56 protein-coding genes and 1 pseudogene (1 of these 57 running past the window's edge) are annotated in these 55,718 nt (G+C 71.8%); 18 read left to right on the top strand and 39 right to left on the bottom strand.

Annotated elements, in window-relative coordinates; genetic code table 11:
• Positions 1–561, bottom strand: the 5' portion of a protein-coding gene (locus tag DLJ59_RS08990; protein WP_124772042.1) for an HAD family hydrolase. It extends 210 nt beyond the left edge of the window; the window shows 561 of its 771 coding nt (coding positions 1–561); it begins with the start codon at positions 559–561; its stop codon lies beyond the left edge, outside the window.
• Positions 562–669: 108 nt separating this feature from the next.
• Entirely contained in the window at positions 670–1,626 is a 957-nt protein-coding gene (locus tag DLJ59_RS08985; RefSeq protein WP_124772041.1) for an EamA family transporter, read from the bottom strand.
• Between the two features lie 86 nt (positions 1,627–1,712).
• On the opposite strand from DLJ59_RS08985, the gene DLJ59_RS08980 reads away from it, so the two are divergent.
• Positions 1,713–2,258: a CGNR zinc finger domain-containing protein gene (locus DLJ59_RS08980; RefSeq protein WP_124772040.1), complete on the top strand. Its 546-nt coding sequence runs from the start codon at positions 1,713–1,715 to the stop codon at positions 2,256–2,258.
• On the opposite strand, the gene DLJ59_RS08975 is transcribed toward DLJ59_RS08980, so the two are convergent.
• From DLJ59_RS08975 to DLJ59_RS08965, 3 genes are all read right to left on the bottom strand, one after another.
• Positions 2,225–2,824 (bottom strand): GNAT family N-acetyltransferase, encoded by a 600-nt coding sequence (locus tag DLJ59_RS08975; RefSeq protein ID WP_124772039.1) that lies wholly within the window; start codon positions 2,822–2,824, stop codon positions 2,225–2,227. The genes DLJ59_RS08980 and DLJ59_RS08975 overlap by 34 nt on opposite strands.
• Positions 2,825–2,943: 119 nt before the next feature.
• The gene (locus DLJ59_RS08970; protein WP_124772038.1) at positions 2,944–3,126 is read right to left on the bottom strand and encodes a DUF397 domain-containing protein; all 183 of its coding nucleotides are present in this window, start codon (positions 3,124–3,126) and stop codon (positions 2,944–2,946) included.
• Complete coding sequence (locus DLJ59_RS08965) at positions 3,117–3,929, bottom strand: helix-turn-helix domain-containing protein (RefSeq protein WP_124772037.1); 813 nt, start codon at positions 3,927–3,929, stop codon at positions 3,117–3,119. The genes DLJ59_RS08970 and DLJ59_RS08965 overlap by 10 nt, the downstream gene beginning before the upstream one ends.
• A gap of 563 nt (positions 3,930–4,492) precedes the next feature.
• On the opposite strand from DLJ59_RS08965, the gene DLJ59_RS08960 reads away from it, so the two are divergent.
• Positions 4,493–4,783 carry a hypothetical protein gene (locus DLJ59_RS08960; RefSeq protein ID WP_124772036.1) on the top strand — a complete coding sequence of 97 codons (291 nt, stop codon included), beginning with the start codon at positions 4,493–4,495 and terminating at the stop codon, positions 4,781–4,783.
• 51 nt (positions 4,784–4,834) lie between these two features.
• Here DLJ59_RS08960 and DLJ59_RS08955 read toward each other — a convergent pair whose 3' ends face one another.
• The 5 genes from DLJ59_RS08955 to DLJ59_RS08935 all read right to left on the bottom strand — a co-directional run bounded on the left by DLJ59_RS08955 (position 4,835) and on the right by DLJ59_RS08935 (position 13,341).
• Positions 4,835–6,244, bottom strand: a complete 1,410-nt coding sequence (locus tag DLJ59_RS08955; RefSeq protein ID WP_208648605.1) for a class II fumarate hydratase — start codon at positions 6,242–6,244, stop codon at positions 4,835–4,837.
• A 35-nt stretch (positions 6,245–6,279) separates the two neighbouring features.
• A complete protein-coding gene (locus tag DLJ59_RS08950) occupies positions 6,280–9,258 on the bottom strand; it encodes an AfsR/SARP family transcriptional regulator (RefSeq protein ID WP_124772034.1) in 2,979 nt (992 codons plus the stop codon).
• Between the two features lie 262 nt (positions 9,259–9,520).
• The gene (locus DLJ59_RS08945) at positions 9,521–11,188 is read right to left on the bottom strand and encodes a fumarate hydratase (protein ID WP_124772033.1); all 1,668 of its coding nucleotides are present in this window, start codon (positions 11,186–11,188) and stop codon (positions 9,521–9,523) included.
• A 127-nt stretch (positions 11,189–11,315) separates the two neighbouring features.
• Positions 11,316–12,767 (bottom strand): outer membrane protein assembly factor BamB family protein, encoded by a 1,452-nt coding sequence (locus DLJ59_RS08940; protein WP_425271404.1) that lies wholly within the window; start codon positions 12,765–12,767, stop codon positions 11,316–11,318.
• 70 nt (positions 12,768–12,837) lie between these two features.
• Positions 12,838–13,341, bottom strand: a complete 504-nt coding sequence (locus tag DLJ59_RS08935; protein WP_124772032.1) for an Lrp/AsnC family transcriptional regulator — start codon at positions 13,339–13,341, stop codon at positions 12,838–12,840.
• A 139-nt stretch (positions 13,342–13,480) separates the two neighbouring features.
• Between DLJ59_RS08935 and hppD the strand changes: the two genes are divergently transcribed.
• From hppD to hisC, 4 genes are read left to right on the top strand one after another with little or no spacing between them, the layout of a single operon-like run.
• Entirely contained in the window at positions 13,481–14,686 is a 1,206-nt protein-coding gene (hppD, locus tag DLJ59_RS08930) for a 4-hydroxyphenylpyruvate dioxygenase (RefSeq protein WP_124772031.1), read from the top strand.
• Positions 14,687–14,697: 11 nt separating this feature from the next.
• Complete coding sequence (locus DLJ59_RS08925) at positions 14,698–14,856, top strand: hypothetical protein (RefSeq protein WP_208648604.1); 159 nt, start codon at positions 14,698–14,700, stop codon at positions 14,854–14,856.
• Positions 14,857–14,878: 22 nt separating this feature from the next.
• A complete protein-coding gene (locus tag DLJ59_RS08920; RefSeq protein WP_124772030.1) occupies positions 14,879–15,892 on the top strand; it encodes an RDD family protein in 1,014 nt (337 codons plus the stop codon).
• Positions 15,889–16,992: a histidinol-phosphate transaminase gene (hisC, locus tag DLJ59_RS08915; RefSeq protein ID WP_124772029.1), complete on the top strand. Its 1,104-nt coding sequence runs from the start codon at positions 15,889–15,891 to the stop codon at positions 16,990–16,992. The genes DLJ59_RS08920 and hisC overlap by 4 nt, the downstream gene beginning before the upstream one ends.
• A gap of 102 nt (positions 16,993–17,094) precedes the next feature.
• Here hisC and DLJ59_RS08910 read toward each other — a convergent pair whose 3' ends face one another.
• On the bottom strand, positions 17,095–17,550 hold the full coding sequence (locus tag DLJ59_RS08910) for a hypothetical protein (protein WP_124772028.1): 456 nt from the start codon (positions 17,548–17,550) through the stop codon (positions 17,095–17,097).
• Between the two features lie 196 nt (positions 17,551–17,746).
• Here DLJ59_RS08910 and DLJ59_RS08905 point away from each other — a divergent pair, with 196 nt between their 5' ends.
• Both DLJ59_RS08905 and DLJ59_RS08900 read left to right on the top strand, forming a co-directional pair.
• Complete coding sequence (locus DLJ59_RS08905; protein WP_244235913.1) at positions 17,747–18,301, top strand: hypothetical protein; 555 nt, start codon at positions 17,747–17,749, stop codon at positions 18,299–18,301.
• Positions 18,302–18,395: 94 nt separating this feature from the next.
• Positions 18,396–19,382 carry a hypothetical protein gene (locus tag DLJ59_RS08900; RefSeq protein WP_208648603.1) on the top strand — a complete coding sequence of 329 codons (987 nt, stop codon included), beginning with the start codon at positions 18,396–18,398 and terminating at the stop codon, positions 19,380–19,382.
• On the opposite strand, the gene DLJ59_RS08895 is transcribed toward DLJ59_RS08900, so the two are convergent.
• From DLJ59_RS08895 to DLJ59_RS08870, 6 genes are all read right to left on the bottom strand, one after another.
• On the bottom strand, positions 19,342–19,698 hold the full coding sequence (locus tag DLJ59_RS08895) for an LPXTG cell wall anchor domain-containing protein (RefSeq protein ID WP_208648602.1): 357 nt from the start codon (positions 19,696–19,698) through the stop codon (positions 19,342–19,344). The two genes, DLJ59_RS08900 and DLJ59_RS08895, sit on opposite strands and share 41 nt — an antisense overlap.
• A 101-nt stretch (positions 19,699–19,799) precedes the next feature.
• The gene (locus DLJ59_RS08890) at positions 19,800–21,053 is read right to left on the bottom strand and encodes an outer membrane protein assembly factor BamB family protein (RefSeq protein ID WP_124772026.1); all 1,254 of its coding nucleotides are present in this window, start codon (positions 21,051–21,053) and stop codon (positions 19,800–19,802) included.
• Positions 21,054–21,154: 101 nt separating this feature from the next.
• Positions 21,155–21,637, bottom strand: coding sequence for an SRPBCC family protein (locus DLJ59_RS08885; RefSeq protein WP_124772025.1), 483 nt, complete (start codon positions 21,635–21,637; stop codon positions 21,155–21,157).
• A gap of 144 nt (positions 21,638–21,781) precedes the next feature.
• A complete protein-coding gene (locus DLJ59_RS08880) occupies positions 21,782–21,991 on the bottom strand; it encodes a DUF397 domain-containing protein (RefSeq protein ID WP_030327888.1) in 210 nt (69 codons plus the stop codon).
• Positions 21,992–22,166: 175 nt separating this feature from the next.
• Positions 22,167–23,363: a fumarylacetoacetase gene (fahA, locus tag DLJ59_RS08875; RefSeq protein WP_124772024.1), complete on the bottom strand. Its 1,197-nt coding sequence runs from the start codon at positions 23,361–23,363 to the stop codon at positions 22,167–22,169.
• Entirely contained in the window at positions 23,360–24,229 is an 870-nt protein-coding gene (locus DLJ59_RS08870; protein ID WP_124772023.1) for a hypothetical protein, read from the bottom strand. The genes fahA and DLJ59_RS08870 overlap by 4 nt, the downstream gene beginning before the upstream one ends.
• Before the next feature lie 94 nt (positions 24,230–24,323).
• Here DLJ59_RS08870 and DLJ59_RS08865 point away from each other — a divergent pair, with 94 nt between their 5' ends.
• Positions 24,324–25,490: a homogentisate 1,2-dioxygenase gene (locus DLJ59_RS08865; RefSeq protein WP_124772022.1), complete on the top strand. Its 1,167-nt coding sequence runs from the start codon at positions 24,324–24,326 to the stop codon at positions 25,488–25,490.
• On the opposite strand, the gene DLJ59_RS08860 is transcribed toward DLJ59_RS08865, so the two are convergent.
• The 4 genes from DLJ59_RS08860 to DLJ59_RS08845 are packed head-to-tail and all read right to left on the bottom strand — an operon-like array spanning position 25,487 to position 28,262.
• On the bottom strand, positions 25,487–26,515 hold the full coding sequence (locus DLJ59_RS08860) for a tetratricopeptide repeat protein (RefSeq protein ID WP_124772021.1): 1,029 nt from the start codon (positions 26,513–26,515) through the stop codon (positions 25,487–25,489). The genes DLJ59_RS08865 and DLJ59_RS08860 overlap by 4 nt on opposite strands.
• A 10-nt stretch (positions 26,516–26,525) precedes the next feature.
• A complete protein-coding gene (gene ispF, locus DLJ59_RS08855) occupies positions 26,526–27,008 on the bottom strand; it encodes a 2-C-methyl-D-erythritol 2,4-cyclodiphosphate synthase (protein ID WP_124772020.1) in 483 nt (160 codons plus the stop codon).
• A 16-nt stretch (positions 27,009–27,024) separates the two neighbouring features.
• Complete coding sequence (gene ispD / locus DLJ59_RS08850; RefSeq protein ID WP_124772019.1) at positions 27,025–27,720, bottom strand: 2-C-methyl-D-erythritol 4-phosphate cytidylyltransferase; 696 nt, start codon at positions 27,718–27,720, stop codon at positions 27,025–27,027.
• Positions 27,721–27,776: 56 nt separating this feature from the next.
• Positions 27,777–28,262, bottom strand: a complete 486-nt coding sequence (locus tag DLJ59_RS08845) for a CarD family transcriptional regulator (protein WP_007073334.1) — start codon at positions 28,260–28,262, stop codon at positions 27,777–27,779.
• A 328-nt stretch (positions 28,263–28,590) separates the two neighbouring features.
• On the opposite strand from DLJ59_RS08845, the gene DLJ59_RS08840 reads away from it, so the two are divergent.
• The gene (locus DLJ59_RS08840; RefSeq protein ID WP_124772018.1) at positions 28,591–29,283 is read left to right on the top strand and encodes a hypothetical protein; all 693 of its coding nucleotides are present in this window, start codon (positions 28,591–28,593) and stop codon (positions 29,281–29,283) included.
• Between the two features lie 9 nt (positions 29,284–29,292).
• Here DLJ59_RS08840 and DLJ59_RS08835 read toward each other — a convergent pair whose 3' ends face one another.
• The 4 genes from DLJ59_RS08835 to DLJ59_RS08820 form a co-directional block, all read right to left on the bottom strand.
• On the bottom strand, positions 29,293–29,946 hold the full coding sequence (locus tag DLJ59_RS08835) for a hypothetical protein (RefSeq protein WP_124772017.1): 654 nt from the start codon (positions 29,944–29,946) through the stop codon (positions 29,293–29,295).
• Between the two features lie 24 nt (positions 29,947–29,970).
• Positions 29,971–31,020, bottom strand: a complete 1,050-nt coding sequence (locus DLJ59_RS08830; RefSeq protein ID WP_124772016.1) for a type III polyketide synthase — start codon at positions 31,018–31,020, stop codon at positions 29,971–29,973.
• Between the two features lie 94 nt (positions 31,021–31,114).
• Positions 31,115–32,281, bottom strand: a complete 1,167-nt coding sequence (locus tag DLJ59_RS08825; protein WP_124772015.1) for an acyl-CoA dehydrogenase family protein — start codon at positions 32,279–32,281, stop codon at positions 31,115–31,117.
• A 41-nt stretch (positions 32,282–32,322) separates the two neighbouring features.
• Entirely contained in the window at positions 32,323–33,096 is a 774-nt protein-coding gene (locus DLJ59_RS08820) for a class I SAM-dependent methyltransferase (protein ID WP_124772014.1), read from the bottom strand.
• A gap of 46 nt (positions 33,097–33,142) precedes the next feature.
• Here DLJ59_RS08820 and DLJ59_RS08815 point away from each other — a divergent pair, with 46 nt between their 5' ends.
• The 4 genes from DLJ59_RS08815 to disA all read left to right on the top strand — a co-directional run bounded on the left by DLJ59_RS08815 (position 33,143) and on the right by disA (position 37,737).
• Positions 33,143–33,982, top strand: a complete 840-nt coding sequence (locus tag DLJ59_RS08815) for a UbiA family prenyltransferase (RefSeq protein WP_124772013.1) — start codon at positions 33,143–33,145, stop codon at positions 33,980–33,982.
• A 140-nt stretch (positions 33,983–34,122) separates the two neighbouring features.
• Complete coding sequence (locus DLJ59_RS08810) at positions 34,123–34,878, top strand: hypothetical protein (RefSeq protein ID WP_124772012.1); 756 nt, start codon at positions 34,123–34,125, stop codon at positions 34,876–34,878.
• Between the two features lie 85 nt (positions 34,879–34,963).
• On the top strand, positions 34,964–36,421 hold the full coding sequence (gene radA / locus DLJ59_RS08805) for a DNA repair protein RadA (protein WP_124772011.1): 1,458 nt from the start codon (positions 34,964–34,966) through the stop codon (positions 36,419–36,421).
• A gap of 131 nt (positions 36,422–36,552) precedes the next feature.
• Positions 36,553–37,737 carry a DNA integrity scanning diadenylate cyclase DisA gene (gene disA / locus DLJ59_RS08800; protein ID WP_124772010.1) on the top strand — a complete coding sequence of 395 codons (1,185 nt, stop codon included), beginning with the start codon at positions 36,553–36,555 and terminating at the stop codon, positions 37,735–37,737.
• Between the two features lie 6 nt (positions 37,738–37,743).
• Here disA and DLJ59_RS08795 read toward each other — a convergent pair whose 3' ends face one another.
• The 3 genes from DLJ59_RS08795 to DLJ59_RS08785 form a co-directional block, all read right to left on the bottom strand.
• Positions 37,744–38,460 (bottom strand): hypothetical protein, encoded by a 717-nt coding sequence (locus DLJ59_RS08795; protein ID WP_124772009.1) that lies wholly within the window; start codon positions 38,458–38,460, stop codon positions 37,744–37,746.
• A gap of 106 nt (positions 38,461–38,566) precedes the next feature.
• Positions 38,567–39,151, bottom strand: coding sequence for a peptide deformylase (locus DLJ59_RS08790; protein WP_124772008.1), 585 nt, complete (start codon positions 39,149–39,151; stop codon positions 38,567–38,569).
• A complete protein-coding gene (locus DLJ59_RS08785; protein ID WP_124772007.1) occupies positions 39,148–39,660 on the bottom strand; it encodes a glycine cleavage system transcriptional repressor in 513 nt (170 codons plus the stop codon). The genes DLJ59_RS08790 and DLJ59_RS08785 overlap by 4 nt, the downstream gene beginning before the upstream one ends.
• Positions 39,661–39,756: 96 nt before the next feature.
• On the opposite strand from DLJ59_RS08785, the gene DLJ59_RS08780 reads away from it, so the two are divergent.
• Positions 39,757–40,668 (top strand): HhH-GPD family protein, encoded by a 912-nt coding sequence (locus tag DLJ59_RS08780; RefSeq protein ID WP_124772006.1) that lies wholly within the window; start codon positions 39,757–39,759, stop codon positions 40,666–40,668.
• A gap of 205 nt (positions 40,669–40,873) precedes the next feature.
• On the opposite strand, the gene DLJ59_RS08775 is transcribed toward DLJ59_RS08780, so the two are convergent.
• From DLJ59_RS08775 to lysS, 3 genes are all read right to left on the bottom strand, one after another.
• Positions 40,874–43,417 carry an ATP-dependent Clp protease ATP-binding subunit gene (locus DLJ59_RS08775; protein ID WP_030327930.1) on the bottom strand — a complete coding sequence of 848 codons (2,544 nt, stop codon included), beginning with the start codon at positions 43,415–43,417 and terminating at the stop codon, positions 40,874–40,876.
• Positions 43,418–43,998: 581 nt separating this feature from the next.
• Complete coding sequence (locus DLJ59_RS08770; protein WP_081883668.1) at positions 43,999–44,343, bottom strand: histone-like nucleoid-structuring protein Lsr2; 345 nt, start codon at positions 44,341–44,343, stop codon at positions 43,999–44,001.
• Positions 44,344–44,455: 112 nt separating this feature from the next.
• Positions 44,456–45,964, bottom strand: a complete 1,509-nt coding sequence (gene lysS, locus DLJ59_RS08765; RefSeq protein WP_124772005.1) for a lysine--tRNA ligase — start codon at positions 45,962–45,964, stop codon at positions 44,456–44,458.
• 87 nt (positions 45,965–46,051) lie between these two features.
• Between lysS and DLJ59_RS08760 the strand changes: the two genes are divergently transcribed.
• A complete protein-coding gene (locus DLJ59_RS08760; protein ID WP_124772004.1) occupies positions 46,052–46,792 on the top strand; it encodes a class I SAM-dependent methyltransferase in 741 nt (246 codons plus the stop codon).
• A 20-nt stretch (positions 46,793–46,812) separates the two neighbouring features.
• Here DLJ59_RS08760 and DLJ59_RS08755 read toward each other — a convergent pair whose 3' ends face one another.
• The 8 genes from DLJ59_RS08755 to DLJ59_RS08720 all read right to left on the bottom strand — a co-directional run bounded on the left by DLJ59_RS08755 (position 46,813) and on the right by DLJ59_RS08720 (position 54,347).
• Positions 46,813–47,571 (bottom strand): type III pantothenate kinase, encoded by a 759-nt coding sequence (locus tag DLJ59_RS08755; RefSeq protein WP_124772003.1) that lies wholly within the window; start codon positions 47,569–47,571, stop codon positions 46,813–46,815.
• Between the two features lie 17 nt (positions 47,572–47,588).
• Positions 47,589–48,485, bottom strand: coding sequence for a carboxylating nicotinate-nucleotide diphosphorylase (gene nadC, locus DLJ59_RS08750; RefSeq protein ID WP_124772054.1), 897 nt, complete (start codon positions 48,483–48,485; stop codon positions 47,589–47,591).
• 83 nt (positions 48,486–48,568) lie between these two features.
• Complete coding sequence (locus DLJ59_RS08745; protein ID WP_124772002.1) at positions 48,569–50,266, bottom strand: L-aspartate oxidase; 1,698 nt, start codon at positions 50,264–50,266, stop codon at positions 48,569–48,571.
• Between the two features lie 108 nt (positions 50,267–50,374).
• Positions 50,375–51,271 carry a septum formation family protein gene (locus tag DLJ59_RS08740; protein ID WP_124772001.1) on the bottom strand — a complete coding sequence of 299 codons (897 nt, stop codon included), beginning with the start codon at positions 51,269–51,271 and terminating at the stop codon, positions 50,375–50,377.
• A gap of 96 nt (positions 51,272–51,367) precedes the next feature.
• The gene (gene panD / locus DLJ59_RS08735; RefSeq protein WP_124772000.1) at positions 51,368–51,796 is read right to left on the bottom strand and encodes an aspartate 1-decarboxylase; all 429 of its coding nucleotides are present in this window, start codon (positions 51,794–51,796) and stop codon (positions 51,368–51,370) included.
• Between the two features lie 44 nt (positions 51,797–51,840).
• Positions 51,841–52,689, bottom strand: a complete 849-nt coding sequence (panC, locus tag DLJ59_RS08730) for a pantoate--beta-alanine ligase (protein WP_124771999.1) — start codon at positions 52,687–52,689, stop codon at positions 51,841–51,843.
• Positions 52,686–53,660 carry a Rossmann-like and DUF2520 domain-containing protein gene (locus DLJ59_RS08725; RefSeq protein ID WP_124771998.1) on the bottom strand — a complete coding sequence of 325 codons (975 nt, stop codon included), beginning with the start codon at positions 53,658–53,660 and terminating at the stop codon, positions 52,686–52,688. Before DLJ59_RS08725 ends, panC begins: the two co-directional genes overlap by 4 nt.
• A 111-nt stretch (positions 53,661–53,771) precedes the next feature.
• Positions 53,772–54,347 carry a TetR family transcriptional regulator gene (locus DLJ59_RS08720; RefSeq protein WP_124771997.1) on the bottom strand — a complete coding sequence of 192 codons (576 nt, stop codon included), beginning with the start codon at positions 54,345–54,347 and terminating at the stop codon, positions 53,772–53,774.
• Between the two features lie 119 nt (positions 54,348–54,466).
• Here DLJ59_RS08720 and DLJ59_RS08715 point away from each other — a divergent pair, with 119 nt between their 5' ends.
• Positions 54,467–55,381, top strand: a complete 915-nt coding sequence (locus DLJ59_RS08715) for an SDR family oxidoreductase (RefSeq protein ID WP_124771996.1) — start codon at positions 54,467–54,469, stop codon at positions 55,379–55,381.
• A 94-nt stretch (positions 55,382–55,475) separates the two neighbouring features.
• Positions 55,476–55,718: pseudogene (locus tag DLJ59_RS08710) on the top strand (SAM-dependent methyltransferase); the annotation flags it as partial.

The raw sequence follows: 55,718 nt of genomic DNA, 5'->3' as shown, positions 1-55,718 counted from the left end.
GGCCCGCCGAGGTGCCACCACGTCGTGCTCCCAGGAGTCACCGACGTACACGATCTGCCCGGCTGGCACGCCGGCCGCTGCGATCACGGCTGCGTAGAACTCCGGGGCCGGCTTCTTGGGCAGACCGTTCTCGTGCGCGTACAGCTCGAAAGCGAACTCGCCGGTGAGCCCGCACCGTTCGGCGCGGCTGTTGCCGTTGGTGGCGAAACCCAGGGCGTACCGGCGACGCAGCATGGCCAGCGCCGGTGGCACGTCCGGGAACGGTCGGGTGAGGGCGAACCGGCGGGCGAAGAAGAGATCCGCGATCTCGTCCAGGTGGTCGGCCAACGCGGCGCGGGTCAGCGACCGGGCCAGCGCGGCGCGCCGGATCTCCATCGCCGGGGCGGCCGTCAGATCGCCGAAGACCGCGTCCCAATCGGACTCCAGCTCGGCGAGCGTCACACCGGCTGCCGCCGGGGTGCGCCGCCGCATCTCGTCGAGGACGGCTACCAACCCGCCAGTCACGGCGGGTCGCAGGTCCAGCAGCGTCTCGTCAGCGTCGAACACCACAGTCGTCAGCACCACACCACTTTCTCACCGACCGCCAGCCGCCCCGCACCACGTGCCGACGAACCCACCGCCAGCCCTCCCGCACAGCGCGCGGACGAACCGCAGGACCGCCTGGCAACCTCACCGACCGTCAAGCGCCAGCTCGGGCTCGGGCATGACTGGCGCCGGCGTCGCTCGCAGCTCGTCGAGGCGTACCAGGGCGACGCCGGCGACGATCAGCGCACCGCCGAACAGCTGCCAGCCGGTGGGCAGCTCGTTCAGGAAGAGCCAGGCGATCAGCACCGCGAAGAGGACCTCGGTCAGCCCGACGAACGACGACAGTCGGGGTCCGAGGATCCGGGTGCCGGCGATGCCGGCGAGGTACGCGATGACGGCGGCCACCAGCGAGAGCCCGGCGATGGGCACCAACCAGCTGGTGGGCTGCCCGGCGAAGGTGACCTCGCCGAAGGTCGCCTGCAGCGGCAGCAGGCCGGTCAGCCCGATGAGGAGCAGCACGGCGGCGCCGACGGCCATCCCACCGCTGGCCATGGCGACCGAGGGCAGCCGGGGGTCGACCCGGCCGGCGAGCACGAAGTAGCCGGCCAGGCCGAACGCCGCGCCCAGTCCCCAGAGCACGCCCACCGGGTGGAAATCGGCGGTGCCGGCGAGGTCGAGCACGAACGCCAGCCCGACCAGCGCGGACACCGACCCGGCGACGGTGAGCCGGCGGGGTGGCTGCCCGTGCCGCAGCCACATCCAGACGACCACGAGGATGATGCCCAGGTATTCCAGCAGCAGCGCGACACCGACGGGCAGGTAGCGCACGGCGTTGAAGAAGCACACCTGGGCCAATGCCACCCCGAGGAGCCCGAACAGCCCGATGGCTGTGGCGTTGCTCCGTAACACGTGCCATCTGCCCCGCAGTGACAGGAGGGCGGGGATCGCCAGCACCAGGGCGGCCACGCCGACGCGGGCGATCACCGCGGACTCGGCTGACCAGCCGGCGTCGATGAGCGATCGCGCGAAGGTGCCGGAGGTGGCGAAGGTGACTGCGGAGAGCAGCGCCAACCCGACGCCGGCAGCAGGTCGTGAGTGCATGTCGCGCTCCTCGCAATCGGCATCGTGTCATGAGCAAACTATCCTTGTGCTAATGACGCTAGGCGGAAGCCATGACAGGAGTCAAGTTGCTATTCGCTCATGACACCGAGTGTTCGCTGATCGCTGCCGCGGCGCTGGTCAACACCGCAGGTCGAGACGGTGAGCTGCTGCCCGACATCGCGGCGCTGGACGCGTTCTTCGTGCGCCACTCCTACAGCGGCCGGCACGAGCACACCGACGCGGAACTGCAGGCCGTCCGGGAGCTACGGCCCCAACTGCGCCGCATCTGGCACGCCGAGCCGGCCGAGATCGTCGCGGTGGTCAACGGCCTACTGCTGGAACACAAAGCGTTACCCCAGCTCATCGAGCACGACGACGAGCCGTACCACCTGCACGCCGTGCCCCGCGACGCGCCGCTGGCCACCCGCATCGCGGTGGAGGCCGCCATGGCGATGGCCGACCTGGTTCGTACCGGTGAGCTGAGCCGGCTGCGGATCTGCGAATACCCGGACTGCGACAACGTGGTCGTCGACCTGTCCCGCAACCGGTCCCGACGGTTCTGCGAGGCCGGCTGCGGCAACCGCGCGGCGGTGACCGCCTACCGCGCCCGACGGGCCGCCAGCCGCTCCTGACCGACGGTCGCCCATTCCTCGGCCCGCACCTCGTACTCCACCTCGCCCTGCTCGGTACCCGGAATCGGGTCGTCCCACTGGAGGTGGAAGGTCCGCACGTAGTGCAGCTTGGCCTTCACCATCACCCGCCGGGACCGTTCGTTGACCGCCATCGTCTCGGCCCAGACCCGACGCACCCCGACGCTGTCGAAGGCGTACCGGACCAGCGCCCGCGCCCCCTCGGTGGCCAGCCCCCGCCCCCACGTCGCGCGGCGCAGCCGGTAACCCAACTCGGCCTCGGTGCCGTCCTCCGACGGGTCCAACGCGAACCAACCGAGGAACTCGCCGGACTCCCGATCATGTGCCGCCCACCGACCCAGCCCGGGATGCCTGTCGTACTGGGCCAGCAGCCTCGGCAACTGCTCGTCGCGCACGGTGGCCACCGGAGTCGCGACACCACCGGTGAGGAAGCGCATCACCTCGGGGTCGCTGTCCAACTCGACCAGCACATCCACGTCAGCCATGGTCAGCCGCCGCAACCGCAGCCGCTCGGTCCCCGCCGGCACCGCCGCCCCATCGTCACCCATGGCCGGATCATCCGCCGCCCCGGTGACACCGTCGAGCCGTTTACCCAGGCCACCCCAACAACCGCGCCGGCGACGTAGCGCGGGGAACCCCGACCGCCGTCGCGGGCGAGGCGGTCGCGTCAGCGCGGCGGCGCGGCCACGAAGAGCCGCCAGGAGTACGCGTCGACAACGAGCACGGGTCCGTCCGAGTCCTTACTGTCTCGCACCCCGACCACGTCCCCCAGATTCGTAGCCACCTCGACGCAGTTGGCGTCCTGGTTGCTACGGCTGCTCTTGCGCCACTCAGCGCCGATCAGCTCCATGACTCGGCCACCTCGTTCATCAGCTCGATGGAAGCCTGCGGGGGCAGGGCTTCGCCCAAGGTAGCCTCCCAGACCCGTTGCAACCGCAAGAGATCCTGCGGCTGGTCCAGCTCCTGGCCGCGAACCTGACAGTCCAGATACGCCAGCTCGGCGCCGTCCGGCAGGGCGGCGAGCGCGAACTGCCCGCCCAGCCCTGGATACTCCTCGGCGGATCTCGGAACCACGTGCAGCCGGACCCGAGGGTGCTCAGTGGCGATGCGTGCCAGGTGCAGCGTCTGGTCGTGCATCACCTTTCGCCCGCCCACCCGTCGACGCAGCACCGCCTCGTCCAGCACCGCTACGATCCGCGGGGCACGCTCGCTGTGCAGCACATCCTGGCGATTCATCCGGTCGGTCAGTCGCCGGTCGACCTCGTCGGGAGCGAGCAGACCGCCAGCCTCGAAGACCGCCCGGGCGTAGTCCTCCGTCTGGAAGAGCCCGGGCACGTAGCGAGGCTCGTACCACCGGAGTGTGCGCGCCTGCGCGAAGATCGCCTGCCAGCCTCGTAGCCAGGGCTGCGCCCGGTCCAGGCTGACCAGTTCGGTGGACATGCGGCCGAAGAGGCCGCCGGTGTCCAGGGCGCGGTCGACGAGTTCCAGGTACTTGGCGGTGGGCGGCTGCTGACCCAGCTCGACGGCGCTGACCATCGACGCCGAGTAGTTGACCGCCTTGGCCAGCTCGTCCTGACTCCAGCCGCGCCGTGCCCGCGCCCGGCGCAGCTCCGCGACCAGGAACGCCGCCGCCGTCATCTGTCCATCGGCCATGCCCAGCCACTCTCCAACCCGCCGACGATCAACTCCAGCCGACCACCAGAGCCGGCGCGGCCTGCGAACAGGGCAGCTACGACAGGTGGGCTGAACCCTTCCGACCGTAGTCGTCCGATCACCAGACTGTGAAGTGCGGCACCGCTCCCCGTCCCCCGGGGCCCGGCGGCGTCGTACGGGGCCGCCCGATCTCCCGTGCCGGGCGGCCCCACCCCCAGACCAAACCGACCGACCGCACAAGATCGTGCTCGATCGTGGACGCAGTGGGTCCTGACGTGCGAAACCACTACACCTAGGGCAACGCCTTTGCGTCAGTGCGGCGGCTGGCCAACCAAGTCCTTGATCACCAACCGCCCCCTCACCGTGGTGATGGGCACAGGCCATCCCCCTTTGCTCTGCACCCCAATAGGCACCAGTCGCGGACCGTAGCCGTCGCACCCGCGGGTGCAGAGCAAAGGGCAACCGGCCGTCCCTCACCCCCCCCGGCCGCCTCAGGCACCCGCCAGGGCGCGAGGGCGCGCAGTGATGCCACAAGCGAGTCAGCTCGAAAGGACCGCAACACCATGCCCCGGACCGCCCTGCCCGACCGCGCGACCACACCGAGCCGACCGCACCTGCCGCTGCGTCCGCTCTGGCTCTGTCGGGTCTGCGCCGCTCCCTGGCCGTGCTCGGTCGCCCGACTGGCTCTCCGCCAGGAGTACGCGCACGATCGGATCGGTTTGAGCGTCTACCTGTGCGCGGTCCTGCACGAGGCAGCCGCCGACCTGTACCGGCTCAACCCGCACGATGGCCCCGACCCGGCGGCGCTCTTCACCCGCTTCCTCGGCTGGGCGAGACCACGGCACCTGCCCTGACCAGGGCCGGCAGGCACGGCAGGCACGGCAGCACGGGCAGGGCGGGCCGGCTCAGGGGTGGGTCATTCGGAGCAGATCCAACGTCTCGTCGAGCTGGGTGTCGGTGAGCTTGCCGGAGTCGACGTGACCCCGGGCGATCACCACCTCACGGATCGACGTCTGCTTGGCCAGCGCCTCCTTGGCGATCGACGCAGCCTCGTCGTACCCCAGGTAGCGGTTGAGTGGGGTGACGATCGACGGTGAGCCCTCGGCGTACGCCAGGCAGACCTCGGCGTCCGCGACCAGGCCGACCACCAGCCGGTCGGCGAAGAGCCGGCTCACCGCGGAGAGCAACCGGATCGATTCCAGCAGGTTGCGGCCCATCACGGGAAGCATCACGTTCAGCTCGAAGTCGCCCTGCGAGCCGGCGAACCCAACTGTCGCGTCGTTGCCGATCACCTGGGCGCAGACCTGCCGCATCGCCTCGGCGACCACCGGATTGACCTTGCCCGGCATGATCGACGAGCCGGGCTGGAGGTCGGGGATGCGCAGCTCCCGCAGACCGGCGCGCGGGCCGGAGCCCATCCAGCGGATGTCGTTCGCGATCTTGTAGAGGCCGATGGCGATGGTGCGCAGTTGCCCCGACGTCTCCACCAGCGCGTCGCGCGCGCCCTGCGCCTCGAAATGGTTGCGCGCCTCGGACAGCGGCAACCCGGTCGACTCACGCAGCTTGTCGATCACGGCGGCGGCGAAACCGAGCGGCGTGTTGATCCCGGTGCCCACGGCGGTGCCACCCAGGGGCAGCTCGGCCAGTCGGGGCACCGCGCCCTCCAGGCGTTCGATGCCGTAGCGGACCTGGGCGGCGTACCCGCCGAACTCCTGACCAAGAGTGACCGGCGTGGCGTCCATCAGGTGCGTACGCCCCGCCTTGACCACCGTCTCGAACTCCGCCGCCTTGGCCTCCAGCGCGGCAGCAAGGTGCCCCAGCGACGGCAGCAGGTCCTCCACGATGAACTGGGTGGCCGCCAGGTGGATCGACGAGGGGAAGACGTCGTTGCTGGACTGGGAGGCGTTGACGTGGTCGTTCGGGTGCACCGGTGAGCCCAGCTCACGGCTCGCCAGTGTGGCGATCACCTCGTTGGTGTTCATGTTCGACGACGTGCCGGAGCCGGTCTGGAACACGTCCACCGGGAACTGGTCGTCGTAACCGCCGTCGGCCACGTGCGCGGCGGCGGCCGCGATGGCGGCCGCCACGTTCGCGTCGATCACGCCCAATTCGCCGTTGACCTCGGCCGCCGCGCCCTTGATCTGAGCGAGAGCCTTGATCTGGGCCGGCTCGATGCCCCGGCCGGAGATCGGGAAGTTTTGCACCGCACGCTGGGTCTGTGCCCGCCACAGCGCGTCGGCGGGCACCTCCACCTCGCCCATCGAGTCGCGTTCGATGCGGTAACCGGTCGCTTCTGGAGTCGTCACGCGTACCATCCTGCCGCGCCCGTGGCCGACTCGCAGATGATCCGTCAGCCCAACTCGGCGAGCAACCGTTCCACCTCGTGCTGGTCCGGCGACTCGATCTGCCGGAACAGGGCCAGCGCCCGGGTCAGGTGCGCCCGCGCCGCCGCCGGATCGGTCGCCAGCAAACAGCGGGCGATGCCCTCCAGCGCCCGACCCTGCTCGTGTGGGGAACCCAGCCCGGTGGCGTCGACGAGCACCCGACGATGCAGGTCGAGCGCGCTGCTCGCGTCCCCCTGATCCAGGATGGCTCGGGCCAGCAGGTTGCGCGAGCCGCACTGGCCGACGCGATCCCCCGCCTCGGTCATCGCGACCAGCGCCGCACGGTGCAGGTCAGCGGCCTCTTCCGGACGGCCGGCCTCCCGTTCCATCATCCCGATCTCGTTGAGCACCTCACCCTCACCGAATCGGGCGCCCATCTGGCGCTTGATGCGCAGCGCCACCCGCAACAACCGTGCGGCCGGCACCACGTCGCCCATCCGATGTCGGACCATCCCGAGGTGCCCGAGGGCGTTGCCGATCCGCCGCGTGTCGCCGACCTCGCGGGCGATCCCCAGGTGCCGCCGAGCGTTGCGCAGCGCCTCGTCGTGTCGCCCCCAGAGGAGCAGGGTGATCGTCAGGTTGTTGAGTTCGTTCGCCAGCGCCGTCGTGTCGCCCATCCGCGTCGCCAACGCCCGAGCGGCGTCGTAGGACTCGCGAGCCTGGCGGAACTGAAAGTTGGCCGCGTAGGCGGTGCCCAGGTTGCCCAGGGTGTTGCGGTATTCGTAGCGCAGATCCAGGCGGCGGAAGATGTCGCGTGACCTCTCCATCACCCGGATCGCCGTGGGGAAATCACCCAGCCGGTAATGGGCCGAGGCGAGATAGTTGAGCATCATCCCCGCCGCCCTGTCGTCACCCAACTGCTCGGCGGCGCGCAGGCCGATGCTGTGTGTCTCAACCAGTTCATCCAGGCGACCGCCCTCGAACTGGGCGTGCCAGCAGGCTCTCGCCAACTGCCAGCAGTAGCGGAGAAACCCCTCGGTCTCCGCCAACCGGACCAGGGCTGTCCATGCGGCCAGGTTCTCGTCGAGCCAGGCTCGACCCTGCTCGGCGACGAGCATGACCAGGTCAGGGCGGAGCGGCTCCCCCACCACGATCAGCGAGCGGAGCGCGGAGAGTTCCCTCTCGCGGGCAATCGTGGTGGCGACCTGCAGGTGGTGATCGAGCAGACGTTCGATAGCGCCGCGACGCTCGACCGTCCGCTCCGGCTCGGCCACCAGCGTCCGCGCGTACTCCCGGACCAGGTCGTGCAACTGGTACCGGCCCGGCTCCGCCTCCTCCACCAGGTGCGCGTCGACCAACTCGTCCAGCAGGTCCTGGGCCTCGGGTAGGGACAGCTCGGCCAGTACGGCGGTGACCGCGTTGTCGAACCGTACTCCCGGGTGCACGCCCAGCAGCCGGAACGCGCGCTGCGCCGCCGGCGACACCTGGGCGTACGACAGGGCGAAGGCCCGACCGACGGACCGTTCGCCCGCCTCGAACTCGGCCAGTGGATCCGGCCGGGTGCTCAGCCGCTCGGCCAGGTCGGCGATGCGCCAACGGGGTCGGTGCGCCAGTCGGGCACCGGCCAGCCGGATGGCGAGTGGCAGGTGACCACAGCGCCGGACCACCTCGGTGGCGGCCTCCGGCTCGGCAGCCACCCGGTTCATACCGACCACCCGCCCCAGCAACTCGACCCCCTCGTCGGTGTCGAGCACGGGCAGCGACGACGGCCGTCCCTCGTCCACCCCGACCAGCCGGCGGCGGCTGGTGATCAGAATCAGGCAGTGCGAGCCGTTGGGCAGCAGCGGCGTCACCTGGTCGGCGGTCGCCGCGTTGTCGAGCACCAGCAGGGCCCGCCGACCGGCAAGCTCGCTACGCCAGAGCGCCAACCGGTCGTCCTGGCTCGTCGGCACCCTCTCGGCGGGCACACCGAGCTGCCGCAGCAGCGTGGCGACCGCCGCGGCCGGCGTCAATGGGGTGCCCTCGCTGTGCCCGTGCAGGTCGATGTAGAGCTGGGCGTCCGGGTAGTCGTCTGCGAGAGCGGTGGCGAGATGCACCGCGAGGGTGGTCTTGCCGCTGCCCGCCATGCCGTCGATGAGCTGGATCCGGGCACCGGCCTCCACCTCCTTGACCAGCCGGGCCAGCGTCTGCTGCCGGCCGGTGAAGTCGCCGATCGCCCGGGGCAGCGCACGAACCGGGCCGACGGGTAGGGCCGGTCGGCCGGCCAGGGCGAGGTCGCCGGCGAGCACCCGCTGGTGCAGTTCCTGCAGAGCGGCCCCCGGCTCGATGCCCAACTCCTCGGCGTACGTCCGCCGGCCCTCGCGGTACACGGCGAGTGCGTCGGCCTGCCGCCCGACCGAGGAAAGCGCCAACATCAGCTGGCCTCGCAGGCGCTCCCGCAACGGATGCCGGTCGACGCTCTCCGCCAGTTCCTCGATCAGCTCGGCTGCCCGACCAAGGCGCAGCTCGACGTCGACGCACTCCTCCAACGCGGTGAGGCGTTGCTCGTCGAGTGCCTGGGCGCGGCGACGGACGCTCCTACTTGCGATGCCGCCGAGTGTCGGTCCGCGCCACAGCGCCAGCGCGGCGCGGAATTCCGTGCCCGCCTCGGCCAGTCGGCCGGCGACGACCAGGGCACGGGCCGCCTCCACGCCCCGGCTGAAGACCTCGACGTCGAGGTCGTTCGGTGCGGTACGCAGGCCGTACCCCGCCGGATCGGTGACGATGAGCTCCGGTGCCAGCCCGAGTTCGGTGAACCGGCGACGCAACCGCGACACGCAGGTCTGCAACTGCCCGCGGGCGGTGGCCGGCGGGCGGTCCTCCCACACCGCGTCGACCAGTTCATCGACCGGCACGAGCCGGCCGGCCCGCAACAGCAGCATGGCGAGCACGGTCCGGTCGCGTCCCGCGGTGACTGTGGACTCGCCACCGCCCACCCGCAGAGGCCCCAGGATCCCGAACCGCATCTGCTCTCCCGCGTCAGTGGTGCAACTTCCAGCAGAGTAGTCCGGTGGTGACAGATCGCCTTGGTCAGGCGAGAGTGATCTGAGAGCGGATCGGCAGCGGTGCGCAGCAGACTCGTTCCGGGTTGTCGGTGACGGCATCCGACGGGGGCGGCGCGCCCGTCCCACCCCAGCGGGGCGGGCGTGCCGGGTTTTCAGCAACACAGGGGCGACAGCACGGGCGCCGGACGGAACTCGCCCGGCGCCCGTTCGCTCATCGGTCGGGTCAGCGGCGACCGACGGTGAGCACCGGCTTGGTGACCTCGGCGAAGAAGTCGTTGCCCTTGTCGTCGACCACGATGAAGGCGGGGAAGTCCTCGACCTCGATCTTCCAGACCGCCTCCATGCCCAGCTCCGCGTACTCGAGCACCTCGACGTGCTTGATGCAGTCCTGGGCGAGGCGGGCCGCGGGGCCGCCGATCGAGCCGAGGTAGAAGCCGCCGTGCTGCTGGCAGGAGCGGGTCACCTGACGGGAACGGTTGCCCTTGGCCAGCATCACCTGCGAGCCACCGGCGGCCTGGAACTTCTCCACGTACGCGTCCATCCGGCCGGCGGTGGTCGGGCCGAACGAGCCGGACGCGTACCCCTCTGGGGTTTTCGCCGGGCCGGCGTAGTACACCGCGTGGTCGCGCAGGTACTGCGGCATCGGCTCACCGGCGTCCAACCGCTCGGCGATCTTGGCGTGGGCGATGTCCCGGGCGACCACGAGCGGCCCGGAGAGCGAGAGGCGGGTCTTCACCGGGTACTTCGACAGCTCCGCGCGGATCTCGTCCATCGGCCGGTTCAGGTCGACCCGGACGACCAGCTCGGCGTCGAGCGAATCGTCGGTGACGTCGGGCAGGAACCGCGCCGGGTCGGTTTCGAGGCGCTCCAGCCACACCCCCGACGGGGTGATCTTGGCGACGGCCTGCCGGTCCGCCGAGCAGGAGACGGCGATCGCCACCGGGCAGGACGCGCCGTGCCGAGGCAGCCGGACCACCCGCACGTCGTGGCAGAAGTACCGCCCACCGAACTGCGCGCCGATGCCGAAGTTGCGGGTCAGCTCCAGCACCTCCGCCTCCAGCTCCAGGTCACGGAAGCCGTGCGCGCTCATCGAGCCCGAGGTCGGCAGCGCGTCGAGGTACTTGGCGCTGGCGTACTTCGCGGTCTTCAGCGCGTACTCGGCGGACGTGCCGCCGATGACGATGGCCAGGTGGTACGGCGGGCAGGCGGCGGTGCCGATCAGCCGCAGCTTCTCCTCCAGGAACTGCATCATCCGCGTGGGGTTGAGCAGCGCCTTCGTCTCCTGGTAGAGGTACGACTTGTTGGCCGAGCCACCGCCCTTGGCCATGAACAGGAACTTGTACGCGTCGGGGTGCCCGTCCGGGTCCTCGGCGTACAGGTCCACCTGGGCGGGGAGGTTGCTGCCGGTGTTCCGCTCGTCCCACATGGTCAGCGGGGCGAGTTGGGAGTAGCGCAGGTTGAGCTTGGTGTACGCCTGGTAGACGCCCCGGGAAATGGCCTCGGCGTCGGCGCCGTCGGTCAGCACGTGCCGGCCGCGTTTGCCCATCACGATGGCGGTGCCGGTGTCCTGGCACATGGGCAGGACACCGCCGGCGGCGATGTTGGCGTTGCGCAGCAGATCCAGCGCGACGAACCTGTCGTTCGGCGAGGCGGCCGGGTCGTCGATGATCGCCCGGAGCTGCGCCAGGTGCGCGGGGCGCAGGAAGTGCGCGATGTCGTGCATCGCCTCGGCGGTCAGCGCGGTGAGCGCGGCCGGTTCCACGGTGAGGAAACGGCGGCCTCCCGGGCCGTGTACGACGTCCACGCCCTCGTCGGTGACCAGGCGATAGTCCGTCTGATCGGGGCCGGTTGGCAGCAGGGGGGCGTACGAGAATGCGGCGGCACTGCTCATGAGCGGCAAGCCTAGGGCAGACCGGTCGATCACTCCCACCCGCCGGGCGGGTCCTGGGACGCCGCTCTCATCCACCAGGTGTGCCGGGCCCGGCACACCGCCCCGGATCGTCGTGCGAGTCGCCGGCTCAGCCGTCCTTGCCGCCGCCCGGTTCGGCGCAGAGTTCCCCCTTCGGCCCGCAGTCGCCGTTGTTCGGCCGGCCGGGGTCGGGGCCGGGGCCGCCGGGCCCGGGATTCCCACCGTCGCCGGGTGGTCGGGTGGGCGAGGTTCCGGACGCGCCGAAGCGGACGTACCCGATCTCCCGCCCCTCGCCAATGATCATGCCCTGTGACCCGACGGCGAGCGCGTTCGCCGAGGTGCGCAGGGCGGCCAACTCCCGGCCGGTGCGCGGGTCCAGTGCCGCCAGCCGCGACGGCTTCTCATCGACCACCACCACCGCGTACGGGGTGAGCGCGGCCCCGGCCTTGCCGCTGGCCGGTCGCCTCCAGAGCACCTTCTCGGTGCCCAGCTCACGGGCGACCACGGAGCGCTTGTCGGCGGCCCGGAACACCGCCGAACGGTCGTCCACCGCGATCAACTTGGTGCCCGAATCACCGACCCAGAGCAGCCGTCCGTCGTACCCGTCGATGACTGCCTCCCGGCCGTCCGGAGCGACGCCGATCAGCACGTTCCGCGCACCCTGCGGGTCCTCGCGTTGCACGCAGCCGGCGGAGTCGGCGGTGCGCAGGTTGACGCCGGCCTGGTGCCAGGCCTCCTGCCCGGTCGCCGAGTCCCGGGCGGAGATGGCGAAGTAACAGCTGCCGTCCTGGGATCGGGCGGCGATCCGCAGCAGTCGACCGCCCACCACGGAGAGCCGCTCGTCCCGGGTCGGTTCGACGTTCTGCAACACCCGGCCGGTGGCGGTGTCGACCACGTGGACCCGACCGTCGACCGGGAAGCCGAGCAGCGGTGGCGCGGCCTCGGCCCCGGCCACCCCGTCGTCGATCCGGTTGGCGGTGAGCCGGCGGGTGCCGCGCAGACCCGGGTTGTCGGCGAGCAGACCGCTGTGCACCCCGGGCAGGAAGGCCGTCCAGAGCGGCGCGGTGCCACGCGGGTCCCAGGCGCTCAGGGTGCAGTCGGTGGCGTCGGTGCAGCGGGCGTCGAGGAGCAGATTGCGGTACGTCCAGACGGCCACCGCGTCGTCGTCACGTCGCCGGGTCACCCCGGTCGTCGGGTCGAGCAGCTCGTACCCGTTGACCAGGAGCTTGCCCACGGCCACCACCGGGTCGCGGTCACCGCCGGCGACCGCCGCCCAGTCCGCCTTGCGCTCCCAGAGTTGGGCGCCGGTGGCCAGGCTGCGCGCCTCGACCCGGGTGCGCTGCTCGACCACGACGGTGTCGCCGGCGATGGTCACGCTGCGCGGCGTGCCGCCGACCCGTTGCTGCCAGACCACGTCGGGCTCGGAGATGGGTTCGCTGCGGTCCACCCAGTCCCACAGACCGGGGAACGGATTCCACACGCCGGTCGCGGCGAGCGCGACGACCACGGCAAGGCCGAGCAGCAGCCCACCGCGTACGCTCCCCTTCGCCACACCGCACACCGTAGCCACGATCACGGATCTTCCGTACGCCCGCGTCGCCGTGTCGCCGCGCTTTCTGGGCTCGGAGGTGTTACAGCACCTTTCCCTCGGCCCGAACAGCGCTGCGCACCAACGGAAGCGTGCGGTAGGGAATCTGCTCGGCCAACGCGATGATCGTGGAGGCCCGGGTGATGCCCGCGGACGAGACGATCTGGTCGATGACCCGTTGCAGGTCCGTGTTGGAGCGGGCCACGATCCGGCAGAGCAGGTCGCTGGAGCCGGTGATGGTGTGCGCCTCCAGCACCTCGGGGATGGCGGCGAGGTGAGCGGTGACCGGGTCGTGGCCGTGCCGCTGACTGATCTCCAGGGTGACGAAGCTGGTCACTCCGAACCCGATCGCGGCCGGCGCGATCTCGGGGCCGAAGCCCTCGATGACCCGCCGCTCGATGAGCTTGTCCAGCCGGGCCTGCACGGTGCCCCGGGCCACCCCGAGCCGCCGGGAGCACTCCAGCACCCCGATCCGCGGCTCCTCGGTGAGCAGTTCGATCAAGCGCACGTCGAGCGGATCGAGCTGTACATTCTGCTCACCATTCATGAGTGCAGACCATACCGAATGTGCAACCTGACCAGCATTTCTTGCAACAGTTGCCCAGCCGACACCGGGCCAGCGATCCTCGCCACAAGAACCGACCACGGCGGCCCACAAGGCCGGCCGGTACGCGAGGGAGCCCACCATGACCCAGGCGATCGACCGACCCCAGTCGACCGAGGACGTCGACACCGACCGGCTCGTCGGCGCTGTCGACCACGACATCAGCCACGACCCGTTCCCGGTCCGGGGCCTCGACCACGTGCACTTCCTGGTCGGCAACGCCAAGCAGGCCGCCCACTACTACTCCACCGCCTTCGGCATGACCTGCGTGGCGTACCGCGGCCCCGAGCAGGGCTACCGGGACCACGCCCAGTACGTGCTGACCAGCGGCTCGGCCCGGTTCGTGCTGACCGGTGCGGTGCGCCCGGACGCCGACGGCGCCGAGCACGTGGCCCGGCACAGCGACGGCATCAGCGACATCGCGCTGGAGGTGCCGAACGTGGACACCGCGTACGCGCACGCCATCGCCCAGGGCGCCACCAGCGTCGTCGAGCCGCACGAGGTGAGCGACGAGCACGGCACCGTCCGGATGGCCGCCATCGCCGCGTACGGCGACACCCGACACACGTTGGTCGACCGGTCCCGCTACACCGGCCCGTTCCTGCCCGGCTTCGTGGCCCGGGGCCCGATCGTGGACCGGCAGCCGATGATCGACGCCGGTATCCAGCCGAAGCGCTTCTTCCAGGCCGTCGACCACGTGGTCGGCAACGTGGAGCTGGGCCGGATGGACGAGTGGGTCGAGTTCTACAAGCGGGTGATGGGCTTCTCAAACATGGCGGAGTTCATCGGCGACGACATCGCCACCGACTACTCGGCGCTGATGAGCAAGGTCGTGGCGAACGGCACCCGCAAGGTGAAGTTCCCGCTCAACGAGCCGGCGATCGCGCGCAAGAAGTCCCAGATCGACGAGTACCTGGAGTTCTACCAGGGCCCGGGCGCGCAGCACATCGCCGTCGCCACCAACGACATCCTCGCCAGCGTCGACGCGATGCGCGCTGCCGGTGTGGAGTTCCTGGACACCCCGGACTCGTACTACGAGGACCCGGAACTGCGCGCCCGCATCGGCAACGTGCGGGTGCCGATCGAGGAGCTGAAGGCCCGCAAGATCCTGGTCGACCGGGACGAGGACGGCTACCTGCTCCAGATCTTCACCAAGCCGGTGCAGGACCGACCCACTGTCTTCTTCGAGCTGATCGAACGGCACGGCTCGCTGGGCTTCGGCAAGGGCAACTTCAAGGCGCTGTTCCAGGCGATCGAGCGGGAGCAGGAAGCCCGCGGCAACCTGTAACACTTGCGAGCGTGACGCAACCTCTGTCGTACCCGACGCCGCCGGCCGGTGGGCCCCAACCCACCACCGGCGGCGTCGCGCCGCAGCCCGGACCACACCCCCAGGGGTACGCCCCGCGACACCTCCGTGCCGAGTTCGCCGGGACGGTCGTCGTTAAGGTGTCCTCGTGAGTGAGCGAAGCGGAACGGCCGCGTGAGCGTTCAACCTGGTTGGTACGTCGACCCCGCCGATACCGAGACCCGGCGTTACTGGGACGGCGAGGGTTGGCTCGGCGCGCCAATTCCCGTCGACGCGACCCCGCCGGACGGCCCGCCGCCGCCCGAGCCGTCGCCCGCACCGGTCACACCGGCCGCGCCCGCGGCGTCGGCGACCCCCGACGCGGTGACCGCCCCGCCGGGTTGGCCGCCGCACCCGGGCCCACCCCAGGGGTACGGCCCGCAGCCGGGCCCACCACCGGGGTACGGCACAGCCCCGGGGTACGGCCAGCAGCCGGGACACGGCCCGGGTTGGGGCCCACAGGCCGGCCCGCCCGGCTGGGGACCACAGGCCGGCCAACCCGCCTGGGCACCACCGCCCGGTCACCCTGGCTGGCCCGGCCGACCGCCCGAGCCGCGACCGCACGGCCTCAGACTGGCTGGTTACGGTCGTAGGCTCGTCGCCCGGCTGATCGACTTCGGCCTTGTCTTCGCGCTGAACGTGGTCGTCAACGGCTGGTTCGTCTGGCGCTGGGCGCAGGAGTGGGCGCCGTACTGGCAGGAGGTCTTCCGGCGCGCGGCGCGGGGCGACAACTCCGCCGACGGCCTGCCGATGCCCAGCGAACAGGCCAGCTCCCTGTTGGTGGCGATCCTGCTGATCGCCACCGCACTCTGGCTGGCCTACGAGGTGCCCGCCATGGCCGCCGGTGGGCAGACCATCGGCAAGCGGGTGATGCGGATCCGGGCGGTGCCGATGGCCGCCGACCAGCCGCTGGGCGTACGCCGGGCGCTGAGCCGGTGGAGCACCCTGGGCCTGCCGACTCTGCTCTGGTACTGCGCCGGGCTCGGCCTGGTGCTGCAACTGGTCGATGCTCTCTCCCCGCTCTTCGACCACCCCCTGCGCCAGGCGCTGCACGACAAGCGCGCGCAGACGGTGGTCGTCGAAGTCCCCGACCGCCCCGATTCCGCCCCCGCGAACGACCGCGACCAGCCCCCGGGAGACACCCTATGACCGACTCCGGACGTCACCAGCCGGCGCTGCGGCTGACCCGCGCCGACCTGGACGCGCTGCCCAGCTACGTGCCGGGGCGCAGTCCTGCCGACCTGGCCCGTGAATTGGGCCTGCCGGAGGCCATCAAGCTGGCCAGCAACGAGGTGCCGTACGGGCCGCTGCCCGGCGTGGTGGAGGCGGTCACCGAGGCGATCGCCACGTCGCACCGCTACCCGGACATGGGCGTGGTCGCGCTGCGTGACGCGCTGGCCCAGCGGTACGGCGTGGACGCCGACCGGGTCGCCACCGGCTGCGGCTCGGTGGCGCTCGCCGAGCACCTGGTGCGGGCCACCTGCCTGCCGGGCGACGAGGTGCTCTACTCGTGGCGGTCCTTCGAGGCGTACCCGATCATCGTGGCGACCAGCGGCGCGACCAGCGTGCGGGTGCCCAACGACGCCGGGCACGGGCACGACCTGGCGGCGATGGCCGCGGCGGTGACCGACCGAACCAGGGTGATCTTCGTCTGCAACCCGAACAACCCCACGGGTACGGCGCTGCGCCGGGCCGAGTTGGACCGGTTCCTCGACGCGGTGCCGGACGACGTGCTGGTGGTGATCGACGAGGCGTACCGGGAGTTCGTCACCGACCCGGAGGTGCCGGACGGGCTCGACTACCTGGACCGACCCAACGTGGCGGTGTTGCGCACCCTGTCGAAGGCGTGGGGGCTCGCCGGGTTGCGAATGGGCTGGCTGGTTGCCCAGCCGGTGGTGGCCGCCGCCATCCGCAAGGTGGCGACCCCGTTCTCCAGCAGCACCGCGGCCCAGGCCGGTGCTCTCGCCGCGCTGACCCAGGTGGCGGAGATGGAGCGCCGTTGCGCCCTGGTCGTCGCCGAGCGGGACCGGGTCACCGAGGCGCTGCGCAAGTTCGTGCCCGAGGTGCCGACGAGCCAGGCCAACTTCGTCTGGCTGCCGTTGGGCGAGCGGGCCGTGGCGTTCGGCAAGGCGTGCGAGGCGCGCGGGGTGATCGTGCGGCCGTTCGCCGGGGATGGCGTTCGGGTCACCATCGGTACCCCGGCCGAGAACGACGCGTTCCTGACTTCGGCCGAGGCCGCCCTGGCCTGAGCGACAACTCGCCGTCGCGGCCGTAGCGCACCGGCGCACAGGCAGGGAGCGAACGACAGGGCGGGCGGGGCGGAACGTAGCTACTCCGTCCGCCAGGCCCGGCTAGGGCGCTCCGTCGACTACCGCCAGTCGCCACTGCGCCGCACCCTCGACCCCGACGGCAAGATCGGTCGAGACGCCTTTGTCGACGAAGACCTGCGACAGGTTGGGCACCCCGTCGCAGGGGTATCGCAGCGGAGCGGCGCTCGTCACGTTCAGTGCGATCCGGCCTCCTCCGGTGCAGATGAAATAGACGGTGAAGCTGGCCCCGCTGGGAACCACATCAGCGATCGTGGCTTCCTTCTGCTCTGTCAGCGGGCCGGCCAGCAGCACCCGGCCGGCCGGAAACCATCCCGTCGGCGCCTCGGGAGTAGGGGAAGGCCGGCTCAGCCCGGCGGGTGACGGGGGTTCGGGCGGTGGCCCCGATCGTCTCGCCGGGTCACCGGTGCAGCCGCTGGCCATCAGCAGCGGGACGACCAGGCCGATGGCCAGGCACAAGGCGGAACGACCAGCACGCATCTCGCGTCTCCAATCCGGGCCGGACGAGCCTGACGAAACTCACCCCGGTCGTCAAGCTGCCCGGGGGGCCATCAACATCAATCGTGAACTACGGGCGGTTTGTCCAACTTCGCGTGGTTTCTGCCCTATCTTCCGAAGTGGCCGGTTGTGTCGAGGACTCACGCCGGCTCACTTCGAGAAAACGGGGTAACGAACAGTGCGTACTGCCAAGATCTGTCTGGCCGGGGCGGCTGCCGCGGCGATGGTGGGCTTCCTCGCCACACCGGCCGCCGCCGCGCCCACCGACACCACGACCGCCACCTTCGAGGTGCTCGTCGGCACCCTCGACGTCGACGCACCGGCCACCGCCGACCTCGGCACTGGCGCCACCGGTGGCACCATCACCGGGCAGCTCGGCACCGTGACGGTCGACGACTCCCGGGGCGCCGCCGACGCCTCCTGGGTCGCCTCGGTGACCGCGTCGGTCTTCCAGACCGGCGGTGGCTCGCCGGCCGAGACGGTCCTGCCGTCTGAGATCGACTACTGGTCGGGCCCGGCAACGGCGACCACCGGCGACGGCACCTTCACACCGGGGCAGCTCACCGCCGGCGATGCCGCACCGCTGGACAGCGTCACCCCGCTCACCGTGTTCACCCACGCCGGTGGCACCGGCGGCAACACCGTCAGCTGGAATCCCACCCTGGTGGTGAACGTCCCGCTGGACAGCATCGCGGGCGTCTACACGGGCACGGTGACACATTCCGTGGCGTAGCCGCCGGGGGTGGTCGACCATCGCGGTCGCGCTCGCCCTGTTCTGCCTCGCCGGTCCGGGTCTGTCGACCCGGGCCGGCGCGGCCGAACCGGACGTGGGATCGGACGACGGCACCATCGGGATCCGGTTGCTGGAGGCCCCGACCGAGCGCCGCAGCGACCCCCGGGCGCTGCGCTACATCGTCGACCACCTACCGCCGGGCACCACCATCAAGCGGCAACTGCTGATCGTCAACCGCACCGACCAGACCCGTCGGGTCGACGTGTACCCGGCGGCCGCGACCCTGGAGGGGGCGGCGTTCCGCTTCGGCGAGGGTCGCGCCGAGAACGAGCTGACCTCCTGGATCACCCTCGACGAGCGCTCCGTCCAGTTGGAGCCGTGGGCCGAGGCCCGGGTCCGCGCAACCATCACGGTGCCGCCGACCGCCTCCCGGGGTGAGCGGTACGGGGTGGTCTGGGCGTCCACGGCCTCGACACCCCGGGCCGGCGGTGAGATCACTCAGGTCCACCGGGTCGGAGTCCGGATGTACCTCGACATCGGGCCCGGCGGCGAACCCGCCTCCGACTTCTCGATCGGCGAGGTGCGCCCGGCCCGCAGCCCCGAGGGCGAACCGTCGTTGACCGTCCAGGTCAACAACACCGGAGGCCGGGCCATCGACCTGACCGGCGCGGTCACCCTGACCGATGGCCCGGCGGGCAGCCGGGCGGGCCCGTTTCCGGTCGGGCAGGGCGTCACGCTCGCACCGGGCGCGTCCGGGCAGGTCGTCGCCCGACTCCCGGCCGCGCTGCCGAACGGCCCCTGGAAGGCGGAGGTGAACCTGGAGAGCGGCCTGGTGAAGCGGAGCGTCACCGCGCAGATCACGTTCCCCGACCCTGGCCAGGTCGGGAAACGGGGCAGTGTCGTCTCCCGGATCCTCTCCGGGTGGACAGTGGCGGCGGCCGTCGCGGGCCTGCTGCTGGTCGTCGGCCTCGCCCTGCTGGCCCGCCGGTCCCGTCGGTCTGGTCGGCCACCCACCGGTCGGCCGCTGCCGAGCCGGCCGGTCAGCTCGACCGCCGCCGGCGGACGGCGAACCACCCGATGACGACCAGGGCTGCGCCCAGCACGGCGAGCAGCAGCGCCGGCCCGCCCGAACCGGTGACCGGCAGCTCACCACCGTGACTGGGGGTGGGTTGGGGTGGTGCCGTCGGCGTGGACGTGGGTGGCGGCTGGGTCGGGGTCGGCGACGCCGGCAGGATCTCGAAGGTGACGCCGCCGCCCGCCGACGGCTCGGGCCGGACGGCGCTGAACCCGCGCACCGAGGCGGGGTCGGCGGCCAGCACCGGCGACACCGCCAGCGTCAGACTCGCGGTGGCGGCGAGCGCGCCGCCCACGAGGTAGTTGGCTGCTGTCCTGGCCATGCGCCGACCCCTTCCACCGGAAACCTGAACCGTGAAAAACATACCCTTTTAGGACAAAGGGCCAGAGACGGTTCGGTGTTCCGAGGTCGAAGACACCACCATCAGGTGGCGGCCAGAATCACCGCCTCGCCGGTGTAGTAGTAGCGCCGGTCGTCGCCGGCGGGGTCGACCGGCTCACGGAGCCGCTCGACCGCGACGAACCCGTCCTCGGCCGTCACGGCCCCGGGTGCCCAGCCCGTCCCGTCCGAGCCGACGTTGAGCGCGAAGCGGGACAACTGCCTACCGGTCACCGGATCCAGCGTCACCAGATCGTTCGCCTCGGTCAGCAGGTGCACCCGGCCCGGCTGCCCGGCCAACACCCGGGCCGCGCCCAGGCCCGCGGACCGCCACAGCTCGGTGCCCATACGCGCCGATCGACCCACCACCACCCCGTCGAGCACGGCGACGGACTGCTCACCGACCAGCGCGGCACCGGCCGAATCCAGCGCGGGGGCGGCGACCGGCGGACCGGCGCCCAACAGCCAACCCCGACCACCATCGTCACCCGGCGCGGCGGTCCGCAACCCCAGACAGTCCGACCGGCCGGTACGGCAACCGAGCGGCGTCAGCACCAACCCGTCCGGGCCGTTCGGCGGTCGCCAACGCTCCCGTACCGCACCCGTCGCCGCGTCCCGGAACTCGACAGTCGCCGCCCCGGCGCAGGTGTCCAGACCGATCAGCTGCCCCGCAGCGGTGCCGACATCACTCCAGCACCTGCCGGGCAGCTCGACCCGCCACAGCTCCTGACCACCGCTCAGCTCGACCCCACGCGCCTGGGCACCCCCGGTCACCACCAGCACGATCCGCCCGTCGGGGAGGTCGGTGAGCTGGAGCCCGGGCGCATCCCAGACGGTCGTCGCCCCGGTACGCCGCACCAGCGCCGCACTCTCGGCGGGCTCCGGGCCGTCGGTTCGCCAGAGCACCCCGCCGGTCCGGGCGTCGAGTGCGACAAGTCGCCCGTCGGACCAGCGGCTGACCACAGTGCTGCCGCTGGCCACCACCCCGGTCAGCTCCGCCGGCCACCGCCGGTACGACCAGTAGGGGGTGGTCCGGTAGCGTCCGTCGACCGGCCGGTCGGCGTAGACCTGACGGTGCGCGGCGTACACCCGCAGTCGCCCGTCGACGATCAACGGGGCTGCGGGCAACCGACCGATCACCCCGGCCGCCGGTCGGGCCGGCGCCGGGTAGTCGGCGCGCGCCACCGTGCTCACCTCTGCGGGTGCGAGGACCCGGTGCACGATGACCACGACCGCCGCCGTCGCGAGCAGCGCCACGACGGCGGTCACGAGCAGCCGCCGGCCTCTCGGGAACCTCATGCCGCACCTCCGCCCGGCACCCTACCCAGCGGAGAGCGCCGGACCCCGCTCAGGTCGTGGCGACCGCGCGCGGACGACGGCGAGGGGTGACCGGCTGACGCTCAGGCGGCTTCGACAGCGCCGGTGGCACCGGCCGCCACGGCCAGGTCGGCGAGATCACGCCAGAGTGCCGCCTCGACCGCTCGCGCGGCCAGCCCGCCGAGCAGCAGCGCCACCACCCGACCGTACGGGGCGGTGGGCACCGCCTCCTGGCTCACGGTGATCGCCGTGCAACCCCGACGGCGGCGGCGGACCGGCCGCAGGCTCCAGGTGATGCGGTAGTCAGCGCCGGCACCGGAGGAACAGAGCACCAGTCGCTGCGGCGCGAGCGCCTCCACCACCAGAAACTCCTCGGTGAGCGTGCCGCCGCCCGGCTGGACGCGCTCCTCACGCCAGGAGGTGCCCGGCCCGAACGGGCCCGGGGTGAGCACCTCGATCGGCCCGGCGGCGGTCAGCCGGGCCGCGCGGCCGGGCAGGTCGATCAGCAGACGCCAGACATCGACAGCGCTGGCCTCGATGATCCCGGTAATCGCCACCGTCGACATGCCACCCTCCCGTGTCCCCGACGGTACGCGGAGTGAGGGCCGGACGGGGCCCCCGGGACGGAATTTCCACCACCCGGAGGCCATCCTGTCCGATTGGGCGGTCGCTTCGGCACCGGTCCTCGTCGACCGGTGCCGAAGCGCCGGTCAGCGCTCGAAGCGACCGGCCCGAATCGCGCCGATGAACGCTGTCCACCCCGGCGGGCTGACGGCGAGTGTGGGACCGGCCTGATCCTTGGAGTCGCGGACCCCGACCAGACCATGGACATCGACCAGGTTGTCCGCCACTTCCACGCAGAGCCCCTGATCGTTTGAGCGGCTGCTGGTACGCCAGACCGCGCCCGCAAGATCGTGCATCGTCGTTACCTCCGTGTGCGTCGGGAAGCCCCACCGCTGCCGGCCGGTCAGAGGCCGGCTCGGATCACGCGGTGTGGCAACGGAATCCGGACGATCAACGGGTCAACCAGGGCCGGTGATCGCACAGCCGGTGCGATCACCGGTCCCGTGCACGAGACGGATGCCGGGTGCCCGCTCAGCGGGCCGGACGAACCGTGCCGGATACCTCACCGAGGGCGATGGTGGTGCCGTCCGGGCCGGGGGCGGTGGCCGTGATGGTCACCGTGTCGCCGTCGTTGAGGAAGGTGCGGCTCTCGTCGCCCACCTTGACCGGCTCGGCCCCTCCCCAGGTCAGTTCCAGGAAGGACCCGACCTGTCCCCGCTGCGGCCCGGAGACGGTGCCGGAGGCGTACAGGTCACCGGTACGCAGCGAGGCGCCGTTGACGGTGAGGTGCGCCAACTGCTGGGCGGGGGTCCAGTACATGGTGGCGAACGGGGGCTCGCTGACCTGCTCGCCGTTCCACTCGACCGCCAGGCGGAGGTCCAGGCCCAGGTGCGGCACGGCCCGCAGGTAGTCGAGGACCGGCGGGTCCTGCTCGGGGGCCGCCACGTTGGCGTCGCCGAGCGCGTCCAGTGGCGTCACCCAGGCCGAGACCGAGGTGGCGAAGGACTTGCCGAGGAACGGGCCGAGCGGCTGGTACTCCCAGGCCTGGATGTCCCGGGCCGACCAGTCGTTGACCAGCACCACCCCGAAGACGTGCTCGGCGAAGTCGTCAACGGAAACCCGGTCACCCAATGCGCTGGGTACGCCCACCACGAAGCCGACCTCGGCCTCGATGTCGAGGCGTACCGATGGGCCGGTGACCGGACCCTCGGCGGAGGCCCGCTGCCCGGTCGGCCGGGTCACCGGTGTGCCGGAGACGACCACCGTGCCGGCCCGGCCGTGGTAGCCGATCGGTAGGTGCTTCCAGTTGGGCAGCAGCGGCGGCTGGCCGGGGCGGAAGATCCGCCCGACGTTCGCCGCGTGATGTTCCGAGGAGTAGAAATCGACGTAGTCGGCAACCTCGATGGGGAGCAGCAGCTCCACGTCGTCGAGGGGCACCAGCAGCGGCTCCACCGCGGCCCGGTGCGCCGGGTCGGTCAGCAGCTCGGTGATCCGCTGGCGTACCGCCGTCCACTGCGGACGCCCCAGCGCCATGAAGTCGTTGAGCACGGGCCGGCACAGCGCGCCGGCGGCCAGCACCAGTTCGGCGGCCTCCGCCGCGGCGAGGTCGAAGACCCACGACCCGATCCGTACGCCGATCCGCGACGGACCCCCGTCTCGCCGGAACACCCCGTACGGCAGGTTCGTCACCCCGTACGGCGAACCATCCGCCCCGGTCACCCAGGTCATGCGTCGTAGCCCCCGTTCACCAGCCCAAGCCGGATCAGATCGGTCAGTGGTTCCAGAATGCTGCACGAGCCGAAGCCCACCCACAGGGGGCGCGGCGCGTCCAACCGTGCCGTCGCGCGCTCCACCAGGGGACGCGGGTCGACCACGGTCAGCAGCTCGGCGACCGAGCGCACCCCGTCACCGTCGGCGGCGGCCAGGGTCGCGGCCAGCACGTTGGCGTAGCCGTGGTGGGTGAACCCGGTCTCCGGGTCCAGGTGTCGGGTCGCCTGGTGCAGCCCGGCGGTGAGTTTGAACGGCAGGCCCCGGTCCCGGCAGGCGCAGATCACCGCGGCCAGTTCGGTCGGGGTGGGGAAGAGTTCGGCGGCCAGGCCGCCGGTGCGGAACTTGGCCGCGATCGGCACCCCGTCGGCCCGCGCGGCGACGAGCGCGTCCAGCGCGCCCATCAGCCCGAAGGTCAGCGGCAGTTCGGCGTAGACGGCCGCCACGCCCGGTAGCGCGTCGGTCAGCCGCAGCAACTCGGCGATGCCGGGCAGCGGGTCCTCGCCACGCTTGGCGACCGCCACCTCGACCTGACGCGCGGTGACGCCGTCCGGGGCGAGAGACGACACCGCGAACGGCAGGTTCCCGATCCCGGTGTCACCGATCACGCCGATCACCAGGTCTTCGCCCGGGTCGACCAGACCAGTCAGCTCGGCGGCCGTCACGGCCGAGGCGGGGATCAGCAGCGGCCCGACCAGGTCGGCGTACCAGGCGGCGCGGTGCTGGCGGTGGGCGGCCAGGGCGTCGGGCAGCGCGGCGCTGCCCGGCGGGAAGACGGCGGCGTCGTCCACCAGGCCATGGAGGAGTGCGGGCACCTGCGTTGACACGGAACAAGAATGTACGGGACGCTACGAGGAACGGACAACAGCGTCCGATTATCGGACGCCTTCGGCCGGTGAACGGGACATATCGGGAGGCGAGATGCCGTACTACCGCAGCGTCGGCGAGGTGCCACGCAAGCGCCACACCCAGTTCCGGCAGCCCGACGGCAGCCTCTACGCCGAGGAGCTGATGGGCCAGGAGGGCTTCTCCTCCGACTCGTCGCTGCTCTACCACCGGCACGCGCCCACCGCGATCCTGGCCGCTGACCAGTTCACCCCGCCCGCGTTCACCCGGGCCCCGAACCTGCCGCTCAAGCCCCGCCATCTGCGCACCCACAAACTGGACACCGGCGGCTCCGACCCCATCCTCGGCCGGCAGTACCTGCTCGCCAACGACGACGTACGGATCGGTTACGTCCTCGCCGACCAGCCCTCACCGCTGTTCCGCGACGCCACCGGCGACCACTGCCTCTACGTCGAGTCGGGCACCCTGCGGGTCGAGTCCCCGTTCGGGGTGCTGGACGCGGTCGCCGGCGACTACATCGTCATCCCCACCTCGACCATCCACCGGCTGGTGCCCACCGGCGACCAGCCCGTCCGGCTGCTCGCCGTCGAGGCGTCCGGGCACATCGGCCCACCCAAGCGCTACCTCTCCGTACGCGGCCAGTTCCTGGAACACTCGCCGTACTGCGAGCGCGACGTCCGCGGCCCCGACGCCCCGCTGCTCGTCGACGGCGAGGAGGCCGAGGTGCTGGTCCGGCACCGCCGTGGTTGGACCCGATACGTCTATGCCCAGCACCCGTTCGACGTCGTCGGCTGGGACGGGCACCTCTACCCGTGGGCATTCTCCATCCACGACTTCGAGCCGATCACCGGCCGCATCCACCAGCCCCCACCCGTGCACCAGACCTTCCAGGGGCCCAACTTCGTCATCTGCTCATTCGTGCCCCGCAAGGTCGACTACCACCCGCAGTCGATCCCGGTGCCGTACAACCACCACAACGTCGACTCCGACGAGATGCTCTTCTACACCGGGGGCAACTACGAGGCGCGGCGCGGCTCCGGCATCGAGCAGGGCTCGATCTCGCTGCACCCGTCCGGTTTCACCCACGGCCCCCAGCCGGGTGCCGCCGAGCGGTCCATCGGCGCTGACTACTTCGACGAACTGGCCGTCATGGTCGACACCTTCCGCCCGCTGGACCTCTGCGACGCCGCCAGCGCCTGCGAAGACGAGGCGTACGCCTGGACGTGGGCGCGTCGCGGTTAGCGGATCGCGGTACGCGTGAAGACCGCGAACTCGGCCACCGCGGTGACGGCGATGGCCAGCACCAGGGGCCACGGGGAGCCGACCATGGCGTACACCAGCAGCAGTAGCGGCGCGGCGGCCACGGCGTAGATCGCCAGGGCCATCGCGCGGTCCGCGTGCAGCAGGGCGGGCAGGACGGTCCGGGTCAGCCCCGGCAGCCGGGCCGCGAGCTGCCAGACGATGATCCCGCCGGTGAGCGCGGCGAGCACGGCGAGGATGCGGGAGAACCCGTCGCTCGCCGACGCCGCGAACGCGACCAGCACCGCCGCCACCAGCGACCAGCCCGCGCCGTAAAGCACCAGACGGTGCAGCCCGTACGCGAGGGTCCGTGGCGAGTCGATCCGGCTCGGGCTGACCGTCACCGCCTCGGCCACGTGTTCCAGCGCCTCCGACCAGCGGCGCTGCTCCAGCCGCATGACCCCCACGTCGTGACCTGCCTCGGCGATCCGCGGGTCGAGTCGCAGCGCCTCCCGGTAGGCCCGCTCGGCCAGGTCGAACAGGTCCAGGCGGGCGGCGACCAGGCTGAGCACCAGGTGCGCCTGCGGCTCCTGCGGGGCCAACTCGACACCGCGCCAGGCCGCGTTCAGCGCCGGCTGACCGTTGCGGGCGCCGGCCAGGATCGCCGCCGCGCTCCGCTGGGCGTACGCGTCGGCCGGGCCGAGGGCGAGAATCCGGTCGGCGGTGGCCGCCGACTCGGGGTAGCGCTCCAGGTCGGTCAGCGCCATGCCCCTGGCCACCAGCGGTGGCAGGGCCTCCGGTGCGACGGCCACCGCCGTGTCGGCGGCGGTGAGCGCCTCGGCCGGGCGGTCGGCGGCCAGGTGCACCCGGGCCAGCATGGTGAGCGCTTGCACGTCATCGGGCTGAAGGGCCAACCCGTAGGCCAGCTCCCCGGTCGCCTCGTCGTAGCGACCGAGCTCGGCCAGGAGTTGGGCCCGCTGGACGTAACCGTCGGCGGCGGACTGGTCGGGGGCGGGGTCGCTGGACATCGCGGCGAGCTTAGGCGGCCGGAGCGTCGTACACCAGGGCCACCGCGACCCCGGCCAACCCTTCCTCGCGGCCGGCGAAGCCGAGCCCGTCGGTGGTCGCCGCCGAGACGGTGACCGGGGCGCCGACCGCGGCGGAGAGGACCTCCTGCGCCTCCGCGCGACGTCGGCCGATCTTGGGACGGTTGCCGATCACCTGCACAGACACGTTGCCGATCTCCAGGCCGACGGCCCGCACCCGGCGGGCCGTCTCGGTCAGCAGCGCCACCCCGGACGCGCCGGCCCACTCCGGCTGGTCCACCCCGAAGGCGGAACCGAGATCACCGAGACCGGCGGCGGAGAGCAGTGCGTTGCAGGCGGCGTGCGCGACCACGTCGGCATCCGAGTGCCCGGCGAGGCCGTCCTGGTCGGGCCAGAGCAGCCCGGCCACCCAACACGGCCGGCCCGGCTCGAACGCGTGCACGTCGGTTCCGATGGCCACCCGGGGAACGATCATGACCAGAGGGTACGCGTCAATCGGCTGAGGCAAGCAGATGCTCTGCCAGAGCCAGGTCGAACGGTCGGGTGATTTTCACTGCGTACTCCGAGCCGGGCACGCAGCTCACCGCGACGCCCTGCTTCTCCACCAGCCCGGCGTCGTCGGTGAGGGAGTCACCGGCGGCGGCGTGTGCGGCGCTGAGCACGGACCGGCGGAAACCCTGCGGGGTCTGCACCGCGCGCAGAGCGGACCGGTCGACGGTGCCGAGCACCACCTCGCCGGCGTCGACCTCCTTGATCGTGTCGACGACCGGCAGGACCGGGATCACCGCGTCACGCCCGCCCCGGACGGCCGCAGCGACGGATTCGACCAACTCGGGCGGGGTGAGCGCCCGGGCGGCATCGTGCACCAGAACGATCGTCGGGCCGGCGGGCACCGCGGCCAGCGCGGCGGCGACCGACGCCTGCCGTTCCGCACCGCCGGGCACCACGATCACCGGTGCGACCGGGGCCAACAGCTCGCGGACCGCCTGCACCTCGGCGGTCGGCGCGGCCACCACGATGGTGTGCACCGAGGGCGCGGCGGCCAGTCGCCGCACGGCGTGCACCAGCAGCGGCTCACCGGCGAGCAGGCGCAGCGCCTTGGGCCGGCCGGGGCCGAGCCGTACGCCGGCACCCGCCGCAGGCACAAGGACCGCGACGTCACCGCGCGGATTGAGCTGCGCGGTCACGTCGCGGTCCTCGGTGGTTTCTTCACTACGAAGTGGGTACGACGATGCTGTGCGGACTAGGCCTCGGTGAGGACCTTGTCGAGCAGCGTCTCCGCCTCATCCTTGGTGCTCTTCTCGGCCAGCGCGACCTCGCCGACGAGAATGTCGCGGGCCTTGGCGAGCATCCGCTTCTCGCCCGCAGAGAGGCCCCGCTCCCGCTCCCGGCGCCACAGGTCACGCACGACCTCGGCGACCTTCAGCGGGTTGCCGGAAGCCAGCTTTTCCAGATTGGCCTTGTAACGCCGCGACCAGTTGGTCGGCTCCTCGGTGTGCGGAGCCCGCAGAACGTCGAAGACCTTACCGAGGCCCTCTTCGCCGACCACCTCGCGAACGCCCACGATCTCGGCGTTCTCGGCCGGCACCCGGACCGTCAGGTCACCCTGCGCGACCCTCAGGACGAGGTATTGCTTAGGCTCGCCCTTGATGACCCGAGTCTCGATTGCCTCGATGAGTGCGGCCCCGTGGTGGGGGTAAACAACGGTCTCGCCGACACTGAAAACCATAGGTTCGAAACCCCTTTCGCTGTGTCTAGGGTAACACGCTCAGGCACCGATGTCTCACCGATGTCCTGACCGTTGGCGCAGCTCAGGGGCCCTGTGAGAGGTCTTGCTTCAGCTTGACAGGCGGTCAAACCGATGGTTCGAACACGCTCCGTAACGCGCAAATGACTGCCCGGTACGGGTGAACAGAACGTCGAGATCAAGGGCTATGCGCTCCTCCCATGGTAGCCCGGCCAGCCGGACCGCGCCCAGATGTAGCGGGAGGAGCCCCTGGTGCGCGACCCTGGAGACCGAGCCGCACTCCGCTCTCGAGACGCTTCCAGGGGGTCCGATGGGCAAGCCGGACGCAGAGGGTCACGGGCCGGCCGACGGCCTGCCCGGCCTGCCACCCGAATGGGGGCGGGTGGTGGTCCCCGACGACGCCTCCGCGCTGGCCGCCGAGGCGGCCCGGGTCCGCCGTGAGCTACGTCGGGCCGACGCCCTCCCCGGCGGTCACCGAGGGCTGGGGCTGCCACTGCTGGTCCTGCTGGTGGCGGTCCTCACCACGCTGGCCGGTCTGCTGGCGGTCACCTGGCCCCGGGCCAACCGCGGCACCGACCGACCGACCCCGACCCCCTCCTCGCCACCGGCGATCCTGACCGGTCAGGCACTGCCCGCCCTGGACCTGGTCGACGCGCAGGACGCGCCCGTGCCACTGCGCGGCTTACTACCCGCCATGATCATCTTGTTGGACGGCTGCCCCTGCCCGGACCGGGTCACCGAGGCCCTGGCAGCCGCGCCCGCCGACGTCTCCGTTGTCACCGTCACCGGAGGGCGGACCGGCCCGGCCGGGCCGACCACTCAGCGGCAGGCGCACGCCCTGGCCGACCCGGCAGGCGGGCTGCGCTCGTTCCTGGGCCAACCGGCCCGCCCCGGCGCCGCGACCGCCCTGCTGGTCGACCGCGCCGGGCTGGTGACCCGGGTCCTGCCCGACCTGGGCACTGTCGAGTCCTACCGGAGCGACCTGAGCGCCCTGGCCGCCTGAGCGCCGCGCCTAGCCTGGCAGCGCGACGAGCTGCGCCTGGATGTCGATGGGCCGGTCGACGGCAGACATCGACACCCGGAACGGCCCGCTGCCGGGCAGCACCTCGGCGGTGGCGATCGTGCCGTCGCAGTCGATGCGCGGCTCGCCGACGATCTCGGCCCCGGCGCTCGTCACGACCATCGTGCCGGGCCGGGTGCACCGGTACTGGAGCAGGTAGCGGACATCGCGGGCACCATCGTTGCCGGCCTGCCGGCTCACTTCACGACCAGGAGCCAGCGCCCGATCCTCCCGCCAGATCGTCTCGTGGAACAGTGGCAGCTCACCCTCGGGGAAGAGCACCCCGGGATCGCCCTCGATGTCGATGATCAAGCCCGTCGCCGGGTCAATCACCGACCGCGCGCCGCTCCGCCACCTGGTGACCTCGCCAGAGTTGGCGTCCAGCCGCACCGTCACCCGCTCATCGGGCTCCGCCCCCGCCATGACCCGCTCCAACGCGGTGCTGACGCTCTGCTCGGCGCTCGGCGCCACCGTGGGAGCGGCAGCCGCCCCGGCCATCGACGTGGGCGCGGCAGCGTGCCACCACCAACCACCGACGCTCAGGGCGGCCACCGCAGCGCCGAAGAGAACCACCGAACGCAGCCGGTCGTCCGAGATCGCATCCACCTCCTGAGCGTACCGGCCGGAGGTTCAGTCCTGTCGATCGAGCAGGGCGGCGTAAAGGGTGAGGCCGGGGCCGAAGGCCAGCATGACGATGCGCCGGGCCGCCGGCGTCGCCCGGCCCAACCGATCCAGGATCAGCAGTACGGTCGGCGACGAGCAGTTGCCGTGCTCGTCCAGCGTCGCCCGGGAGGCGGCCAACCCCAGTGGGGGCAGCGCCAGCTCCCGCTCCACCACGTTGAGGATCCGGGGCCCACCCGGATGCACCGCCCAACCGTCCACCTCGGAGCTGTCGACGCCGTGCCTAGCCAACAGGTCGTCGACCAGCCCACGGACGTGCCTCGACAGCACCTGCGGCACCTTTGGCGACAGCCCCATCCGGAACCCCGCGTCGGTGACGTCCCAGGTCATGTGGTCGGCGGTCGAGGTGTCGGTGACGGCGGTGACCTCGCGCACCGCGTACCCCGGGCCGCCCGGCACGACCACGGCGGCGACCGCGGCGTCCGAGAAGAGCGCGTGGGAGACGATCTGCTGGGTGTCCACCCGGGCACTTGACGGCTGGATGTGCAGGCTGGTCAGCTCCGCGCAGAGCAGGAGCGCCGGACGCCCGCGGGCGGCGACGAAGTCACTCGCCGCGCCGAGCCCCGGCAACGCCGCGTAGCAGCCCATGTGGCCGATGAACATCCGCTGGGTGTCCGCGGCCATGCCCAGATCCCGGGCGAGCAGAATGTCCAGCCCCGGGGTGGCGTACCCGGTGCAGGAACAGACGATGAACAGCCCGACGTCGCCGGCGCTCAGCCCGGCCGCGGTCAACGCGCGGCCCACCGCCTCCTTGCCCAGCGGCAGCGCCTCCACCTGGTAGCGGCGCATCCGGCGCTCGGTCGGCCAGTCCGAGACGTCCTCCAGCAGCGGGTTGACCGCTGCCTGCCGCCGGGTCACCCCCGAGTTGGCGAAGATTCGCTGCGCCAACGACCGGGTGGTGCCGGAGAAGTGCCGGGAGAAGAAGCCCTCCCACAACTCGTCCTGCGAAGCGGACGGCGGCTGTGCTGTCCCGAGCCCCGCGATCACTGGTACGGACACGATCCCCACCTCTCGTCAGATGCTGTCCTCCCCCTGGCCGTCCCACCAGCCACCCTGGCTGGTCGTTCCTCCGTGTGAGTCCGGTGCGGCGGGCTCACCAACGTGGTGCCGATCCGTCACGATCCGGGTCGCCACCCAGCGCGGCGATGCCGAGCCAGTCGGCGCAGACATCCGACGTGGCCGGGTGCAGTGAGCCGCAGCGGGCGTCGCGGTAGAGCCGCTCCAACGGATGACCGCGACGGGTCGCCGAGGTGCCCGCCGCCTCCAACACCGACGCCGCCACCTCGGCGGCCGTGGTGCCGGCGAGCAGCTTCGCCCGCCACACCCAACGGTTGGTCTCCTCGTCACCGGGCGCCTCGTCCACCCGACGGGCCGCCTCCGCGACCACCAGCTGCGCGGCGGCCGTCGCCGCGTCCGCCCGACCCAGCCGGGCCCGCACCGCCGGCAGACCGGCCAGGTTGCGGGCGTTGAGGTGCTCGGCCGCCGCGTCGATGGCCGCACGGGCCACCCCCACGTAGACGGCCGCGTAGCTGGCCACCAGCCAGTGCGGCATCAGTTGGGCGACCACCAGCGCCAGCCCTTCCACCCCACCGAGCAGCCGGTCGGCGGGCACGCTGACGTCCAGGTGCAGGTCGTGGGAGGAGGTGGCGCGCATACCGAGCGAGTCCCAGGTCGGCTCCACGGTCAGCCCGTCACCGGCCGGCACCAGGAACTGCGACACCACCGACTGGTCGGCCGCGCTGCGCGCCGCCACCAGGTAGCCGTCCGCGTGCCCGGCACCGGAGCAGAAGGTCTTGCTGCCCTTGAGCTGCCAGCCCCCGTCGATGGGCGCGTACGAGGTGGTCAGCTGGGACAGCCGCGCGCCCGCGCCGCGCTCGCTCATCGCCACCGCGTACCAGGAGCCCTGCGCCGCCGCGCCGAGCAGCCGGTCGCGGGCGACCAGCGCCTCGTCCGGTACGCCCAGCGCCTCGGCCAACTCCTCGGTGACCGCGCCCAGCGCGCCGGTCACCGAGGCGTGCATGTTGAACACCAGGGCCGTGGCACCGTTGCCCCGGGCAAGCTCAGTGGCCACCGCGGCGTACTCGGCGAAGGTGGCGCCCAGACCACCGAGCGCCCGGGGCACCATCAGCCCGAACAGGCCGGCCTCGCGCAGGTCGGCGAAGTCGTCCACAGGGAAGGAACCATCCCGGTCGTGCTCGGCCGCCCGCGCGGCGAACCGTGGCGCCAACCGGCGTGCTGCCTCAAGCGCGTGCACCGTCATCTCGTCCCCTCCTTGGCGTTCCATACCCCGCCACGGCCTGACTATCCTTTGCGGACCCCCCGGCCCTGGTAGAGCACGGCGGTGGACCGGGTCGGCACGATGCGCGGCGCACCGCCGACGGGCGCCGCACCGGGCGCTCCGGTCGCGCGGGCGCGACGCAGCAGCCAGGCGAGCAGGCCGCCGACCTGCGGACGGATGCCCCGCAGCCGCAGGTCGACACCGTGTCGGGCGCACTCCGCCACCAGCGCCCGCGCGTCCACGAACAACCGAGGATCGTGGATGCCGCGCGGCACCGTCGGCAGCCGCTCGGCGATCCGGACCGCGACGAGCCGGGCCAGCGCCGTGTCGTTCAGGGTGTCCAGCACCAGCACGCCGCCGGGGCGCAGCAGCCGACACGCCTCGGCCACCGCCCGCGGCCAGGCCGGCACGTGCTCCAGCAACTCGCCTGCGGAGACCACGTCGGCGCAACCGTCGGGCAGCGGGACCGCGGTGGCGTCACCCTGGATCACCTGCACCCCGTGCTCGGCGGCCTGGACGAGTGCCGAGCGGGTCAGATCCACCCCGACGTGGCGGTATCCCTTGCCGGTCAGGTGCGGCGCGAGCAGGCCGGCACCGCAACCCAGGTCGACGAGCAACGCGTCCGGGCGGGTGGCCGGCGGCACCAGCGCCGCCCGGGCCTCCGCCAGCCAGTGCAGCATCGCGAACGCACCATCCGGCCGCCACCACTCACCGGCCAGATCGTCGTACTGACGCGGATCGTTTCGCGGCAGCACCCCAGGACCGGTGGGCCCCCCGGCCGCAGCCACGTCTCGCATGGAACCGAGCGTGGCACGACTGCTCGGTAACGACCAGACTTCCCTTATGTCGTCGAGGGTGTTAGGGCTGGTCAGAGCGAGCCATCCGGAACCGGCCGCGGCGGTGACCACGGTGGCCGGTCTGCTGGCGTGGGGAGTGGGCCACCGGCCGGCCGGAATCGTCTCGGTGGTGCTCGCCGTACTGGCCAGCCAGCTCGCGGTCGGCTGGACCAACGACGCGCTGGACGCCGAGCGGGACGCCACTGTGGGGCGTACCGACAAGCCGGTCGCCAGTGGCGCGGTCGGTCGGCGCGCCACGGCCTGGGCCGCCGCGGCGGCCGCGGTGGCCTGCCCCCTGCTGGCGCTGACCACGAACCCGGCGGCGGCGTTCTGGCTGACGCTCGCCCTGGTCTCCGCCCTGCTCTACGACTGGCCACTCAAGGCCACCGCGTTCTCGGTGCTGCCCTACGCCGTGTCGTTCGGCGCGCTGCCCGCCTTCGTGGTGCTGGCGCTGCCCGGACGGCCGGCCCCGCCCGTCTGGTTGGTGGCGGCGGCGGCCTGCCTGGGCGCCGGCGCGCACTTCGCCAACGTGCTGCCCGACCTGGCCGACGACGCCCGCACCGGCGTGCGCGGCCTGCCCCACCGGCTGGGCGCCGCCGGCAGCCGGGTGGCCGCGGCGGCTCTCCTCCTCGCGGCGACCGCGACCCTGGTCCTCGGACCACCCGGGCCACCGTCGGCGATCGGCTGGGCGGCGGTCGGCACGGCCGCCGTGGTGCCGCCGCTGAGCTGGTACGCCGGGCGCTCGGCGAGCCGGGCCGGCCGGCGGCCGGTGGCGGCCTTCCGGGCGGTGATGCTGGTGGCCCTCATCGACGTGGTTCTGCTGGTGGCGAGTGGTCGGGTGGTGTGAACGCCACCCGGGCAGGTGGCATTGCCGGGTCCGCGTGCGCGCCTCGATCAGCTCCAACTACCCTGGAGCGCGGTCTGCGCGGGTATGGCCACCGTGCCCGGCGTACGGCCCGGGTGGGGATTGTGACGAGGAGGACCGACGTGACGCGCTCGATCAGGGGATCCCGGCGGGCGGCCCTGTTGCTGTCCGGAATCGCGGCGGCCAGCCTGCTGGCTTCCGGATGCGGCGCCGGTCAGATCGCCGAGACCGCGTTGAAGGAGCCGTCGGTCCAGGGCGTCAACCTCACGACCAACAACGGTTCCTTCTCGGTGCGGGGCCTGCTCGTGGACTTCCCGGGCACCGAGGGTTACCGGGCCGGGCAGGACGCGGGCCTCGGCGCCGTGATCTACAACGACTCGAAGGAGACGGTGACGGTCACCGTCACCACCGAGAGCGCCCGCGAGGTGGTGATCAGCGGCGGCTCGGCGAGCCCGTCGCCGTCCGCCTCGGAGTCCGCCTCCATGAGCCCGTCGAGTTCGACCTCCGGGTCGCCGAGCCCGTCGGTGACGCCCTCCGAGACCGGGTCGTCCTCGGCCACGCCGTCTGCCCCGGAGTCGGCGCGGGCGTCCGGTTCGGCCAGCCCTGCCGCTCCGGGCCAGCCTGCTCGGATCGAGCTGGCGCCGTTGAGCTACATCCAGTTCAACTCCGAGGCCACCTCCCAGCTCCGGCTGATCGGCCTGACCGAGGCGTTGCGCTCCGGTCAGAACGTCGTCGTGACCTTCGACTTCGGCAACGGCAACACGGTCACCGGCCAGGCGCCGGTCGCGGTGCCGCTCACCCCGGCGGCCCCTCCGTCGCCGATCATCGAGCGCGAGGGCGGCTACGAGGGCGACGAGGGCGGCACGACCCACGAGTGACCCGATCCGCACATCGACAAACGCCCCGGCGTGGTGACCACCACGCCGGGGTGTTTTCGTCGTACGCGAGGGCTAGCGTCCTGATGTGACCACCTCCCGATCGACCCCTCCGCGTGGCGGCACGGCCGGTGCCGCCCGTGGTCGGTCCGCCGCCCGCGAGCCGCGTCCGGCCTACCAGTGCGACGCCTGCGGGCACCAGCCGCCCAAGTGGGTGGGTCGCTGCCCGGAGTGCGGCGAGTGGGGGGCGGTGGTCGAGAGCACGGTGACCGGCCCGACGGTTTCCGGTCGGGTGGTCAGCTCCCGGATGCCGTCCGAGCCGGCCCGGCCGATCGCCACCATCAGCGCCGCTCCGGCACGTGCCCGGCCCACCGGTGTGAGCGAGCTCGACCGGGTGCTCGGCGGCGGCCTGGTCCCCGGTGCCGTGGTGTTGCTCGCCGGCGAGCCCGGCGTGGGCAAGTCGACCCTCCTGCTTGATGTGGCGCAGCAGTGGGCGGTCAATGCCGGCAGCCCTTCGTTGGTGGTCAGCGGCGAAGAATCGGTCAGTCAGGTGCGCCTGCGGGCCGAGCGGATGGGCACCCTGCACGAGCGGCTCTACCTCGCTGCGGAGAGCGACCTGGCCTCGGTGCTCGGGCACCTCGACGCGGTCAAGCCGGGCCTGCTGGTGCTCGACTCGGTGCAGACCATCTCGACCACCGGCACCGAGGGGGTGCCCGGCGGGGTGACCCAGGTCCGCGCGGTCACCGCCGCGCTGGTCTCGGTCGCGAAGGAGCGGGGCATCGCGACCGTGCTGGTCGGGCACGTCACCAAGGACGGCCAGGTGGCCGGGCCTCGGGTGCTGGAGCACCTGGTCGATGTGGTGCTGCACTTCGAGGGCGACAAGCACTCGTCGCTGCGCCTGGTGCGCGGCGTGAAGAACAGGTTCGGCGCGGCCGACGAGGTCGGCTGCTTCGAGATGCACGAGGGTGGCATCAGCAGCCTGGCCGACCCGTCCGGGCTCTTCCTGACCCGCTACGCGGAGCCGGTCCCGGGCACCTGCGTGACAGTGGCCATGGAGGGGCGGCGGGCCCTGGTCACCGAGGTGCAGGCGCTGATCGGCGCGACCGTTGCGGGCTCTCCCCGACGCACCGTCTCCGGCCTCGACTCGGCGCGACTGGCGATGGTGCTCGCGGTGCTGCAACGGCGCACCGAGCGGCTGACCCTGCACGACCGGGAGGTTTTCGCCGCCACCGTGGGCGGGATCCGGGTGGTGGAGCCGGCCGCCGACCTGGCGGTGGCCCTGGCGGTCGCCTCCGGCGGGCTCAACCTGGCGATCGCGCCGCACCTGGTGGCGATCGGTGAGGTGGGGTTGACCGGCGAGGTGCGTCGGGTCGGGGCGGTGCCGCGCCGGCTGGCCGAGGCGGCCCGGCTGGGGTTCAAGGTGGCCCTGGTGCCGCCCGGCTGCGGCCCGGCCAGCACCGGCGCCGGGCCCGAGCAGATGCGGGTGACCGAGGTCACCGACGTCCGCTCGGCACTGCACCACGCGGCCCGTGCGTCCGCCGAGTGACCCACCGTGCCGACGAGGGCGGCGAAACCGGACAGCGCGTCCTAAGCGGGAAACGTTGGAGAGGGCGGCATCGTGACACATCACAGTAACCACGACAGCACCCACCGCACGGCAGTCCGTAGACTGTGCCCGTGCCGATCGACCGCGATACCACCAAGCCAGCCGGCGCGCCGCCCCAGGCCCGCACCGGCGCCGTGGGCTCGCCCGCCCGCACGATCAGCGTGAGCGTGACCGCGGGAGCCACCGGGAGCGCCGGAGACCCGCTGCGGGCCAATCTCGCCCTGATGGCCCCGGGCACCGCGTTGCGTGACGGTTTGGAGCGCATCCTGCGGGGCCGCACGGGTGCGCTGATCGTGCTCGGCTACGACAAGGTGGTCGAGGGCCTGTGCACCGGCGGCTTCCCGCTGGACGTCGAGTTCTCCGCGACCCGGGTGCGAGAGCTGTGCAAGATGGACGGCGCGGTCGTCCTCTCCAGCGACGGCACCAGGATCGTCCGGGCTGCCGTGCACCTGATGCCCGACCCGTCCATCCCGACGGAAGAGTCCGGCACCCGGCACCGCACCGCCGAGCGGGTGGCTCGCCAGACCGGCTATCCGGTCATTTCGGTCAGCCAGTCGATGCGGATCATCAGCCTCTACGTCAACGGGCAACGGCACGTGCTCGACGACTCGGCGGCCATCCTCTCTCGCGCCAACCAGGCGCTCGCCACCCTGGAGCGCTACAAGCTCCGGCTGGACGAGGTCTCCGGCACGCTCTCCGCCCTGGAGATCGAGGATCTGGTCACCGTGCGGGATGCGGTGGCCGTGGTGCAGCGACTGGAGATGGTTCGCCGGATCGCCGACGAGATCGCCGGCTACGTGGTGGAGCTGGGCACCGACGGCCGCCTGCTCGCCCTGCAACTCGACGAGCTGATGGCCGGCGTGGACGCCGACCGGACTCTGGTCATCCGGGACTACCTCCCGGTCGGCCGCAAGTCCCGCACCCTGGACGAGGCTCTTGTCGAGCTGGACCTGCTCGGTGCCACCGAGTTGATCGACCTGGTGTCGGTGGCCAAGGCGATCGGTTACCCGGCCGCGTCCGACGCGCTCGACGCCGCGGTCAGTCCGCGCGGCTTCCGACTGCTGGCCAAGGTGCCCCGGCTCCCGGTGGCGGTGGTCGACCGCCTGGTGCTGCACTTCGGCAGCCTCCAGCGGCTGCTCGGCGCGACAGTGGAAGACCTGCAAGCCGTCGAGGGGGTCGGTGACGCCCGGGCCCGCGGCGTCCGTGAGGGGCTGTCCCGGCTCGCCGAGGCATCCATCCTGGAACGCTACGTCTGACCCGGCTCAGCCGGTGACGCTCAGCTTCACCGCGTCGCTGAGCTTCGTGCCGACCCGGGCGAACACCTGGTACGACCCGATCGGCGCGAACGGCCCACCGGCCAGCAGACCGTCACAGCGGCTGGTGTCCCGCCCGTTCCACGGCACCCGGTAGGAGCGCACGAAGCCCGGCGTGAAGGACTGCACGTCCGAGCCCTGGACCTTGGCGCAGGTGTCCGACGACCAGATCTTCTCGGCACCGGACTTGATGAAGATCTCCTGAAGGTCGGCGCCGACGTTGCGACTGCACGTCCGGTCCGACGTGTTCTTGATCTTCAGTTGCAGGTCAACCACGGCGCCTCGCTGCACCGAGGTCGGGCTCGCCGACGAGACCACGCTGATCTCCTCGTCGGTGCAGGTGCCGTCGTCTTCCGAACCGGCCGCCACGCCCAGCGGCGGTGTGTTGCTGGTGATCGCCGGGCTCGGATTCGTCGCATCCGAACCAGCGGACGCAGACGATGACGGACCGCCGGTCTGCGGTGTCAGCACCGGCCCGCCGGGATCAGACGTCGCGCCGGACGTCGCCGACGGTGTCCCTCCCGCCGTCGGGTCCTGACCTTCGGAACGATCCGAACCGGTGCAGGAGTAGAGCAGGACAATCAGGAACAGAAACCCCGCTCCGAGTACGACGGCGCGACGCCGCCAGTACACGGCGGGTGGCAGGGGGCCGACCGTCAGACGCATGATGCCCTCCACCGTAGCCGCGCCGTACCCGGCAGTGCGGCGCGACGCGCCGGAACCGATTCGAGGGGCACGCTCGACCCTCCACTGAGGACGAACGGCTCACGGATCACAGGTAGACCTTGCGCTGGTAGATCGCGTGCGCACCGGCCACCCGGTCCAGGAAGAGCAGCCCCGCGCAGTGGTCGATCTCGTGCTGCAACGCCCGCGCCTCGAAGCCGTCGGTCACCAACCGGACCGGCTCGCCGCTGCCCGGCAGATCACCCTCCACCACCAGCCGACTGGCCCGCTTCACATCCCCGGTCAGGTCCGGCACCGACATGCAGCCCTCCCGGCCCGGCTTCCACCGGGTCGCCTCGACCACGCGCGCGTTGCACAGCACGAAGGTGCCGTGCACCGTCACCGCCTTCGGGTGCCCGGTCACATCGACGGCGAAGACCCGAGCGCCCACCCCGACCTGCGGCGCGGCCAGCCCGACGCAGCCCGGCGAGACCTTCATCGTCGCCACCAGGTCGGCCGCCAACCGGATCGTCTCCTCGGCCGTGGGATCAACCTCGTCCGCCGCCCGGCTCAACACCGGATCCGGGGCGGACACCACCGCCCGCACCACACCCGGCACCGCCAGCGAATCCGGTGTCCAGTCACCCAGACCGGCGTATGCCTCGACGTCCGGCCCGCGCTCCTCGCCCGTCACAACAGATCCGGGTCCGCCGGCCGGAGGGTGACCTCCACGCCCAGCTCGGCAGCCGTCCGGTGCAGCCGGCCGACCAGAGTGTCCGCCACGCCGGCCGGCAACTCGACCTCCGCCAAGACCACGTAGAGCTCACCGGTCAACCGGGTACTGAGGTCGGTGACATTCCCGCCGGCATCCACCAGCACCCGCGTCATCGCCGCGACGATCCCCATCCGGTCCGAACCGTGCACCGCCATCACGTACGGCTCACCCGTCGGAGGCACATCCCCGTCCGGGGTGACCGCGCGTACCGTCGCCAGCAGCTGACCCTCGGCGGCCAGCGACGCCAACGCGGTCTCGACCTCGGCGGTGGCCGGACCGGTGCAGATGAGGGTCATCGCGAAATGCCCTCGCAGCCGCGTCATCGTGCTGTCGGTGAGGTTCGCACCCAGCCGGGCCAGCACCTCCGCGACGTCGGCCACGATGCCCGGCCGGTCCCGACCGATGACGGTGATCGCGAGCTCGTTCATCCGGGCATTCTCCCCCGTCCGTCGAACGACGACGTGGCACCCCGCCCGAGCCGCCCACCCAACGGGAACACCGGGCGTGACATCATCGACGACGCCATGACTCAACCCGACTTCGCCACCCTGGTCAGCCGGTGGTTCCAGCAGCACGCCCGGGACCTGCCGTGGCGAGAGCCCGGTGTCACCCCGTGGGCCATCCTGGTCAGCGAGGTCATGCTCCAGCAGACCCCCGTCGTCCGGGTGGTGCCGGCCTGGCAGGCCTGGCTGGCCCGCTGGCCGGAGCCGGCCGCGTTGGCGGCGGACACCCCCGCCGAGGCGATCCGGATGTGGGGACGCCTCGGCTACCCCCGTCGGGCGGTCCGGCTGCGCGAGTGCGCGGTAGCGATCGTCGACCGGCACGGCGGCCAGGTGCCGGACCGGCTGGAGCAACTGCTGGCACTGCCCGGCGTCGGCACCTACACCGCGCGGGCGGTGGCCGCCTTCGCGTACGGGCAGCGGCACCCGGTGGTCGACACCAACGTACGGCGGGTCGTGAGCCGGGCGGTGGCCGGCGAACCGGACGCCGGGCCCGTCACCCGACCAGCCGACCTGGTCGCCACCGAAGAACTCCTCCCGACGGAACCGGCCGCGGCAGCGCTGGCCAGTGCCGCGTTCATGGAACTGGGCGCGGTGATCTGCACAGCCCGGTCACCGCGCTGCACGGCCTGCCCCGTCGAGTCGGTCTGCGCCTGGCGGGCGTCCGGGCAGGAGGCACCGGTGGGGCCGACCCGCCGACCCCAGCGGTACGCGGGCACCGACCGACAGGTACGCGGTCTGCTGCTCGGAGTGCTCCGGGACAGCACCGGGCCGGTCCCGCACCAGCGGCTGGACCAGGTGTGGACCGACGACGTGCAGCGCTCCCGCGCCCTCGCCGGTCTGGTGCAGGACGGGCTGGTCGAGCCCGTCGGCACCGACGCCTTCCGCCTGGTTGGTGACGGCCCGTCCCTCCCATCCGCCGACCTCACCGCCTGACCTCGCACATCCGAAGCGCCGGGCCCAACGGCCACCCGGCCGCGCGTCGGCCACGCCCGCACGCGCCGCCGCCCGTGCGGTGACGTGGAGCGGGGACTGCGGGTGGGGACGTCGAGCGGGGACCGCGGCGGGCGACCGGTGGGACGCGAAAAGGCGGGGCCCCGGTGGCTTGCGCCACCGGGGCCCCGCCCCCTTGCTGGTTGTGTTACTCGTCCACGCCTGCCGCGGCGGTGCCAGCGGCAGTGCCACCGAGATCGGCCGGGACGGCGTCCGGAACCTCGACCGGCTTGTCCGAGCCCCGGAAGACGAGCTTGGACTTGTCGATGTCGTCCGGGTCGCCTTCGCAGTCGACCACCACGATCTGACCCGGGGTCAGCTCGTTGAACAGGATCCGCTCGGAGAGGTTGTCCTCGATGTCGCGCTGGATCGTGCGACGCAGCGGACGGGCACCGAGCACCGGGTCGAAGCCCTTCGCGGCCAGGTACTTCTTGGCGTTGTCGGTCAGCTCCAGACCCATGTCCTTGTTCCGCAGCTGGCCCTCGATCCGCTGGATCATGATGTCCACGATCGAGAGGATCTCGGTCTGGCGCAGCTGGTGGAAGACGATGGTGTCGTCGATCCGGTTGAGGAACTCAGGCCGGAAGTGCTGCTTGAGCTCGTCGTTGACCTTCTGCTTCATCCGGTCGTAGTTGGACTCGGAGTCCTCCGACTGCTGGAAGCCCAGCGACACCGCCTTGGCGACGTCACGGGTGCCCAGGTTGGTGGTCAGGATGATGACCGTGTTCTTGAAGTCCACGATCCGACCCTGACCGTCGGTGAGCCGACCGTCTTCGAGGATCTGCAGGAGCGTGTTGAACACGTCCGGGTGGGCCTTCTCGATCTCGTCGAAGAGGACCACCGAGAACGGCCGACGCCGCACCTTCTCGGTCAGCTGCCCGCCCTCGTCGTAGCCGACGTAGCCGGGAGGGGCACCCACGAGCCGGGAGACCGTGTAACGGTCGTGGAACTCGGACATGTCCAGCTGGATGAGGGCATCCTCGCTGCCGAACAGGAACTCGGCGAGCGCCTTGGACAGCTCGGTCTTACCGACGCCGGACGGGCCGGCGAAGATGAACGAGCCCGACGGGCGCTTCGGGTCCTTCAGGCCGGCCCGGGTACGCCGGATCGCCTTCGAGACCGCCTTGACCGCGTCCTCCTGGCCGATGACGCGCTTGTGCAGCTCGTCCTCCATGCGCAGCAGGCGCGAGGTCTCCTCCTCGGTCAGCTTGTAGACCGGGATGCCGGTCCAGTTGCCGAGCACCTCGGCGATCTGCTCGTCGTCAACCTCGCTGACGACGTCCAGGTCACCGGCCTTCCACTCCTTCTCCCGCTGCGCCTTCTGGCCGAGGAGCTGCTTCTCCTTGTCGCGCAGCTGGGCGGCGCGCTCGAAGTCCTGCGCGTCGATCGCGGACTCCTTGTCGCGACGCACCTGGGCGATGCGCTCGTCGAAGTCACGCAGGTCTGGCGGCGCGGTCATCCGACGGATCCGCATCCGGGCACCGGCCTCGTCGATCAGGTCGATCGCCTTGTCCGGAAGGAAGCGGTCGGAGATGTACCGGTCGGCCAGCGTCGCGGCGGCCACGAGAGCCGCGTCGGTGATGCTCACCCGGTGGTGCGCCTCGTACCGGTCGCGCAGGCCCTTGAGGATCTCGATGGTGTGCGCCAGCGACGGCTCGCCCACCTGGATCGGCTGGAACCGGCGCTCGAGAGCGGCGTCCTTCTCCAGGTGCTTGCGGTACTCGTCCAGCGTGGTGGCGCCGATGGTCTGCAGCTCACCACGGGCCAGCATCGGCTTGAGGATGCTCGCGGCGTCGATCGCGCCCTCGGCGGCACCCGCACCCACCAGGGTGTGGATCTCGTCGATGAACAGGATGATGTCGCCGCGGGTGCGGATCTCCTTGAGGACCTTCTTGAGGCGCTCCTCGAAGTCACCGCGGTAGCGGGAACCGGCGACGAGCGCGCCGAGGTCGAGCGTGTAGAGCTGCTTGTCCTTGAGGGTCTCGGGCACCTCGCCCTTGATGATCTTCTGGGACAGCCCCTCCACCACGGCGGTCTTACCGACGCCGGGCTCACCGATCAGGACCGGGTTGTTCTTGGTACGGCGGGAGAGCACCTGCATGACCCGCTCGATTTCCTTCTCGCGCCCGATAACCGGGTCGAGCTTGCCCTCGCGGGCGGCCTGAGTCAGGTTGCGGCCGAACTGGTCCAGCACCAGGCTGGTCGACGGCGCGGCCTCGCCCGGCGCGGCGCCCGCCGCGGCAGGCTCCTTGCCCTGGTAGCCGGAGAGCAGCTGGATCACCTGCTGGCGGACCCGGTTGAGGTCGGCGCCGAGCTTGACCAGCACCTGGGCGGCAACGCCCTCGCCCTCACGGATCAGCCCGAGCAGGATGTGCTCCGTGCCGATGTAGTTGTGGCCGAGCTGCAGCGCCTCGCGCAGCGACAGCTCCAGCACCTTCTTCGCCCGCGGCGTGAACGGGATGTGCCCGCTCGGCGCCTGCTGGCCCTGGCCGATGATCTCCTCGACCTGCTGGCGGACGCCCTCCAGGGAGATGCCGAGGCTCTCCAGGGCCTTTGCCGCGACGCCTTCACCTTCGTGGATCAGGCCCAGCAGGATGTGTTCCGTACCGATGTAGTTGTGGTTGAGCATCCGGGCCTCTTCTTGGGCCAGGACGACAACCCGTCGCGCTCGGTCGGTGAACCGCTCGAACATGCCCTCGTGCTCCTCACGTGCCGTGCGCCTTGATGGTCAAGATCTTGGCGGGGCCGGTGCACGAACGTCCAGGACGGGCGTCCGTGCCTCCTTACTCTATCGTCGTTGACCGACTCAGCTGAGGTCGTGTGTCTCTGGTCTGGGTCGGTTCCACGTCGTTTTGAACAACCGTCCGCGCTCAGGAGGTGTTCCGGTAGCCCTGTCGCTACGCGCAGAGCGAAATCCGACTGGCGCTACGGAAGCCCGATCCGGGGTCCGGAAGCGCTCCCGGAGGCTCCGGACGGACGAATCGGCGGTCGCGACGAACGCCGCGCCCACCCCTGGGGAGGTTGTCCACAGGCTGTGGATAGCTGTTCCACTGGTTGTGGACAACGTCGGTCGGCCCGGATTGCTTCCCGGCCCCCGAACGGGCCCGACGACGCCCCGAACGGGCCCGACGGGGCCCCGAACGAGCACGGCGACCCCGGCCTTGGCGGCGACCCCGGCCCGCGGCGGAATACGGCGACGCCGGCCCGGAGAACTCCTCCGGCCCGGCGTCGGTGTCGCCTGCGGTGGCGACTAGCCACCAAGCTGCTGACGGATCAGCGCTTCGCGTGGAACTCGTCCACGATCTCCTGCGGGATACGACCCCGGTCCGAGATGTCCTTGCCGGCCTTCTTGGCCCACTCCCGGATCGCCTTGTTCTGTTCCCGATCGGCGGTCGCGCCACCCCGACCGCGGGCTGCCCGCCCACCGATCACGACGCCACCCCGGCCGACCTTGGTGCCGGCACCAACGTACGCGGCAAATGCATCGCGCAATTTCGCGGCGTTGGCGCTCGACAGGTCGATCTCGTACTGAACGCCGTCGAGGGCGAACTTGACGGTCTCGTCCGCGTCCCCGCCGTCCAGGTCATCGACCAGCTTGTGAATGATCTGCTTGGCCACGTCCCACATTCCTTTCGAGCAGGGTGCTCCTGCTAACTAGAGCACAATAACCCCCGCGCCGCTCGTCGCGTCAATAGGACCCCGTTACAGTCCGGGGTGAGCCTGGGCGGGACTACTCCTGGCGGACCAACGGGAAGAGGATCGTTTCCCGAATTCCGAGGCCGGTCAGGGCCATCAAGAGCCGGTCGATTCCCATTCCCATGCCGCCGGCCGGCGGCATTCCATACTCCATCGCCCGAAGAAAGTCCTCGTCGAGACGCATCGCCTCGTCGTCGCCCCGGGCGGCCAGCTGCGCCTGGGCCACCAGCCGCTCCCGCTGCACGATCGGGTCGACCAGCTCGGAGTATCCGGTGCCCAGCTCGAAGCCGAGCACGTAGAGGTCCCACTTCTCGGCCAGCCCCGGCTCGCTGCGGTGGCCCCGGGTGAGCGGGCTCGTCTCCTCCGGGTAGTCCCGCACGAAGGTGGGTGCCTCCAGGCCGGGAACGACCAGTTCCTCGAACAACTCCTCGGCCAGCTTGCCCGGGCCCCACTTCGGGTCCACCGCCAATCCGACCTTGTCCGCGTACTCCACCAGGCGGGAGCGTTCGGTGCGGACGGTGACCTCCTCGCCCAGCGCTTCGGAAAGCACGCCGAACAACGTCACGGACCGCCACTCGCCGCCCAGGTCGAACTCGCGCCCGGCGGCGTGGGTCACCACCGTCGAGCCGCTCACCGCGATCGCCGCCTGTTGCACGAGATTGCGGGTCAACTCGCCGATCGTGTTGTAGTCGCCGTACGCCTGGTACGTCTCCAGCATCGCGAACTCCGGCGAGTGCGAAGAGTCGACACCCTCATTACGGAAGTTGCGGTTGATCTCGAAGACGCGGTCGACGCCGCCTACCACAGCGCGCTTGAGAAACAGTTCGGGAGCGATTCGCAGATACAGATCGGTGTTCAACGCATTGCTGTGGGTCACGAACGGTCGGGCCGTCGCGCCGCCGTGAAGCAGTTGCAACATCGGCGTTTCCACCTCGATGAAGCCCTGCCCGTGCAGTGAATCGCGCAGACTGCGTACCGCGGCGGCCCGGGTGCGCACCATCTCCCGTGCCTGCGGCCGGACAATCAGATCGACGTAACGCTGCCGGACGCGCGCCTCCTCGGAGAGGGGCTTGTGGGCAACCGGCAACGGTCGCAGCGCCTTGGCGGTCATTTCCCATTGCTGGGCCAACACCGACAGCTCACCCCGACGGCTGGTGATCACCTCGCCGGTCACCCCGACGTGGTCGCCGAGGTCGACGAGGCGCTTCCACGCCTCCAGCCGCTCCGGCCCGACCCGGTCCAGGGAGAGCATCGCCTGCAACTCGGTGCCATCGCCGTCCCGCAGGGTCGCGAAGCAGAGCTTGCCAGTGTTGCGTACGAAGATCACCCGGCCGGTGACCGCGACCTGGTCGCCGGTCGCGGTGTCGGTCGGCAGGTCGGCGTAGCCCGCCCGGATCTCCGCCAGGGTGCTGGTGCGGGGGAAGCCGACCGGGTAGGGCTCGACGCCCTCGGCGAGCATCCGGTCCCGCTTCTCCCGGCGGACCTTCATCTGCTCGGGAAGGTCATCGGCGGGGTCCACTGGTACGGGGTTCTGCTCGCTCACGGCACGCTTCCTCGTCACGGAGATACAGGGGTCAGGCCCGAGCGTACTCAAACGGTCCGGAGGCTGTTACGGGATAACCTGCCCGTCATGGTCGATCACACTCACGCCCTGTCGTTCGGCGCCGCCGCAAGTGACTACGACCGGTTTCGACCTCGTTATCCCGAGGCTGCCGTCCGGTGGGCACTCGACGGGCTGAGCCGCGCCCGGGTGGTCGACCTCGCGGCGGGCACCGGCATCCTGACCCGCGCTGCGCTGACCCTGGGCCACCATGTCGTACCGGTGGAGCCCGATCCGGGGATGCGGGCCCAACTCGCCGCCGGCACCGCGGGCGCGACGGCGCTGGCGGGCAGCGCCGAGGCCATGCCACTGCCCGACTCGACGGCGGACGCGGTTCTGGTCGGGACGGCGTACCACTGGTTCGACCGGGAGCCCGCGCACGCCGAGATCGCCCGGGTGCTTCGTCCCGGCGGCACCTTCGCCCCCATCTGGAACATCCGGGACGACAGCGTCGACTGGGTGGCCGAACTGGGTCGCATCGCCCACTTCGGGGACAAGTCGGCCCGCCTGGTCGCCGGCGAGTACCCCGACTTCGGCCCCGCCTTCGACGCCGTCGAGCAGCGCGAGTTCACGCACCGCACCACGCTCACGCCGGCTGAGCTGCTCGGCATGGTCCGCACCCGCTCGTACTGGCTCACCGCCGCCACCGGGGATCAGCGGCAGGTCGAGCGGGAACTGAGCGAACTCCTGGACACCCACCCCGCGCTGGTCGGCCGGGACACCATCGATCTGCCGTACCGCACGCTGGTGTTACGCGCCCGGCGGCGGTGAGCCAACCCCACACCGGCGGGTCACCGGTTGCGCTCGTAGACCATCCGCAGGCCGATCAGCGTGATCATCGGCTCGTGGTGGGTGATGCTGCGACATTCGTTCATCACCAGGGAGGCGAGGCCGCCGGTGGCGATCACCGCCCGCACCTCGCCCAGCTCCTCGGTCATCCGCTCGACGATCCGGTCCACCTGCCCGGCGAAACCGAAGTACAGGCCGGCCTGGAGGCACTCCACGGTGTTCTTGCCGATCACCGAGCGGGGCTTGGTGGCCTCGACCTTGCGCAGCTGCGCGGCCCGGGCGGCCAGCGCGTCGAAGGAGATCTCGATGCCCGGGGCGAACGCGCCGCCCAGGAACTCACCGCGCTCGCTGATCACATCGAAGTTGGTGGTGGTGCCGAAGTCCACCACGATCGACGGGCCGCCATAGAGGGTGTACGCCGCCAGAGTGTTCACCACCCGGTCGGCGCCCACCTCCTTCGGGTTGTCGATCGCCAACTGCACACCGGTCCGCACCCCCGGCTCGACCACGACGCTCGGCAGGTCGGCGTAGTAGCGGCCGAGCATGGTCCGCAGCGAACGCAACGCGGCCGGCACGGTGGAGCAGGCGGCCACGCCGGTGATCTCGACGTTGTCCGCGGCGAGCAGACCCCGGAACATCAAGCCCAGCTCGTCCGCCGTCGAGCGGGCATCGGTCTTGATCCGCCAGGAGTGCACCAGCTTGTCGCCGTCGAAGGTCGCCAGCACGGTGTTGGTGTTTCCGATGTCGATGCAGAGCAGCACGCACGCAGCCTAGACAACTAGTCGGTGCGCAGGTCCAGCGCGATGTCCAGGATCGGCGACGAGTGCGTCAACGCGCCCACCGAGAGGAAGTCCACGCCGGTGGCCGCGTACCGGCCGGCCACCTCCAGGGTCAGCCCGCCGGTCGCCTCCAGCTCCGCCCGGTCACCCACCGCGGCCACCGCCTCGGCCAGCACCTCCGGCGTCATGTTGTCGCAGAGCAGGAAGTTCGCCCCGGCCTCCACCGCCTCCACCGCCTCGTCGACAGTCGTCACCTCGACCTGCACCGGCACCTCCGGGAACACCTCCCGGACCCGCCGGTAGGCCGCCGTGATGCCTCCGGCCGCCAACTTGTGGTTGTCCTTGATCATGGCCACGTCGTAGAGGCCCATCCGCTTGTTGGTGCCACCGCCCGCCCGCACCGCGTACTTCTCCAGCGCCCGCAGGCCCGGCGTCGTCTTGCGGGTGTCCAGCACCATCGCCTTCGTGCCGGCCAACGCGTCCGCCCAGGCGCGGGTGTGGGTGGCCACCCCGGACATCCGGCAGAGCAGGTTGAGCGCCGTCCGCTCGGCAGTCAGCAGCAGCCGGGTCGGGCCGGTCACCGTCGCCAGCACATCGCCGCGGGCCACCCGCTCACCGTCTCGGGCCAGCACCGACACCTCGACGGTACGACCGAAGCCCGTCACCTCACCCACCAGCTCGAACACGGCGGCGGCCACCGCCAGCCCGGCCAACACCCCGTCCGCGCGGGCCACCAGGTCGGCGATGTCGGTCTGCTCCGACGGAATGGTCGCCACGCTGGTGACGTCCAGGAAATCCGGGCCCAGATCCTCGACCAGCGCGCCCTCGATCACCTGCCGCACCTGCGCCGGATCCAACCCAGCCGCCCGCAACGCCGCCTCGGTCGACCCGGTCAACGCCGCCTTCGTCGACGACTGCGGGGCTCGCAAAACCGACTCACTCCTCGCGCTCACCGTGCCGTCTCCGTTCGCGACTGCGCTCACCGTGCACTCCCCTCCCACTGTTGCGTCACCCGGCCGTGCGCCCCGACCGCCCCGACCAGGTGGCCCAGCCACCGTTCGTCGGCCGTCGGAAAGTCCTCCCGCCAGTGGCAGCCCCGGGTCTCACCACGGGCGTACGCGGCGGCAACCAGCGTCGACGCCACGGTGAGCAGGTTCGTGGCCTCCCAGTCGGCGGTTCGCGGGCGGCCCCGGGCAACGCCCAGCTCGGCCAACGTCCCGGCCGTCTCGGTCAGCGTCGCCGCGGATCGGAGCACCCCGGCCCCCCGGGTCATCGCCCGTTGCAGGGTCGGCGTCACCTCCGCGGGCAGCACCCAGCCCGCACCCCCACGCCAGGCGCCGACGTCCGCCGGCTGGGCCTGCTCGGGCAGGCCGGCCGCGATGTCCTCGGCGATCCGCCGGGAGAAGACCAGCCCTTCCAGCAGCGAGTTGCTGGCCAGCCGGTTCGCGCCGTGCACGCCCGTGCAGGCCACCTCGCCGCAGGCGTACAGGCCGGGGATGGAGGTACGGCCGCGCAGATCGGTCCGGACCCCGCCGGAGGCGTAGTGGGCGGCCGGCGCCACCGGGATCAGGTCGGTCGCCGGGTCCACGCCGATCGCCAGGCAGGACGCCACGATGGTGGGGAACCGACCGGCCAGGAAGTCGCCGCCCAGGTGCCGCGCGTCGAGGAAGACGTGGTCCGCGCCGCTGGCCAGCAGCACCCGGTGAATGCCCTTGGCCACCACGTCGCGGGGAGCCAGCTCGGCCAACTCGTGCTGGCCCACCATGAACCTCTTGCCGTCCCCGTCCACCAGGTACGCGCCCTCGCCGCGCAGCGCCTCGGAGACCAGCGGCTGCTGCGCGTGCCCAGCCCCGGGAACCCCCTCGCCGGCCGGAGTGATCAAGGCGGTCGGGTGGAACTGGACGAACTCCACGTCGGTCACCGCCGCGCCGGCCCGCAGCGCCAGCGCCACCCCGTCCCCGGTGGAGACCGCCGGGTTGGTGGTGGCCGAGAAGATCTGCCCCATCCCGCCGGTGGCGAGTACCACCGCACGGGCCAGCAGCGCGCCGACGCCGTCCTCGCTGCCCTCACCCAACACGTGCAGGGTGATCCCGCAGGCCGGGCCGAGGCCGTCCGGGCCGTCGCCGGGCGCGCGCAGCAGGTCCAACACGAGGGCGTGCTCGACCAGCCGGATCCACGGGTCGCGCTGCACCGCGGCGTGCAGGGCCCGCTGCACCTCCGCGCCGGTGGCGTCCCCGCCGGCGTGCACGATCCGGTCCGCCCGGTGCCCGCCCTCGCGGGTCAGCATCAGCGAACCGTCCGGGTGACGATCGAACTCGGCGCCGACCCGGATCAGCTCACGGAGCCGGGTCGGGCCCTCCTCGACCAGCACCCGGACCGCCGCCGGGTCGCACAACCCGACCCCGGCGACCTCGGTGTCCCGGGCATGCGCTGCCGGGGTGTCGGCCGGGTCGAGCACGGCGGCGATGCCGCCCTGCGCCCACCGGGTCGAGCCGTCGTCAATGTTGACCTTGGTGACCACTGTGACGTGCAGACCCGCCTCACGCAGGTGCAGCGCCGCGGTCAACCCGGCCACGCCGGAACCCACCACGATCACGTCGGTGGTCTCCACCCAACCGGGCGCGGGCGCGGCCAGCAGCGCGGGCAGGGCAGGCAGGTCGACGGTCGGGAGGTCCATCCCCCCAGTCAACCCGAACCATCCTCGCCGGGGGCGGCGGGGGCGGGACGAGTGTTTTGGGCGACGCCGTCCGGCGCACGCCGCGCCGCGCCGACCGGCAGGCCATGGTCACTTCGTCCGCACCGGCAGACCCGCCGGGCCCGCGCCCTTCAGCGAGGCGGTCACCGTACGGTCGCTGAGCCACAGATAGCAGCGGACGCCCCGATCACCGACCTTCCAACGCCCCGCCCCCGGCGGCCGGACCACCACACCGCTGCGGAAGCGCAACTCGGAGTTGTCCGGTACGCCCGCGTACCGGGCGAGGACGCCGCGACAACCCGTGTAGAGCGGCAACCAGTCCGCGTCCCGGGTCGGGTACGGCAGGTCCGGTGCCCGCCACACCCCGACGAACTCCGCGTCGTGCTGTTTGCCGCACTCCACCGGGACCAGCGTCTGCACCCCCCGGCCGGCGCCACCGCGGGCCTGCTGGCAACCGAGGCGCAGCCCGGTGGGCCCCTTCAACACGTCCCGCAGACTGCCCGACCGGACCACCACTGTGGCCGCCGCCTCGACAGTGGTCAGCTCGGTGACGTCACAGCGGAACCACCGGGAACCCGCCGCCCAGCCCGGCCCGTTGGGCAGCGCCACCGAGAGTCGCAGCCGGCCGGACCGCCAGTCGTCGCCCAGGTAGCCGGTCGCCCGGGTGTCGCACTCGGCGAACGCCCCGCGCAGCTCCGCCGAACCACCAGCCGGAGCGGCCGTCCGCTCGACCGGAAACGCCCCCACATGCACCGTCTCCAACCGGTGCGGGCCGGCACAGTCCACCGGCTGGTAGCTGGCCAGACTGACCAGATCGGTGAAGTCGGCGGCGTGACACACCCCGGCGGCCGGGGTGAACGCCGACGGTGCCGGCAGCGCCGCCCAGTCGTCGGTCAGATCACCGTCCAGGCCACCGGACCCGGCACAGCCCACCAGCAACGCCGCCGTGGCAACAGCGGCGAACAGGGTCGTCATGGCACGGCGCATCGCGGCCTCCCCCAGCCACCGACCGGCTTCCGCCAGCGCGCTCAGGGTAACCGGAAATGACCTTCTGGTGACAGACCGGAATCGTGGTACGCCAGATCAGACTCCGGACACGGCCAACGGGCTGGGCACCGGGTTCCCGGCCGTGCCGGGTGCCGCCGCCCCCGGATCGGCACCCAACTCGATCACCCGGTTGTCGGCGTCGACGTGCACCACCCGTGGCCGGTAGGCCCGGGCCTCGGCGTCGTCCATCTGCCCGTACGAGATCAGGATGACCAGGTCACCGGGGTGCACCAGGTGCGCGGCGGCACCGTTGATGCCGATCACGCCGCTGCCCCGCTCGCCCGGGATCACGTACGTCTCCAGTCGGGCGCCATTGGTGATGTCCACGATCGCCACCTGCTCGCCGGGGAGCAGGTCGGCGGCGTCGAGCAGGTCCTCGTCCACCGTCACCGAACCGACGTAGTGCAGGTCGGCCTGGGTCACCGTGGCTCGGTGGATCTTCGACTTGAGCATGGTCCGCAACATCGGGGTGGCCTTTCGCGGGATTGGTGGAGGGTGGTGCGGCCGGGTCAGGGGCGCGGGGCGAGGTGGACCGCCGCGTTGTCGATCAACCGGGTGGCGCCCACCCAGGCGGCGATCACCAGCCGGGCCGGCCCGGACACCGGTCCCGGTTCCAACTCGGGGTCGGTGAGCACCAGGTAGTCGAGGCGGGCACCGGGCGTACCGGCGCCGAACGCGGCGTGCGCGGCGGTCAGCACCGCCCCCGCGTCCAGACCGTCGTCGGCGGCCCGCGCACCGGCCCGCAGCGCGGCGGACAAGCTCAGCGCGGCGGCCCGCTCCGACTCGCTCAGGTAACGGTTGCGGCTGGACAGCGCCAGACCGTCCGGCTCCCGGACGGTCGGCACGCCAACCACCTCGACCGGCACGTCCAGGTCGCGGGCCATCCGCCGGACCAGGGTGAGCTGCTGGTAGTCCTTCTCGCCGAAGAACGCCAGGTCCGGCCGGGTGAGCTGAAGCAGCTTCAGCACCACGGTGAGCACGCCGTGGAAAAAGCCGGGGCGGCTCGCCCCCTCCAGCTCAGCGCCGAGCGGACCCGGATCGAGGCGGACCCGGGGCTGCCCGTCCGGGTACATGTCCGCCACCGACGGGGCGAAGACCAGATCGGCGCCCGCCCGCCGGCACACCTCCAGGTCGGCGTCGAGGGTGCGCGGGTAGCGGTCGAAGTCCTCGTTCGGCCCGAACTGCAGCGGGTTCACGAAGATCGTCACCAGCACGTGATCGGCCTGCTCCCGGGCCGCGCGCAGCAGCGTCTCGTGCCCGGAGTGCAGCGCGCCCATGGTCATCACCACCCCGACCGTGCCTTTCAGCCCGGCCCGCGCCTCAGCCAACTCGGCCCGCGTGTGCACCAACCGGGTCATGCGGCCACCTCCCGACTGCTGTCGGCCAGCACTCCGAGCAGGGACTGCGCGTCCATCGGCCGCAGCCGGCCGGCGGCGATCGCCCGATCGGCGGTACGACGGGCCAACGCCAGGTACGCGGGGACGGACTCCGGTGCGGTGGCCGCCAACCGGTCCAGATGCCGCCGCACGGTGCCCGCGTCGCCACGGGAGACCGGGCCGGTCAACGCGTCGTCGCCGAGTCGCAGCGCGTTCTCCAGGGCGGCCCGCAGCAGCGGGGCGAGCACCTTCTCCGGCCGGGACACCCCGGCGTCACGCAACCGGTCGCTCGCCTCGTTGACCAGGGTCACCAGGTGGTTCGCGCCATGGGCCAGCGCGGCGTGGTAGAGCGGACGATCCGACTCGGCCACCCACTCGGGCACGCCGCCGAGGTCGGCGACCAGGCGGGCAGACAGCGGGCGCAACTCCGCCGGGGCGGTCACCCCGTACGAGATGCCGTCGAGGCGGGCCAGGTCGTCCGGCGTACCGGTGAAGGTCATCGCGGGGTGCAGCGCGAGCGGCCGGGCGCCGGCCGCGACGGCCGGCTCCAGCACGGCCAGGCCGTGCGCTCCCGAGGTGTGCGCGACGATCTGGCCCGGACGCAGCGCGCCCCGCTGCGCGAGGTCGGCCACCACGGCGGTCAGCCTGTCATCCGGCACCGCGATCAGCAGCAGGTCAGCGGCGGCGTGGGCCACGGCGGCGACCGGGCGGCGGGGCACCTCGGGCAACAGCAGGGCGAGGCGGGCGCGGCTGGCTCCGGAGCTGCCGGACACGGCGACCACCCGGTGCCCGGCGGCGGCGAGCGCGGCACCCAGCACGGCGCCGACCCGACCGGCGCCGACGACACCGACGGTGAGCAGACGGGAGGTGGCGCGGGTGCCGGGAACGGCGCGATCCCACGATGCGGCGGGCCCGGATGGGGCGGCCGGACGCGGGCGCAACGGTGCGCTCATGTCGACGATCCAGTCCTCGAGAAGGGGTACCGGTCGCTCGCAAGTATGCGCCCGGCCCGCCGAACCGGGACAAGCATGTGTGAAAACCTTCACCACCGACGAGACGGCTCGTCAGGGCGTTTCGGTCGGGGCCGACGTGATGGCGCGTAGCTCGGCGGCCACCTCGGCGATCAGGTCGCTGAGCGGGGCGTCGCTGTCGGGCGCGACCCAGCGGGCGTACGCGACCCGGAAGACCGTGGCACCCGACTCGGTGGCCAGGGTGGCCGTGGTCTCGTCGAGGCCCCTGGCGCGCAGGGCGGCGGTGACGGCGGCCACCAGTGAGCCCGTCTTGCGCAGTTCACGCTCCTGTAGCTCCGGGCTGCTCTCGATGATGGTCTGCCGCGCTCGGACCAGCTCGAGGCGGTCCGCGAAGATCTCCTCCGCCACCCGGCGGAAGGCGGCGACGACCGCCTCGAAGGGGCCTGCGTCGGTCTCGGTCACCACCCGGACCAGGAGCTCCTCCAGGTACCCGTTGCCACTGAAGAGCGCCTCGCGCTTGTCGCCGAAGAGCCGGTAGAAGGTGCGTTTGTCGAGGCCGGCACGGGCGGCGATGTCCGCGACCGTGGTCTGTTCGAAGCCGCGCTCGCGAAACAACTCGAAGGCGGCCGCCTCCAGGCGGCCGCGTGCGTCCGGTTGCCAGCGAGCCATGGGGCGATGGTATCCGACGTCACACTGCGACATTAATTCGTCCCGCATGTCGCGGTGTGACATCACGCGGGCTACGGTTATGTCGCAAGGTGACATCGGCACTTCACGAAGGAACCACAATGCGCGTATTCGTCACTGGCGCCTCCGGCCACCTCGGCTCCGCGGTCGTCCCGGAACTGCTCTCCGCCGGGCACCAGGTCGTCGGCCTCGCCCGCTCCGCCACGTCCGCCGCCGCCATCGAGAAGCTCGGCGCTCAGGCACACCGCGGCGACCTGTCCGACCTCGACGTGCTCCGGGACGAGGCGGCCGCCGCCGACGGAGTCATCCACCTGGCGTTCCGCCACGACCTCATGATCAACGGCGACCTGGCCGGCGCCGCCAAGGCTGACCTGGACGCCCTCACGGCACTCGCCGACGGCCTGGCCGGCTCCGGCAAGCCCCTGGTCGGCACCGGCGGAACGGCCATGCTCGTGATGGGCGGCATCGTCGGCCGCCCCGGCACCGAACGCGACACCTTCCCGTCCGGCGGCTACCGGATCGACGCGGAGAACTTCGTGGCCGGCCTCGCCTCCCGCGGCGTGCGCTCCTCCGTCGTCCGGCTCGCGCCCACGGTGCACAGTTCACTCGACCACTTCGGCTTCATCACCGCCATCATCGCCTCGGCCCGCCGCAAGGGGTACGCCGCCTATGTCGGCGACGGCAGCAACCGGTGGCCGGCCGTACACACGCTCGACGCGGCAGTGCTCTACCGACTCGCCCTCGAAAAGGCCCCAGCCGGTACGCGCCTGCACGGAGCCGCCGACGAGGGCGTCCCCTTCCAGCAGATCGCGACAGCCATCGGCGACAACCTCGGCATCCCGGCCCGAAGCATCAGCCCCGCCGAGGCCAACGACCACTTCGGCTTCCTCGGGTCGTTCGCACAGATGGACAACCCCACGTCGTCGGCCCTCACCCGCGAACTGCTGGGCTGGACCCCGACCCACCCCGGCCTGATCGCGGACCTGCACGAAGGGCACTACTTCCGGGCGGCATGAACGGCACGACCGCGCGGGCGGGGATCACGAGTCGGCTCACAACCGGTGACCGTAGGGTCGGCACGGTGACGCACCCTGAACCGGAAGTGAACTGATGCCGATCCGCTGGCGGGACGCCATGAACCAGGCCCTCTACGGGCCGGACGGCTTCTTCGTGGCCTGCACCGGGCCGGCCGACCACTTCCGGACCAGCGTGCACGCCTCCCCGGCGTTCGCCGGTGCGCTGCTGCGCCTCGTCGCCCAGGTCGACGCGGCCCTCGGCCACCCTCCCCGCCTCGATGTCGTCGACGTCGGGGCTGGGCGGGGGGAGCTGCTGCGGGCTCTCGTCGGGCTCGCG

This window comes from Micromonospora inaquosa (assembly GCF_003857055.1).
Classification (GTDB): Bacteria; Actinomycetota; Actinomycetes; order Mycobacteriales; family Micromonosporaceae; genus Micromonospora; species Micromonospora inaquosa.
Note: the sequence above shows the minus strand (reverse complement) of the source record. Positions and strands in the feature narration are given on the sequence as shown.

Coding starts and splice junctions, on each gene's coding strand:
- fahA (WP_124772024.1), bottom strand. CDS start 23,363: ATGACCTGGGTGACCGGGGCGGATGGTTCGCCGTACGGGGTGACGAAC.
- DLJ59_RS08720 (WP_124771997.1), bottom strand. CDS start 54,347: ATGGCTCGCTGGCAACCGGACGCACGCGGCCGCCTGGAGGCGGCCGCC.
- DLJ59_RS08740 (WP_124772001.1), bottom strand. CDS start 51,271: ATGCGCCGTGCCATGACGACCCTGTTCGCCGCTGTTGCCACGGCGGCG.
- DLJ59_RS08785 (WP_124772007.1), bottom strand. CDS start 39,660: ATGAACGAGCTCGCGATCACCGTCATCGGTCGGGACCGGCCGGGCATC.
- DLJ59_RS08780 (WP_124772006.1), top strand. CDS start 39,757: ATGACTCAACCCGACTTCGCCACCCTGGTCAGCCGGTGGTTCCAGCAG.
- DLJ59_RS08775 (WP_030327930.1), bottom strand. CDS start 43,417: ATGTTCGAGCGGTTCACCGACCGAGCGCGACGGGTTGTCGTCCTGGCC.
- panC (WP_124771999.1), bottom strand. CDS start 52,689: ATGACCCGGTTGGTGCACACGCGGGCCGAGTTGGCTGAGGCGCGGGCC.
- DLJ59_RS08970 (WP_124772038.1), bottom strand. CDS start 3,126: ATGGAGCTGATCGGCGCTGAGTGGCGCAAGAGCAGCCGTAGCAACCAG.
- DLJ59_RS08760 (WP_124772004.1), top strand. CDS start 46,052: ATGGTCGATCACACTCACGCCCTGTCGTTCGGCGCCGCCGCAAGTGAC.
- DLJ59_RS08865 (WP_124772022.1), top strand. CDS start 24,324: ATGCCGTACTACCGCAGCGTCGGCGAGGTGCCACGCAAGCGCCACACC.
- DLJ59_RS08715 (WP_124771996.1), top strand. CDS start 54,467: ATGCGCGTATTCGTCACTGGCGCCTCCGGCCACCTCGGCTCCGCGGTC.
- DLJ59_RS08890 (WP_124772026.1), bottom strand. CDS start 21,053: ATGAGGTTCCCGAGAGGCCGGCGGCTGCTCGTGACCGCCGTCGTGGCG.
- hisC (WP_124772029.1), top strand. CDS start 15,889: ATGACCGACTCCGGACGTCACCAGCCGGCGCTGCGGCTGACCCGCGCC.
- DLJ59_RS08820 (WP_124772014.1), bottom strand. CDS start 33,096: ATGCGAGACGTGGCTGCGGCCGGGGGGCCCACCGGTCCTGGGGTGCTG.
- DLJ59_RS08815 (WP_124772013.1), top strand. CDS start 33,143: ATGTCGTCGAGGGTGTTAGGGCTGGTCAGAGCGAGCCATCCGGAACCG.
- DLJ59_RS08845 (WP_007073334.1), bottom strand. CDS start 28,262: ATGGTTTTCAGTGTCGGCGAGACCGTTGTTTACCCCCACCACGGGGCC.
- DLJ59_RS08795 (WP_124772009.1), bottom strand. CDS start 38,460: ATGCGTCTGACGGTCGGCCCCCTGCCACCCGCCGTGTACTGGCGGCGT.
- panD (WP_124772000.1), bottom strand. CDS start 51,796: ATGTTGCGGACCATGCTCAAGTCGAAGATCCACCGAGCCACGGTGACC.
- ispF (WP_124772020.1), bottom strand. CDS start 27,008: ATGATCGTTCCCCGGGTGGCCATCGGAACCGACGTGCACGCGTTCGAG.
- DLJ59_RS08955 (WP_208648605.1), bottom strand. CDS start 6,244: ATGGTACGCGTGACGACTCCAGAAGCGACCGGTTACCGCATCGAACGC.
- DLJ59_RS08885 (WP_124772025.1), bottom strand. CDS start 21,637: ATGTCGACGGTGGCGATTACCGGGATCATCGAGGCCAGCGCTGTCGAT.
- DLJ59_RS08935 (WP_124772032.1), bottom strand. CDS start 13,341: ATGAATGGTGAGCAGAATGTACAGCTCGATCCGCTCGACGTGCGCTTG.
- DLJ59_RS08965 (WP_124772037.1), bottom strand. CDS start 3,929: ATGGCCGATGGACAGATGACGGCGGCGGCGTTCCTGGTCGCGGAGCTG.
- DLJ59_RS08945 (WP_124772033.1), bottom strand. CDS start 11,188: ATGAGCAGTGCCGCCGCATTCTCGTACGCCCCCCTGCTGCCAACCGGC.
- DLJ59_RS08825 (WP_124772015.1), bottom strand. CDS start 32,281: ATGACGGTGCACGCGCTTGAGGCAGCACGCCGGTTGGCGCCACGGTTC.
- DLJ59_RS08910 (WP_124772028.1), bottom strand. CDS start 17,550: ATGCGTGCTGGTCGTTCCGCCTTGTGCCTGGCCATCGGCCTGGTCGTC.
- DLJ59_RS08895 (WP_208648602.1), bottom strand. CDS start 19,698: ATGGCCAGGACAGCAGCCAACTACCTCGTGGGCGGCGCGCTCGCCGCC.
- DLJ59_RS08840 (WP_124772018.1), top strand. CDS start 28,591: ATGGGCAAGCCGGACGCAGAGGGTCACGGGCCGGCCGACGGCCTGCCC.
- DLJ59_RS08985 (WP_124772041.1), bottom strand. CDS start 1,626: ATGCACTCACGACCTGCTGCCGGCGTCGGGTTGGCGCTGCTCTCCGCA.
- DLJ59_RS08860 (WP_124772021.1), bottom strand. CDS start 26,515: ATGTCCAGCGACCCCGCCCCCGACCAGTCCGCCGCCGACGGTTACGTC.
- hppD (WP_124772031.1), top strand. CDS start 13,481: ATGACCCAGGCGATCGACCGACCCCAGTCGACCGAGGACGTCGACACC.
- DLJ59_RS08745 (WP_124772002.1), bottom strand. CDS start 50,266: ATGGACCTCCCGACCGTCGACCTGCCTGCCCTGCCCGCGCTGCTGGCC.
- DLJ59_RS08880 (WP_030327888.1), bottom strand. CDS start 21,991: ATGCACGATCTTGCGGGCGCGGTCTGGCGTACCAGCAGCCGCTCAAAC.
- DLJ59_RS08725 (WP_124771998.1), bottom strand. CDS start 53,660: ATGAGCGCACCGTTGCGCCCGCGTCCGGCCGCCCCATCCGGGCCCGCC.
- DLJ59_RS08960 (WP_124772036.1), top strand. CDS start 4,493: ATGCCCCGGACCGCCCTGCCCGACCGCGCGACCACACCGAGCCGACCG.
- DLJ59_RS08975 (WP_124772039.1), bottom strand. CDS start 2,824: ATGGGTGACGATGGGGCGGCGGTGCCGGCGGGGACCGAGCGGCTGCGG.
- DLJ59_RS08950 (WP_124772034.1), bottom strand. CDS start 9,258: ATGCGGTTCGGGATCCTGGGGCCTCTGCGGGTGGGCGGTGGCGAGTCC.